Raw genomic sequence first — 57,671 nt, 5'->3', positions numbered from 1 at the left:
TCATCTCCGCCGGCGTGCGGCCGGCGTTGTCGGTCCAGCTGCCCAGCAGGACCAGATCGGCCTCGCCGGCGGCCAGCGGCGGCGCCTGGCGCAGGTTGTCGGCCTCGTGCCAGTGCACCGCATGACCTGCGGCGCGGCAGCGCTCGGCGACCTGCCGGCCGAGTTCGCGGGTGTTGCCGCTCAACGAGGCGACCACCACCAGGATGCTCAGCGCGGCGCTGGGCTCAGAGATCGTCGAAGCCGTTGTCGACGTTGGTCTTCTTGTAGCTTGCATTGCGCATCTCGAAGAAGTCGGTCTTGGTTTCAGTGAAGTTGTCGGCGTAGGCCTTGATCCACGGCATCACGTTGTCGGTGGTGTCGCTGTACAGGCGCTCGATGCCGAGCATGCCGGCCATCTTGTTGGCGCGGTACTTCACGTAGCGCACCATCTCGTCCACGTCGATGCCGTCGATGCCGTCCAGCACCTCCGACGACCACTGCGTCTCCAGCTCGATCGCGTGTTCGAACGATTGGTGCACGTAGGCGGTCAACTCTTTGGTCTGCAACTCCGGGTTCTCGCCGATGATGGCGCGGATCAGCTCGCTGATGAACTTGGTATGCGCCAGTTCGTCGCGGTTGATGAAGCTGATGATCTTGCCGGTGCCGTTCATGCGGTTCTGCCGCACCATGTTGTAGAAGTACGCAAACCCGGAATAGAAGTTGATGCCTTCAAGGATCGAGGACTGGATCAACGACTTGAGCAGGGTCTCGGCGGTCTTCTCGCGCATGAAGTCGTCATACGCGCCCATGATCGGTGCGTTGCGCTTGATGATGGTCGGGTGGGTGCGGGCGATCTCGAAGATGCGGTTCTGGTTCGGCAGGTCGGTGATCGAGGCCAGCACGTAGCTGTAGCTCTCGTTGTGGATCACTTCCTGCTGGCCGATGATCGCCGCGTTGGCATGCGCCGCCGGGTCGGTGATGTACTCGGCCACGTTATAGATGAAGCGCGTCTGCGGTGAATCGAGCGTGGCCAGCAGGCCGATGATCGAGTCGTACGCGTTCCTTTCGCGCGCGTTGAGCTCGCCGTACTGGCGGGCGTCCAGCTTCATGTCGACCTCGTCGGGAATCCAGAAGTTGGTCGACAGCTCCTTGTAGGCCCGATAGAACGACGGGTACGGGATGTCGTTCCAGTTGAGGATGCCACTGGTGCGGCCGTTGATGATGCCGGTGCTGCGGTTGGGATGGCGCGGTTCGAGGATCTTGATGCGGTCGAGGGGGGTTGCCATGGTCGTCTACCTTCGTATTACGTGCATTGCGGATGTAGCGCCGAGCCCATGCTCGGCTGCTCTTCGCGTCTGAGCCGAGCGCGGGCTCGGCTCTACAGGGGGCGCAGCGATCAGCTGGAGCACCATTCGCATTCGCTGATGTCGATGTCGTTGGAGCGCACGTAGTACGTGGTCTTCAGGCCTTCGCGCCAGGCGCTCAGGTGCAGTTCCAGCAGCGTGCTCGCGCGGATGGTGCTGGGCACGTACAGGTTGAAGCTGATCGACTGGTCGACATGGCGCTGGCGGCGGGCGTTCTGGCGCACGCTGGCGAACTGGTCGACCTTGTAGGCACCCTTCTCGTAGTACGGCCAGGTTTCCAGCGACAGGCCCGGCGCTGCCACCGGCCGCCGGAAGTCCTTCTTTTCCTCGTAGTAGAACGCGCTGTAGATCGGGTCGATGGAGGCGGTGGAACCGGCAATCTGCGCGGTGCTCATGTTCGGTGCCACGGCCAGCAGCCAGCCGTTGCGCAGGCCGTGCGTGGCGACCTCGTGGGCCAGGCTGTCCCATGCGGCGCCGCTGTAGTCGCGGTCACGGAAGTAACGCCCGTTGTGCCAGTCACTACCCGCGAACATCGGGTAGCTGCCCTTCTCCTTCGCCAGCTGCGCGCTGGCCTGGATGGTCAGGAAGTTGATGCGTTCGTAGAGACGGTCGGCCAATTCTTCGGCATCCGGTGATTCCCACTGGATCGCTTGCTGCGCCAGCAGGTGGTGCCAACCGAACGTGCCCAGGCCGATGGCGCGGTACTTGCGGTTGGTGATGGTGGCCTGCGGCACCGGCAGCGTGTTGAGGTCGATCACGTTGTCGAGCATGCGCACCTGGATCGGGATCAGGCGCTCCAGCACATCGGTGGCCAGCAGGTCATCCGGCGCGCTGATCGCGCGGCCGAGGTTGATCGAGGACAGGTTGCAGACCACGAAGTCACCGGCGCGGCGTGTGGTGACGATCTGGTCGCCACTGACGATCTCCTGGATCATCCGCGTCGGGCTCATGTTCTGCAGGATCTCGGTGCACAGGTTGCTGGAATAGATCATGCCCGCGTGCTTGTTCGGATTCCTCCGATTGACCTCGTCGCGGTAGAACAGGAACGGATTGCCGGTCTCCAGCTGGCTGAGCATGATCCGCTTGAACAGATCGATGGCCTTCACCGTGCGTCGGCTGATGCGCTCGTCGGCTACCAGTTCGGCATAGCGGTCGCGGAAGCTGCCTGAGCCACGCTTCTCGTCGTAGAAGTCCTGCAGGTACCAGCCCTTGGCCTGCTTCACCTCGTGCGGGTCGAACAGGTACCAGTCGGCGCGGCGTTCGACCGCCTCCATGAACAGGTCGGGCACGCACACCGAGGTGAACACATCGTGCGCGCGCAGGCGCTGGTCGCCGTTGTTCAGGCGCAGGTCCATGAACGCTTCGATGTCGCGGTGCCAGATGTCCAGGTACACCGCCACCGCGCCCTTGCGCTGGCCAAGCTGGTCGACCGACACCGCGGTGTTGTTGAGCTGCTTGATCCACGGCACCACGCCGCCGGAGGAATTGGCCACGCCACGGATAGGTGCGCCGCTGCTGCGCACGTAGCCGAGGTAGGCACCGACGCCACCGCCGTGCTTGGACACGCGGGCGATATCCGTGTTGGAGTCATAGATGCCCTGCAGGCTGTCGTCCACCGTGTCGATGAAGCAGCTGGACAGCTGCCCACCCACCTTGCCGGCATTGGCCAGGGTCGGCGTGGCGACGGTCATGTACAGGTTGGACAGCGCCCAGTACGCCTCGCCGACCAGCTGCATGCGCCGCTCGCGCGGCTTTTCCTCCTGCATCAGGTACAGCGCGATGGTCAGCCAGCGCTCCTGCGGCAGTTCATAAACCTCGCGGCTGCGGTCGCTGGCCAGATAGCGCGTGGCCAGCAGGTACAGGCCGTTGTAGGCGAACAGTCGATCGCGTTCCGGATCGATCATCTCGCCGGCCTGCTGCAATTCTTCCTTCGAGTAGCAGCGCAGGATGTCGTTGCTGTAGATGCCACGGTCAGCCAGGCTCTCCTGCAGGCCCACGTAGGAGCCGTACTTCAGGCCGACATCGTAGAAGCGGTTGCGGCTGGCGCGCTTGTACAGGCGGCGCAGGTAGATGCGCGCGGCGAACTGCTCCCACTCCGGCGCGACCAGGTCCACGCGCGACTCGGCCTCGCGGATCAGCAGATCGACCAGGTCGTCGGCGCTGATGCTGGGCTTGCGCTCGACCATCGCCTGCGCCACGCGGCGGTAGTCGCTCACATCCAGCTGCGGGAACTCGGCATGCACCGCATCGATGCTGCGCTGCAGGCGCTCGGCCTGGAACGGCAGGCGACGGTTGCCGGCCTCCTTGGTGATCCAGGTCGGCACGCGCTCGCCACCGGCGCGCAAGGCGTCGCCAGCGCCGGCCAGATCGGCCACGCGGAAGGTACTGTCGGTCATGTGGTGGAACTCCAGGCTCGCACGCGCGTGGCGGTCGATGCCGTGGCGGCCCTGCACGCGATACCGGCGCACGGGGCGGTCGGGGTGGGATGCCATAGCGCGGGAACACCAGGTCGTCGGCAATTGCCTGCGCCTGCGGCCGGTATCCGGGCCGTGGGGGCGATCTGGGTCCGCGCGATGGCGGCCGCGTCGACACGGCAAGCCTCAGGGGCGGGCCGCGGGACGTTTGCTGCATGTCCGGCGGCGGCGGCTGACCGGGAGTGACGGCCACAACATAGTGGGGATACTCGAAGCCGTCAACACAAGATGCGGTAATCAGCACATGTCGCGACGATCAGTCGCAGGATGCCGTGTTGCACCTGCGGCGCCTTGTCGACAACGCTTGCGTCCCCAGTTCGGTACAACATCCACTTTCCCCGGAACACCGTCCATGCGCGCTGCCCAGTACCCCTCCTTCGGCGACCCGGCCGACGTCCTTGCCATTGCCGATGCGCCGCTGCCCGAGCCCGGCCCCGGCGAGGTGCGCATCCGCACCGCGCTGGCCTCGATCCATAACCACGACCTGCTGACCGTGCGTGGCCTGTACGGCTACAAGCCGACGCTGCCGGCGATCGGAGGCAGTGAAGCACTGGGCGTGGTCGATGCACTCGGCGACGGTGTCGACGGCCTGCAGATCGGCCAGCGGGTCGCCGCCGCCTCGGTGCACGGCACCTGGGCCGAAGCGTTCATTGCGCCGGCACGCATGGTGATCCCGATGTCGGAGGCGATCCCGGACGAGATGGCCGCGCAGTTGATCGCGATGCCGCTGAGCGCGCTGATGCTGCTGGAGTTCCTGCACGTCGAGGCGGGCCAGTGGATCGTGCAGAACACCGCCAACGGTGCGGTGGGCAAGTCACTGGCGATGCTGGCGCGGGCGCGTGGCGTGCACGTGGCCAACCTGGTGCGCAATGCCGATGCGGTCGCACAGTTGCAGGCGCTGGGCATCGATCATGTGTTCGACACGTCGGTGGACGGCTGGAAGGATCGCGTGCGTGAGGCAACCGGCGAAGCACAGGCCGCGGCCGCGGTGGATTCCATCGGCGGCGACGCCAGCGGTGACCTGGTTGACCTGCTCGGCCACCACGGCACCCTGGTGTCGTTCGGTGTGATGAGCGGCGAACCGATGCGCATCCCCGCCGGTGGACTGATCTACAAGGAAGCCACGGTGAAGGGATTCTGGGGCAGCAAGGTCAGCCAGGCGATGGCGGTGGAAGACAAGCGCCGGCTGGTTGGCGAACTGCTGAAGCGTGCGGCGAGCGGCGAACTGACCCTGCCGGTGGAGCAGATCTTCGCACTGGACGACATCGCCCAGGCGGCGAAGGCCGGCGCCGGTTCGGGCCGTAACGGCAAGGTGCTGCTGCGGCCTTGATCGGCTGACATTGCCTTCTGTAGAGCCGAGCCATGCTCGGCTGCTTTCCGGTCAGTGTGTGGAGCGGAGCGTAGGCTCGGCTCTACAGGGGAGTGCGGACCAACGGTCCGCACCCACCGAGTGGGTCTGCTCAAACGGAGGCACCGACTTTCGTTAAGAACCTGTGATGTATAACTGAATGCGCTTTCGTCATTGGAAGGCGCATGTGCCTGCGTGCGGTACTGACGGCTCCTCCCCCGTTCGGCGTTGTCGCTTCCATGTACCGCACCACCCTGAACCTGCTTGCCGGCGCCATTGCGCTGGGCCTCACCGCCGGCGCTGCCGGCGCCGCTGAATCGGCCGATAGCGGCAAGGACAGCACCACCCTCGGCACCGTGCTGGTGACCGGCTCCAACATCAAGCGCAGCGACACTGCCGGGCCGAACCCGGTTCAGATCGTCAGCCGCGAACAGATCGAGCAGACCGGCCGCTCCACGCTCACCGACGTGCTGCGCAACCTGTCGGCCAATGCCGGCAACAGCTTCGACGAGCAGTACACCGGCAGCTTCGCCGCGGGCTCGGCGTCGATCGGCCTGCGCGGCCTGTCGCCGAAGAACACGCTGGTGCTGGTCAATGGCTACCGCGTGTCCAACTTCGGCTTCGCGCTCAACACCCAGGACACCTTCGTCGACCTCAATGCGCTGCCGATCAGCGCGGTGGAACGCATCGAAGTGCTGAAGGATGGTGCTTCGGCGGTGTACGGCTCCGACGCCATCGCCGGCGTCATCAACATCATCCTGCGAAAGAACTTCCAGGGCGTGGAAGTGGGCGGCGGCTTCGGTACCGCCACCCAGGGCGGTCTCGACGAACGCAAGGCCAGCCTGCTGGCCGGCTTCGGTGACCTCGAACAGCAGGGGTGGAACGTGCTGTTCGGGCTGGACCTGCTCAAGCGTGATCGCCTCGACGCCGACCAGCGTGCCTACACCCGCAGCGGCGATTTCCGCGACAAGCCCGGTGGCCGCCTGGCCGGCTGGTCCACTGCCGGTGGCAACTGGCTGTCCAACCCGCGCGCGCCGCAACCGTTCGCCCACTGCCCGGATGGCAGCCAGCTGCGCCCGTACAGCGATTTCGGCAGCACCCTGCCCGGCCAGGCCTGCGCCTTCAACGCGCAGCCGTTCAAGACCCTGCAGCCCGGCGCCGAGCGCCTGCAGGCGTCGTTGAGTGCAACGTACCGCTTCAATGACAATGTCGAGGCGTTCGCCGACGTGCTGTACAGCCACAACAAGGCCGACCAGATCTTCAGCGCGCCGCTGACCGTCGGCCCGGGCCTGCGTGCCTACAACCCGGCCACCGGCACCCTGATCGACGTGCCGGCGGTGCTGCCGGTCGGCCACCCGAACAACCCGGGCAGCACGCCATTGCCGTTCGAGTACACCTTCTTCGACATCGGCCCGCGCCTGAAGGACAACACCCAGGTGTTCTACCGTGCCCTGGCCGGCGTGCGCGGCAGTGGCGAGCGCTGGGACTGGGAAGTGGCGGCGCTCACTTCGCAGAGCGCGCAGCGAGAATACGTCGACAATTTCGTCAACCGCTACGCGTTCGAACAGATCCTGCGCGATGGCAGTTACAACTTCCTCAACCCGTCCGCCACGCCGGGCGCGCTGGATGCACTGCGCCTGCAGACCAAGCGGCCAGGCTGGTACAAGCTGCACTCGTTGAACCTGAAGGCCTCGACCTCGCTGTGGGAGATGCCAGCCGGTACGGTCGGCTTTGCCTGGGGTGCGGAGTTCCGCAAGGAATCACTGGATGCGCGCACCAGCGCGCAGGTGCTGTCGGGCACCGAACTGCGCCCGGCCATCAACGTGGTCAACGGCGAGCGCCAGGTCAGCGCCGCCTATGCGGAACTGAGCGTGCCGCTGCACCGCACGCTGGAGCTGCAGGTGGCCGGTCGTGGCGACCACTATGACGACTTCGGCAAGGCGTTCTCGCCGAAGGTAGCGCTGCGCTGGCAGCCGCTGGACAGCCTGCTGCTGCGTGGTTCGTTCTCGCGTGGCTTCCGTGCACCGTCGCTGCCGGAGATCGCGCCGGGCCAGACCGTCAGCTACGGCTCGGTGATCGATCCGTTGGATCCATTGCAGCCCGGTGGCAGCCGTGGCGTGACCAACATCCGCACCGGCAATCCGGACCTGAAGGCCGAACGCTCGCGCAACTTCAACGTGGGCGCGGTGTGGTCGCCCGATGGCGATACCAGCATCGGTCTGGACTGGTACCGCATCGAGCAGGACAACCTGGTCAAGCCGGACAGCGCGCAGTTCATCGTCGACAACCCGACGCTGTTCCCCGGCCGCGTGCAACGTGATGCACAGGGGCGCATCCAGTTCATCACCAACCAGTATGCCAACCAGGGTGAGCTGACTACCTCGGGCCTGGACCTGGAAGCCAACCGCACCTTCCGCACAGACGGCTGGGGCAACTTCACCGTGGCCGGCAGCTGGACCCATCTGCTCAGCTTCAAGCAGCCGCTGGTGGCCGGTCAGGCACCGTATGAAGGGGCCGGCAACAACCGCCACGGCGCACTGCCGCGCACCCGTGGCACCACGTCGCTGAACTGGGCGGTGGGCGACTGGAGCAGCACGCTGAGCCTGCAGTACGTGAGCGGCTACGACCAGCGCGTGGCCACGGCGACCAGCAACCCCGGCCTGCGTGACCGCATCAAGCCGTATCACCAACTGGACCTGTATGTGGCCTACGAAGGCATTGCCAACACTACGCTGTCGCTGTCGGTGCTGAACCTGACCGACAAGGATCCGCCGTTCGACCCGGCCGGTGGCTCCAATGGTTTCGACATCAGCCAGTACAACCTGCGCGGGCAGTTCGTTTCGCTGGGAGCGCGCTACCGGTTCTGATGCGCCAACGGGGCGGCGGTGATGCGCCGCCCCCTCCCGATAGAGTCGACTGTCAGTCGACTCGCGCGCGAAGCGCGGGCATTTCGATGTCCGCAATCAGGAGCAGTCGACTGACAGTCGAGTCTACCCATCCAGGCATCCCCGCATCACCGGCTCAGGTGCAGGAACTGCAGGTGCCGTTCGTACTGGCTGATGATGTCATTGATGATCTGCTTGCGGCTGTAGCCCACCAGGTCGTAGTCCTGGCTGCCTTCGAACAGATGCACTTCAGCGCGGTAGTAACGCTGGTTGCGCAACTGCTGTGCGGCGAACGACGGGGTCAGGTAGCCGCTCAGGATCACCCTGTACAGGAAGTCCTGCTGCTCGCCGTGATTCACCGTCAGCTCCATGTCGCCGGCCTCGAAGCGCGTGGACACGTCCCAGCCCTGGCCGCGCAGCTGTTCGGCCACCGCCTCCATCGCCGGCTTCACCGTGTCGTCCATGAAGCGGTAGACCTGGTCGCGCACCGGGAAATGCATCGCCTGGCTCAGGCGCTGGCGCCAGCCCTGGTGGTGGCGGTCGTCGCCGATCAGCGGCGATGGCCGGTACTGCAGCGCGCGCTTGCGGTGCGATTCGTCACTGAAGGCGCGGGTCAGGCCCCACATCATCAGCAACAACACCGCCGAGAACGGCAGCGACGCCAGCACCACCGCCGATTTCAGCGCATCGATGCTGCCGGCCAGCAACAGGCCGGCGGTCAGCACCGCGATCACCGTGCCCCAGAACACGCGCAGCCAGCGCGGGCCGTCATCCTCAGGCGCGCCGCCGTGCGAGGACAGCGTGGACAACACCACCGCCCCCGAATCCGCCGACGTCACGAAGAAGATGAAACTGACCAGCACCGTCACCGCAATCACCGTGCGGCTCCAGGGGTAGCCATCGAGCAGTGCATACAGCACCGTCGGTGGATCATCCACTGCCAGCTGTGCCAACTGCTGCTGGCCGTGGTGCAGCACCTGGTCCAGCGCGCTGTTGCCGAAGATCGACAACCAGGCCAGGGTGAAGCCGAGCGGGATCAGCAGCACGCCGAACACGAATTCGCGGATGGTGCGGCCACGCGAGATGCGCGCGATGAACAGGCCAACGAACGGCGCCCAGCCGATCCACCAGGCCCAATAGAACACCGTCCAGCCACCCAGCCATTCCGGTCGGCCACCATAGGCATACACATCGAAACTCTTGCCGACCACGCTGCCCAGATAGTCGCCCAGGTTCTGCATCAGCGTGCTGAGCAGGTACTGAGTGGGGCCGGCGCACAGCATGAACAGCACCAGCGCGATCGCCAGCAGCATGTTGATGTTGGCCATCCAGCGCACACCCTTCTCCACCCCGGACACAGCCACCGCCACCGCCGCGCCCATCATGCTGACCACCAGGATGATCTGCACCAGGTTGGAGTGCGGGATGTTGAACAGGTGCGACAGGCCGGCGTTGAGGTGCAGCACGCCGAAGCCCATGTCGGCACCGATGCCGAACACGGTGGCGACAATGCCCAGCGCGTCCACGGTGTAACCGATCGGCCCGTTGATGCGCTTTCCGATCAGCGGATACAGCGCCGAGCGCAGGGCCAGTGGCAGGTTGTGGCGGTAGGCGAAGTAGGCCATCGCCATCGCCGCCAGCGCGAACACGCCCCAACCATGCAGGCCCCAGTGCAGGAACAGCAGCTGCATGGCCTGGCGCGCACCAGCCTCGCCCGCGGCCGCATCGCCCTGCGGCGGTTGCAGGTAGTGGGTCAGCGGCTCGGAAACGCAGAAGAAGAACAGGGTGATGCTGATGCCGGCGGCGAACAGCATGCCGGCCCAGGAGAGGTAGCTGAACTCCGGCTCGTCATGGTCGGCGCCGAGCTTGATGCCACCGTACTTGGACAGCGCCACCCCCACCACGAACACCAGGTAGAGGGTCATCGCCAGCAGGTAGTACCAGCCGACATTGAGTGCGGCCCAGTCCTGCGCCTTGACCAGAAGGCGCCCCGCACCGAGCGGGAACAGGCTGACGAACAGCGCGAACGCCACGACAACGATCGCCGCGAAGGCGAACACAGGCCGAAGAGTGCGCACCGGGGATTGTTGCGGCTCCAGTACATCCATGGGGCGGCGTTCTCCGGTAGATCAAAGGGTTAGCCGGCCGATTCTGACTGAACCGCAGTGGACAGAGCATGAAGTTGCGGCCCGTGGTCACAGGGCCATCCCGCGATTCCGTGTTATCACGCGCGCGCTGCTGCGTGCCTGCGCCTGCCGGCACCGCGCGGGCCACGTTGATCGCGGCCCGCGCGTTTCCATCCGATCACGACATCACATGCACCGCGCACAGCTTGTTGCCATCCGGGTCGCGCAGGTAGGCCAGGAATAGCTGGCGCCCGGCCATGCTGCGGATGCCAGCGGGGTCTTCGATGGCCGTACCGCCATGGGCCACGCCAGCATCCTGCCAACCGCGCACGGCCTCGGCGCTGTCGAGGGTGAAACCAATCGTGCCGCCGTTGGCATGGCATGCGGGCTGACCGTCGGTCGGTGCGGTGACGATGAACATGCGGCCATCCTTGAAGTACACCAGCCGGCCCTTGTCATCGAAGACGCCCGGACGTGCGCCCAAGGCGCCGAACAGCGCATCGTAGAAACGACGCGCGACGTCCATGTTGTTCGTTCCAACGGTGATGTGGCTGAACATGCGGGCACTCCTTGTGAGAAGAGTGCAGTGTCGGCGAGCGCTGCAGGCATCGCAAATCCTCCGCCCGTGTCCGCTGCCAACTGCCCAGGAATTTGTCGTGCGCCGCCCGATCACCCTATAATGCGAATCATTCTCATTTATGACCGATGCCGATGGCCGTGCCCGCCACCTCCAGCGCCGCGCTGGCGGGGTTCTACCGCGAACACCATGGCTGGCTGCTGGGCTGGCTGCGCCGCCGCATCCATGACGCCGACTCCGCCGCAGACCTGACCCAGGACACCTTCCTGCGCCTGCTCAGCCGTCGCGTCGACCCGACCGGATTGCGCCTGCCGCGCGCCTATCTCAGCACCATCGCGCACGCCCTGCTGGTCAACCACTGGCAGCGCGCGGACCTGGAACGCGCCTATCTGGCCGCACTGGCCGCACAACCGGAGCCGGTGCATCCCTCGGCAGAGGAGCGCACGCAGGCGCTGCAGCTGCTGCATGCCATCGCCGACATGTTGTCCGGCCTGGCCGAGCGGCCACGGCGTGCCTTCCTGCTGGCGCGGCTGTCCGGCCTGGGCTATGCGGAGATCGGCGTGCAGCTCGGCGTGTCCGAACGCATGGTCAAGAAGTACATGGCGCACGCCATGCTGCACTGCCTGCGCCTGTCCGGCGACGCGGCGGCATGAGTGTGGCATTGGCCAGCCCGGCGCTGGAACAGGCAGCCGAATGGTTCGCGCTGCGCCAACAGGGCTGGAGCGACGGCGACCAGCAGCGCTGGCACGCCTGGCTGCAGGCCGATGCTGGTCACGCCGATGCCTGGCGACGGGTCGAGGCGGTCTGGCAATCGTTCGCCCCGCTGTCGGCACCGGCGGCAGCAACGGCGCTCGATGCCGCCGGCCATCGCCGCCGCCGCGCGCTTCGCAGTCTCGGCGGCGCACTCGGCATCGGTGCGGTCTCAATTCTCGGCCTGCACGGGCTGCAGGCGCAGCGCCACCTGCAAACGCAACGCACCGCTGCCGGGCACACCGGTCATTGGACGCTGGCCGATGGCAGCCAGTTGTGGCTCAACGCCAACAGCGAAGTGACCATCGACATCGGCAACGGCCACCGCGCCCTGCATCTGCTGCGCGGCGAGCTGCTGCTGCAGACCGGACATCACCCCGCATTCAACGGGCTGCCCCTGACCGTGCATGTCCCTGGCGCGAGTCTGCAGCCGATCGGCACCCGCTTCGCGGTCGGCCGCGAAGCGCAGGACAGCCGATTGGACGTGTTCGAAGGCGTGGTGCGCTGCCTGCCGATGTTCGGTGCGGCGCTGGATGTGCGCGCGGGAAGTGCGCTGCAGATCGGACCGATGGGGGGACTGACATCGGTGGCTGCCGATCCTCTGCGCGGCAACTGGCAGGACGGACGCCTGCAGGTGCAGGACACGCAACTGATCCGGGTGATCGACGAACTGGCCCGCCACCATGGTGGCTATCTGGGCTGTGATCCGGCGCTGTCCGCATTGAATGTCACTGCGATACTGCCGCGCCTGGACAGCCTGCAGGCCCTGAAACTGCTGGCGCGCGCCCTGCCGATCCGCATCGAGCGACGCTGGCCATGGTGGACCGTTGTGCGTCCACGTTGAAATGGCGGTTCCCTTTCTGCGCGCTCGGCGGGCACTACAAGGGAACCCATTGCGGATGTTGCCGCCCCCTTATGAAGCTTCCCTGCCCCTCCCCTCGCCCGCTGGCCATCGCGCTGTGCCTGGCCCTGACCACGCCGTGCCTGTTGCCGGCCGCCGCCCATGCACAGGATGCTGCCGCTGCCGTTCGCTGGCAGATCCCGGCCGGACCGCTCGACCAGGCCTTGACCACATTCGGCCAGCAGTCTGGCCTGTCCATCGCTGCCGATGCGCGCCTGACCCGCGGCCGCCACAGCGGTGGCGTGCAGGCCTCGCTCAACACCGAAGCCGCACTGGCGCAGCTGCTCGCTGGCACCGGCCTGGCGTTCCAGCGTGATGCCAGCGGCGTGGTGCTGCAGGCCGCCCCCGCCACCGATGCCGGCGTGCGCCAGATCGGCACCCTGCGTGTGGCCGGCCAGGCCAGCGAAGGTGCGTCGCCGTGGGGCCTGGCCGATGCCGATGCCGTTTACCGTGACAGCGGCTCGCGCGTGCATCTGGACCGCCAGCAGCTGGAACGCTTCCGCGGCCAGTCGATCGGCGACGTGTTGGCCGGCGCGGTCGGCGTGCACACCGGAGACGTGCGCAATGGTGGCGCGCTGGACGTCAACATCCGCGGCCTGCAGGGCCAGAACCGGGTGCCGGTGATCATCGATGGTGGCCAACAGGCCATCGACGTGTACCGCGGCTATGCCGGCGTGCAGCAGCGCAGCTACCTCGACCCGGACCTGATCAGTGCGATCAGCATCGAGAAAGGGCCGAGCCTGGCCGCCAATGCGGCCAGCGCGATCGGTGGCGTGGTCTACATGGAAACGCTGAAGGCCGATGACATCCTCGACGACGGCCAGGACTGGGGCCTGCGCGTGCGTGGCGGCGTGGCCGACAACAGCATCGACCGCACCCGCACCTTCAAGCAGATCGCACGTGGCAGCGACAACCGCAACAGCCTGCGCGACCCGCGCGACTGGAACGGCAGCGTGGCCTTCGCCCAGCGCGGCGAAGACTGGCAGCTGGTCGCGGCCTATGCACGGCGCCGTCAGGGCAACTACTTCGCCGGCAGCAACGGCGCGCATCGCTACGACGACCAGCATCTGTCCAGCGGCGGTACCGGCATGTCCAGCCAGGCGGTCTCGGACATGTACCACCCGGGTGATGAGGTGCTCAACACGCACACCGACAACGAATCGGTGCTGCTGAAATTCACCTGGGCACCCAACCCCGACCAGCGCCTGGAGCTGAGCCACCGCTACTTCAATTCCAGCTTCGGCGAAATCATGCCGTCGGCGATCGGCCGCGTGGGCGAGTCCAACCAGTGGGTGACCCACGTGGAAAAGGCCAACACCATGTTCCAGTTCGAGCCCGGCAAGATGCGGGTCAACGCTACCTCGCTGCGCCATCGTTACCGCCCCGAGGCGCACCCGTGGCTGGACCTGAGCAGCACGCTGTGGTTCACCACCGCCACCAGCCGCATGTTCAACAGCAACATCGCCAACACGCCGCTGTTCAAGGACGTGCCCAACGACCAGATGCCCGACACGCTGGGTGAGACCTACGGCCCCGGTCTGCAGTCGGACGTGAAGACCCGGCGCTGGGGCGTGGACAGCAGTAACGCCACGCGTTTCAGCAATGCGCTGGGCGCCTGGACGCTGCGCTATGGCGCGTCCTTGCAGCACGAAGACACCGCACCGAACTCGCCGGTGCTGCCGGTGGACTACAACAACAACCGCTACCTGCGCTCGGGCACGCGCCGCGAGGCCAGCGTGGTGGCATCGTTGCAATGGCAACCGTGGGACTGGCTGTCGCTGACTGCCGGCGGCCGCTTCATCGACTACCGCACCCACGACCGCAACCGCGTGGCCTTCGTCAGTGAATCGCGCGACCTGCGCTACACCTTCGCGCGCCTGAGCAAGGGCGGCCAGCTGCTGCCGGGCTGGTACAAGGAGTGGTACCCGGATGCACAGGGCAACTACACGTATGACTCACTGCGCGCCACACCCTATGGCGACAGCACGCTGGGCCAGGCCTACGACTTCGACGGCTTCATCCGCGACCCGCGTGGTGCCAATGGCTTCCATACCAAGCAGATCCCCACCGCCTGGGGCTACAAGCCGGCGATCCGGCGCTCCGGCCACGGCTTTGCGCCGTATGCCGAGGCGCGCTTCAACCTCGACGCGGACACGTTCTTCTACGTGAAGTATGCGCAGGGCTGGAAGATGCCCAGCCTGTTCGAGTCGACGCTGGGCAACAGCACCTCGGCCCCGGTGGCCGACCTGAAGCCGGAGAAGAACCGTTCCTGGGACATCGGCTTCAGCCTGCTCAAGCAGGACCTGTGGCGTGACGGTGATCGCCTGGCGTTCAAGGTGGCCTGGTTCAAGAACGATATCGACAACGCCATCACCCGTCGCTTCGATTCCAGCAACTGGGCCTTCTACGTCGACAACGTCGACAACTACACGGTGTCCGGTTACGAGCTGCAGTCCGGCTATGACGCCGGCATCGCCTACCTGGACCTGTCGGCCAGCTACTACCAGCGCGCACGCACCTGCGACGCGGCCACCGCCAAGCGCCTGCGCGACGACCCGTATGCAAAGTGGAGCAAGCTGGACACCACGCCGGACTGCGTGGACGGCGGCTTTGGCACCTCGTTCGTCAACGCGCAGAACCCGCCGAAGTACTCGATCCACAGCACGCTGGGCTTCCGCCTGTTCGATCGCCGCCTGGATACCGGCATCCGACGCACCTACAACAGCGGCCCCACCCATGAACTCGACAAGCCCTGGAACACCACCGGCTCGACCGGCCTGCAGAACATCTACCTGCCGACCGCCATCTACGACTTCTATGCACGCTGGCAGTTCACCCCGCGCAGCGAAGTGGAACTGGTGGTCAGCAACCTGCGCAACACCTACTACATGGACACGCTGGCGATGAGCCTGATGCCCGGCCCGGGCCGCACCACGCGGCTGAACTTCACCGCACGCTTCTAACTGCTGCAGAAACATCAGCGCCCCGGAGAGATCCTCCCCGGGGCGCTTGCCTGCGGCGGCTCACGTTCTGGCAGGTGCCAACCCTGGTTGGCTCAGCACCGGTAGGTGCCAACCTCGGTTGGCACGGCGACTGAGCACTGGTAGGTGCCAACCTTGGTTGGCACGGCGACGCGTTACTTCGCAGTACTCAGCAGCAGCACCGCAACAGTGACCAGACCGATGCCGACCCAGCCGATCGGGCGCAGGCGGTTGCCGAACAGCAGGCGGCCGCAGGTGGCGGTACCGATCACGCCGATCGCTCCCCACATTGCATAGGCGGTGGCCAGGTCCATGTAACGCACGGCCTGGCCCAGCAGGGCGAAGGCGATCCAGACCATGACGATCGCTCCAACGCCCCAGCGCCAGCGGCGGAAGCCCTCCGACTTGGCCACCATCATGTTGGCGGCGACGTCGATCAGCGCCGAACAGATCACGAAAAACAGGGCCAGGGTGTTCATCAGTGTGCCTCCCCGAGAGTTACGCAGACGATGCCGACCACCGCCAGCACCAGGCCGGCCAGCTGCTGCAGCGACAGGCTTTCACCGAAGACGGTGAGGCCGACCACGGTCAGCAGGGTCAGGCCCAGGCCTTCCCACACTGCGTAGGCCACGCCGACGGCGATGCGGCGCACCGACTGCGCCAGGAAGAAGTAGGACAGCGCCAGCGCGCCGGCCATGATCAGATAACCGGTCCAGCCGCCATCGCGGGCGGCATGGGCCATGAACGAGGTGCCGACCACTTCGGCGACGATCGCCACGGTCAGGCAGGCCCAGGCGACCAGCGCGCCACGGGCGGGGACAGTACGGGACATGTGAAGCTCCTTGCAGGGCGGGGACCGCACCGCCTTTTCAATAGATCCACGCGATGCGTGGCGGGTCCGGAGCGCCCCGCAGACAGGGGCGATGGCGACCAGTATCATCGCCTTTTACGGTGGTATCAAAATGGATTCCATCGACAGGAGCGATGGATCAATGCCCTACTCCCCTGAATCCCTGCAGGCCTTCGTGGAAGCCGCCGCGCTGGGCTCGTTTTCGGCCGCGGCACGGCGGTTGCGCAAAACGCAGTCGACGGTCAGCACCGCCATTGCCCACCTGGAGGCCGACCTGGGCGTGAGCCTGTTCGATCGCAGTGGGCGCTACCCGCAGCTGACGGAGGCCGGGCGCCAGGTACTTGGGCACGCGCAGGAGATCCTGGCCGCCGATGCGCGCCTGCAACAGTTGAGCGTGCGCCTGGCCGCACCGGTCGAGTCGCGCCTGACCGTGGTGTTTTCCGATGTCTACCAGCTCGATCCCGAGCAGCGGATCCTGCAGCGCTTCGCCGAGGTGTTCCCGGAGATCGAACTGGAATGGCTGGATGCCGAGGGCGAGGACGTACTGGAGCTGGTCGGCAGTGGTCGCGCCGTGCTGGGCCTGCTGCCCAGGCAGGAGCGCTATCCCGATGGGCTGGTCGCCCGACCGCTGGCCCACCACAGCGAACTATCGGTGTACGTGGCTCGCGAACACCCGCTGGCCCGCGCCGGACGTCGCGCCGCCGCACAACTGGCGCGGCATCGGCAGGTGCGGTTGAGTGCGGAAGTCGATCAATCCCGCTTGGTCACCGGCCTGGCCTGGACCGCCACCGACTACCTGATGGTGATGGAGATGGCCGAGGACGGCATCGGCTGGGCCGAACTGCCGCGGGCACTGGTGCAGCGCTATGACCGTGGGCGGCTGGTGGAACTGGTGCTGCCCGGCTGGCCGCGGCGCATCCACAGCGACCTGCTGTGGCGCCGCGACACGCCGCCGGGACCGGCCGCACTGTGGTGGGCCGATGCACTTGGATGAACCGAAAAAGGGGACGGAGGGGATTAAGTCGTTTGTGGCACAAACGACTTAATCCCCTCCGTCCCCTTTTTCATCAACGATGGGCGAGCGCGTAATCCAGCGCCGAGCACACCGCTGCCACCTGTGCATCGTTGCACTGCTGCGGGGTCGCCCGCGGGCTGTCCGGGTAGACCTCGGTGGTGGTGGTGTACTTCGCGCCGGTAATCCCGGCGCACAGGCCCAGCTTCACCAGCGGGTACTCGATAACGCCATGGGCCACCACCGGCGAACCGATGATCTCGCCCTTGTCGTCGGCCGGTGCGATATGGGTGACCTTCTCCACCGCCGCGATCACTGCCTGCTGGAAGGCTGGTTGCGGGTTCTCGCTGTCGTCCACCAAGTAGAAGCCATCGGGAATCAGGCCCGGCTCGAACGGCTTGCCGTCACGCGCAGCCAGCGCCGGGCGGAACTCGCTTTCATCGCTGTCGGTGGTCTCGTGCAGGTCGATGTGCAGCACGAACTGGCCCCTGTACGGCGCGATCAGTTCGATGACGGCGGTCGATTCGCGCGCTGGGCCGTCGGCGCGGAAGTTGCGGTTCGGGTCGATCGCATCGAAGTTCCAGCGGTTGATGCGCTCGAAGCCCCACGGATTCACGCACGGCGTCACCAGCAGGTTGGCCTTGCCGGCATAGTCGGCGGCGTGCTTTTCGAGGAACTCCAGCGCGCCCATCACGCCGCTGGTCTCATAGCCGTGCACGCCACCGGTGACCAGGGCAGCCGGCAGCGCCGGGTTCCAGTCGCGGCTGCGCAGGGCGAACAGGGTGTAGGTCTCGCCCGCGTAGTCGAGCTGGCCGTAGGCCACCTTGTCAAAGCGCGAAGCCAGCGCCGCGATGCGCGGCAGCACCTCTTCGTCATAGCGACGCAGGCGCTGCTGGCGGCCACGCCACGCCTCCCGCTCCGCCGCTCCCCACGGCTGGCCTGGGGTTCCGACGGGGTAGAAAGCAGCTTGGGACATGGCGGATCTCAGCGGGTCAGGAAGCAATCGCCCACTCTACCACCGGGGCATCGGCATGAACCGGAGGCGCATTCCAATAGCGAATGGAATAAGCAATAATTCTCATTTACGACCTTCCGCGACCTGCATCGATGCCCATCCACGCCCTGCAACCGGCCCGCCTGCCGTTGGCTGCCGCCCTCGCCCTGTGCCTGCTCCCGGCCACCCGTGCCTTCGCCCAGGACGGCGCCACCACGCTGGACAGCATCCAGGTGTCCGGCAGCTGGCTGGGCACCGGCCTGCATGACAGCGTCAAGAGCTTCGCCGGCGCGCGCACGGTGGTCGAGCGCCAGCGCATCGAGGCCAGCGGCGCGGCCAGCATCGGCGATGCGATGCGCCGCATCCCCGGCGTGCAGGTCACCGACAACTCCGGCACGGCCGGCAGCTCGGTCTCGCTGAACATCGGCGTGCGCGGCCTGACCGGGCGCTACTCGCCGCGCTCGACCGTACTGCTGGACGGCGTACCGCTGGCGGTGGCGCCGTATGGCCAGCCGCAGCTGTCGTTCGCGCCGACCAGCCTGTCCAACATCGAATCGATCGACGTGGTGCGCGGCGGCGGCGCGGTGCGCTACGGCCCGCAGAACGTGGGCGGCATCATCAACTTCAGCACCCGCGCCATTCCCACCGAGGCAGGCCTGCACGGCGAAGCGGGCGTGCGCTACACCGCCTACGACCATGGCGGCGGTGACAGCACCCAGTACAACGCCTTCCTCGGCGGTACCGGCGACAACGGGCTGGGCGCCGCCCTGCTCTACTCCGGCCAGGATGGCCGCGGCTGGCGACAGGGCAGCGATGACCGTTTCAACGACCTTGCGCTGAAGTTCGCCTACGCCATCGACGAACAGCAGGAGCTGCGCGCCAAACTGTCGTACTACGACGTGCGCTCGCTGACCCCGGGCGGCCTGACCCGCGCGCAGTACGAGGCCGATCCGTTCCAGAACACCCGCCCCACTGATTTCTGGAAGGGCCACCGCACCGGCATCGACCTGGGCTACACCAACACGCTGTCGGCCAACAGCGAGTTCGAGGTGCTGGCCTATTACAACGAAAGCAACCGCGCCAGCTCGCTGATCAACGCCGCCAATACCCAGCTGACCGTGCAGCCGCGCGACTACCGCGTGCTCGGCATCGAGCCGCGCTACACCCAGCGCCTGCACTGGGGCGCCAGCGTGCACGACATCACCGCCGGCTACCGCTTCCTGCGCGAGCGCGGCAACGACCGCAGCTACACCGTCACCCGCCGTACCGGCGCGGCCAGTGCCGCCACCCGCTTCGACAACGCCACCGATGCCCATGCGTTCTACATCGACGACCGCATCGCGATCGGCCAATGGCGGATCACTCCGGGCGTGCGCATGGAGTGGATCGACATGGACCGCCGCCAGACCGGGGGCACGGCGACCTTCAGCAGCCGCAACGACAAGGCCCTGCCCTCGCTCAACGTCGCCTACCTGCTGACGCCGCAGCTGACCGTGTTCGGCAACTACACCACGTCGTTCGGGCCGGTGCAGAACATCCAGCTGAACTCGCAGACCGCCCGCAATCCGCTGAACCCGGAGGTGGCAAAGACCGCCGAACTGGGCGCGCGCTGGCAGGACGGCGCACTGCGCGCGGAAGTGACCGTGTTCAAGATGCGCTTCGACAACCAGATCCTGCAGGTGCCGGGTATCACCCCGCCCACCTTCCAGAACATTGGTGCCACCGACCACAAGGGTGTGGAGAGCGCGCTGGAGTACCGCTTCGCCGAGGACAGCGCACTGGCCGGGCTGGAGCTGTACGCCAACTACACCTGGACCAAGGCGATCCAGCAGTCCGGTGACAACCGCGGCCTGGACGTGCCCTTCTACTCGCGCGACACCGACAGCGTCGGCGCCCGCTACGCCCTGGCCGGCTGGACGTTCAATGTCTCCAGCACCCACCAGAGCGGTCAGTTCTCCGATGCCGCCAACACCTGGGAAGAAACCGCCGATGCGCGCGTGGGCCGTGTGCCGGGCGTGCGCCTATGGAACGCGCAGGTGGCCTGGCAGGTGCCCGGGCTGGGTGACAGCGAGATCGCGCTGGGCGTGAACAACCTGGCCGACAAGCGCTGGTATACCCGCAACGTCGATGGCAACGCCGGCCGCATGGCAGCCGCGCCGCGCACGTTCTACGTGCAGGGCCGCTACCGCTTCTGAAGCGGTAATCGCCCGATGCAGTGACGGTGGCGATCACGGTGGCGGCGTATCATGCCGCCACCATGTCACCGTCTGCTTTGCCATCGCGCCTGCATCTGGCCTTCCAGGGCCTGCGCCTGCGACTGCGCGGCAGCGACCTCTGGTTCATTGCACTTGCGCTGCTGGTCGGCCTGATCGCCGGCTACCTGACCCTGCTGCAGTCCGGCATCGCACGCTGGCTGCAGGGCACCCTGTACGGGCTGGATGAAGGCATGCGCCTGAGCTCCCTGCCCTCGCTGACCTGGACTGCGTTGCTGGTGCTGCCGCTGGGTGGCCTGCTGGTCGGGCTGGTCAGCCTGGCCGCGACCCGGCTCAAGCGCCCCCTGCTTGACGCGGTGGAAGCCAATGCCCTGCATGGCGGCCGTATGTCGATGCGCGACAACCTTATCGTTCTGACACAGACCCTGCTGTCCAATGGTTGCGGCGCCTCGGTCGGGCTGGAGGCTTCCTATACGCAGATGGGCGCCGGCAGCGGTTCGCAGCTGGGCCGGGTGATGCGCCTGCGCCGCAATGACGTGCGCATCCTCGTCGGCGCCGGTGCCGCCGGTGCCATCGCCGCCGCCTTCGGTGCGCCCTTGGCTGGTGCGTTCTATGCCTTCGAAATCGTCATTGGCGCCTACACCCCGGCCGCACTGGCGCCGGTGGCGGTTGCCGCACTGGCCGGCGCGTTCGTGGCCGACCAGGCCGGCATCGAGGCCTACCTGCTGCCTGCCGCCTCGACCATCGACGTGCGTGCAGCGGACTACGCCATCTACGGCCTGCTCGGCTGCTGCTGCGCGATGGTCGGTATTGTCATCATGCGCTTGATCGCGTCCATCGAAGGCACGGTCAAGCGCAGTCCGCTGCCGCTGTGGGGACGGCCGGTGGTGGGCGGCCTGCTGCTGATTCCGCTGGCCCTGGCCAGCCCACAGGTGCTGTCGTCCGGACATGGCGCGCTGCACCTGGACCTGACCACGCATCTGCCGCTTATCTGGATCGGCGGCCTGCTGACCCTGAAGTGCCTGGCCTCGGGCATCTCATTGGGCTTCGGCTTCCGGGGCGGCCTGTTCTTCGCCTCGCTGTTCATGGGCACCCTGGTCGGTGCGTTGTTCGCCGGCCTGCTGGCGATGGCCACCGGCGTGCCGGTGATCGACGCCACCTCGGCCGCGCTGGCCGGCATGGCGGCGCTGGCCGCGGCGGTGGTCGGCGCGCCGATGACCATGGCCATGCTGGTGCTGGAAGGCACCCATGACTTCCTGCTGACCAGCGTGGTGATGAGCGCGGTGCTGGTGTCCAGCACACTGGTACGGCAGTGGTTCGGCTATTCGTTCTCGACCTGGCGCATGCACCTGCGCGGCGAGACCATCAAGAGTGCCCGCGACGTGGGCTGGGTGCAGAACCTCAACGCCGGTCGGCTGATGCGCAAAGGCGTGGCCACCGCCCCGGCCGATCTCGATGCCGCCGCGTTCCGCCAGCGCTTCCCGCTGGGCTCGGGCAGCCGGGTGATCCTGATCGACAGCGAGGGCCATTACGCCGGCATCGTGCAGATTCCGCGTGTCTACGGCGACGGCGTGAAGCCGGAAACCACGATCGGCGAGCTGGCCGAGAACCGGGACGTGTCGCTGTCGCCAGCCGCGGACGTGGTCAGCGTGATGCAGCGCTTCGACCAGACCCAGGCCGACGAACTGGCCGTGGTCGCCGCCGACGGCCAGGTACTGGGCGTGGTTTCCGAAGCTTTCGTACGCAAGCGCTACGCCGAGGAACTGGACAAACGCCAGCGCGAACTGATGGGCGAGCGCGTCGACGACACCGACTGACCCCGAAAAAAGGGGACGGAGGGGATTAAGTCGTTTCTGACACTTTTGAAATTCACGCATGGTGTGGATCTCTTGTCACTTCGACGCGATAGACTCCGGCCATGCGTTTCATTGAAACCTTCCAGGCCGGCCCCTTCGCCGACACCGTAGTCAGCCTGCTGGCCGCCTTCGTGCTGGGCACGCTGATCGGCGCCGAGCGCCAGTACCGGCAACGCACGGCCGGCCTGCGCACCAACGTGCTGGTGGCAGTCGGCGCCGCTGCCTTCGTCGACCTGGGCATGCGCATCGCCGGCAGCGCCGAGGCAGTGCGGGTGATCTCCTACGTGGTCTCCGGGGTCGGCTTCCTCGGCGCCGGCGTGATCATGAAGGAAGGCATGAACGTGCGCGGCCTGAACACCGCCGCCACCCTGTGGTGCTCGGCAGCGGTGGGCAGCTGCACCGGCGCGGACATGCTGGCCGAAGGCGTGCTGCTGACCGTACTGATCATCGCCGGCAATACCCTGCTGCGGCCACTGGTGAATGCAATCAACCGCATCCCGATCAACGAGGCGGCGACCGAAGCCACCTACGAAGTGCGTCTGAGCGTGGATGCCGAAGCGGTCCCGCGGGTGCGCGAGCGGTTGGTCGATGCGCTGGAGGCGGCGCAGTATCCGGTTGGTGATGTGCAGTTGGTCGAGCATGCCGATGCGCCCACCGATGTGATCGCGGTGCTGGTCAGTACCGCCGTGAGTGCCGATGAGCTGGACGTGGTGCTGGCGCGGATGGAGCATGTGCCGGGCGTGCTGCATGCCACCTGGGAAGTCAGTACCCGCGATTGAACGGGCACCAGCAACTCACCTACCCGCCATGCGCTGCTGCGCGCGCAACAATTTCTGGAATGAACCGCACTGCCGCGCATCCTGCGCTTCCGGGCAGGCCGCCGCGCGTTGCAGGTGCCGGCGCACCCGCTGCAGCTGGGTGATCTGCCGCTGCAGCACATCAGCCTGTGCCAGCAGCGCCTTGCGGTCCAGCGAGATGCATCCATGCTGCGGCGGCAGCGATGCCCCGATCTGCTGCAGTGACAGCCCGGCCGCCTGGCCAAGACCGATCAGCGCCAGCCGTTCCAGCACCTGCTCGTCGTACTGCCGGCGCAGGCCGCGACGGCCCAGGGCCTGCAACAAGCCCAATTGTTCGTAGTAACGCAGGGTCGAGGCCGGCACGCCACTGCGCTTGACCACCTCGCCGATATCCAGTTCACGCACGGGCTTGACCTCAAGTGACCTTCAAGCGCCAACCTATGGGCGACTTCCCCGCAAGGCAAGACCATGACCAGCACACCCCCCGTTGATCAGAACACCCTGTGGAACGGCCCTGGCGGCCAGATCTGGGTCGCGCAGCAGGCCATTCTCGACGGCCTGTTCCAGCCCATGGCCGACCTGCTGGTGGCCGAGCTTCCACAGACCGTCACGCAGCTGCTGGATATCGGCTGCGGTACCGGCGCCAGCCTGCTGGCCGCCGCAGCGGCTCGCCCTGCCGCGCACTGCACCGGCCTGGACATCTCCGCGCCGATGCTGGCGATGGCCCATCAGCGTGCCGAGGCGGCAGGACTGGACGCAGACTTCATCGTCGCAGACGCGCAGCAGCATCCGCTTCCCTCCACGCACTTCGACTGGATCCAGTCGCGGCTGGGCGTGATGTTCTTCGAAGATACCGGTGCGGCCTTCGCCAACCTGCACCGCGCCGCGCGGCCCGGTGCCGGCCTGCGCTTCATCGCCTGGCGCAGCGCTGACGAGAATCCATTCATGACCACGGCCGAGCGCGCGATCGGCGATGCGCTGGAGCTTCCGCCGCGTGTACCCGGTGCCCCGGGACAGTTCGCCTTCGCCGATGGCCAACGCGTGCAGCGCCTGTTGCAGGCCGCCGGCTGGAAGGATGTGGAGGTGGTTGCGGTGGACCTTCCGTGTTCGATCGCACGCGATGCGCTGCCGACCTACGTGGGACAGCTGGGCCCACTTGGCTTGGCGCTGCGCAACCTGCCCGAAGAACGGGCCACCTCGCTCCGCAACACGGCGCTGGCGGCATTCAACCCATTCATCGAGGGCGACCGTGTGCGCGTCGATGCCGCCTGCTGGCTGGTGCGCGCCCGCGCCTAGAAAAAAAGGGGACGGAGGGGATTAAGTCGTTTCCGGCACAGCCGGGGCAAGAACGACTTAATCCCCTCCGTCCCCTTTTTCTTCTACAGCGCCTCGCCAGCGTCGGCCAGGCGCGATTCGATCAGCGCATACCACTGCTGCAGCACGTCGATCAGCATGTCCAGCTCGGCATCGGTGCGCTGCGCGCGGCCGCTGCGCAGGCAGGCCTGGGCTTCCTGCAGCTGGGCCAGGAACCCGGCCACGGTATCGGCCTGCAGGATCAGCCCCGGCAGGCGCCGCCCGGGAATGCGTACCACCGCATGATTGCCGAGCTGACCGTACACACTCAGTGTGGTTTCCGTCTTCATGGAAAGAGGCAGGAATTGGGCGTTCATCGCGTGCACCATGGAAAACCTGAGCCGCCGGCAGGCGTGATCAACGGGGGAGACGTAACCACGTCCTGCCGACGGTCAGGGGGGACTCGGGATGCCGGGGCGATGCCCCGGCGCAGGAAACTCAGCGCGGCTGCGCCACCCCGGCGATCTGCACCCGCCGGTTCGGTGCCAGGCAGGCGATCAGCTCGCGACGGTTGCGCTGGTCGCACTGCACGACCGGCTCCGCTGCACCACGCCCTTCTGCACTGATGCTGGCCGCAGGCACCCCGCCCTGCACCAGTGCGCTGCGCACGGCTTCGGCGCGGCGCTGCGACAGTGTCTGGTTGTAGCTGGCACTGCCGATACGGTCGGTATACCCGGTCACCCGGATCGATTGCACCTGCGCGGCCTCGCGTACCTGCGCCAGGATGCCCTGCACCGCCTGCTGGCCTTCAGCGCTGAGTACCGCACTGTCGAAGCCGAACAACGCATCGGCGGACAATCGCAGCGGCTGCTCCGGCAACGGTGCCGGTGCCGGTGGCGCCGGTGGCCGTGGCGGTTCGATCACCGCCGCGCACGATTCCGGCTTCCAGTAGCCCCCCTGGGCGACGCCCTTGCTGTCGAAGCGCACCTGGAACTGACAGGTGAAGTACTCCGCGCCCTGTGCGGTACGGAAGTTGAACAGGTAGTTCCACTCGCGCACGCCCCACATGCCTTCATTGAAATGCGGCGTGCCCAGCAGCGTGTACAGCTGGCGCTTGGTCATGCCCGGCGCGAAGCGGCGCAGGTCGGCGACGTCAGGATAGATGCCTTCCTTCAGCGAAGCCTTGGAGGCCTCCGGGAAGTGCACGGCGGTGGCTTCGGCAGGACCCTCGGCGGCCGGCGCATGGCTGCGGCAGGCGGCCAGCAGTCCCATCCCCAGGACCAGGCCCAGCATGGCGGCCATCTGGCCGCTACGGGCGATGCGATGCTGTTTCATGTCATTCCCCCTATGGACGTTTCCGCGCTGCCGGGCCGCGGTGGCGGCCCGGCGACGGCGATCACCACTGGATACCGGCACCGACGGCCACACCGGCCTCGCCACGGCTGTTGGTCGAACCGCTGAACTTGTAGATCCAGCGGCCACCCTCTGAGACACCGGAGATACCGACCGCCACACCAGACTCGCCGTTGTAGCTGCCGGCGGCGACCGAGGCCATGCTGCGGCCCGCTTCGCTGGGCTGCGGCAGGGCTGCGGTGGCCATCGCCGAAGCGATACCGGCCGAGGCGCGGTTGTCGGTCTTGCGCAGGTCGCGCTCGAAGCCGCCCATGCGCTCGTCGGTGTAGGCCTTGGACCAGTCCAGGGTCTGCGCCATGCCCGACTTCAACTGGTCCACGTTGACTGCGTCGGTACCGGCGGTGCCGGCGGCGACGTTGCGCACCGTGGTCGGACCGCTGCTGGTGCTGCCGAGGGTGACACTGTTGTAGTTGGTGGCACCGTTGGTAGTGGTGTCATAGCGGATCGTACCCTGCTGCGAGGCCTGCAGCTGGCGCACGTTGACCGCGTCGGTGGCCTGCGAGCCGTCGGCCACGTTGACCACCTGGCGTTCGGCACCGGCGGCACCGACCGAGACCGTGTTGGCCCGGTTCGCCACCGAACCCGCACCCAGCGCCACCGAGTTGTCGGCCTGCGCCTGCGAACCATTGCCCAGCGCGGTCGAGTTGGCACCGGCTGCGGTGGAGCCTGCACCACCGGCGGCCGAGTTGGCACCACTGGCGGACGGATCGGCCAGGTTGTTGGTGTTGTTGGCGCGGAAGCTGCCCGCCACGTTGGTGATGTTCTGGATCTTCTGGTCCGTGTAGGACTTGGACTGGTCAATGGCGTAGTTCACGCCGTTCTTGAGCTGGCCGACGTTGGTCGCATCGTGGTCGTCCGAGCCATCGGCAACGTGGGTGATCTTGCGCTCGCTGCCGGTGCTGCCGACCGAGACCTCACCTGCCGAGTTGCTGGCGCCGGTCTGGCCGTAGGCACCGGTGTACCCGCTCTGTGCACCGACGCTGGCCACTGAACCGGCACCCAGCGCCACGCTGTTGCCGGCACTGCTGCTGGCACCGTTGCCGACCGCCACACTGTTGGCACCGGCTGCACTGGCCTGAGGACCCACCGCCACCGCTTCCGCGCCAGCAGCCGTTGCAGCCGCCGCCGTCGAGTTCACCGCCAGGTAGGCACTGCCACCGCCACCGTTGGTGATACGCTGGTTGAGGACCTTCAGCGAGCCGTCCACCGCAGTGAAGGCGGCAGTGACATTGTTGTAGTCGCCGCTGGTGAAGGTGCCGTCGGTGGCGATGCTGGAGATGCTGAACTTCGGCGCGGTCCACACGTTGGTGGTGCCGTTGTAGGTGGTGGTGCCACCGAAGTAGTTGGCGATGGTGCTGTTCGTACTGAACAGCTGGTCGCCGGTGATGGCATCACTGCTGCCAGCCAGGATGCTGCCGGCGGCGACGTTGGTGATCTTCACCGCGCCGGTGCCGGTACCCGTCAGCGTCACGCTGTTGAGCACGTTGCCGCTGCCATCGACGTCGTACTTCACGGCCAGCTTGTCGATCTCGCCGGTCTGGTCAGCGACGTTGGCCAGCGAGTTGCTGACGGCATCGAAAGCGGTACCGACGTCGTTGTAGCTGCCCTTGCTGACGGTGCCGTTGGCGGCAACGTTGTTGATCGAGTAGGTCGGTGCGGTCAGCACGCCACTGGCGTTGACTGCTGCGCCACCGCCGAGATGGGTGGCCACTGCCTGGTTGGCCGCGAACAGCTGGGCACCATTGATGGCCTCGCTGCTGGTGGCACTCACCTGGCCCGGGCCCAGGTTGCGCAGCGTGGTGGCGGTGCCGGTCTGGCCCAGCGTGGCGCTGGCGTAGTTGACGCTGCCATCGCCGTTGAGGTCATAGCGCAGTGCACCCTGTTCCGATGCCTGCAGCTGGCCGACGTTGACCGCATCGGTGGCGGCCGTACCCGCGGCCATGTTGGTGACCTGACGCTCGGCACCGGCGGCACCGATGGACACGCTGTTGGCACGATCGGCCAGGCTGCCGGCACCAACCGCAATGCTGTTGGCAGCGGTGGCACGGGCATTGGTGCCGACTGCAATCGAGTCGGTGCCAGTGGCCAGCGCCTCGGTACCGGTCGAGTTCACCCGCAGGTACTTGGTGCCACCGTTGCGGATGTCGGTGATCTGCGTGTTGAGGTTGACCAGCGAGCCGTCGACCGCGGCGAAGGCATCGGTAGCGTTGTCATACAGGCCCTTGGCGATGGCGCCGCCGGTGGAGATGGTGCTGATCTCGAACAGCGGCGCGGTGAAGGCACCGCTGGCCGGATCAAACGCGGCGCGGCCACCGAAGAAGCTGGCGATGGCGGCGTTGGTACCAGCCAGCTGGCCACCGTTGACCGCCTCCAGGCTGCCTGCGGTGATCGCGCCGCCGGCCAGGTTGCCGATGGTGGTGGTGCCGGTGCCGGCGCCGAGCGTGACGCGACGATAGTTCGGATTACCTGCACCATCCAGGTCGTAGGTCACCGCTGCAGCCGCCACATCGTTGATGAGGCTGATCGCGCCCTTCAGCTGGACCACGTTGACTGCATCCGTATTGGCACTACCGGCAGCAACATTGGTGATCTGGCGCTCGCCACCACCTGCGGTGCCCACCGACACTTCACCGGCGGAGACCTGCGGTGCAGTCAGGCCGTAAGCACTGTAGCTGGCCTGCGCGCCACGCAGTGCGGCCGAGCGGTAGCCCAGTGCGACCGAGTTGGCCTGGTTGGAGGTGGCTTCAGCACCGAGCAGGGTCTGGCCGTTTGCGGTACCGACGGCACTGTCGCCGACGATCACCGAATGGCCCATGCGCGCAGCGTAGTCGGCGGTCGGTACACCGGTCGGGTTGCTCGGGTCGTTGACCCCATCACCCGGGAAGGCGACGTTGGCATCGACCTTCGGCAGTTCGTGCCGTGCATTGGCACCGATCACCACTTCCTTCGAACCGTTGGCGAAGGCGCCGTCCCCCATCAGCACCTGGTAGTCCTGCGCGGCATTGACCGCCCAGCACGAGATGTCTGCAAGGGCGATATCCAGGCACTTGGCGGCCCACGCGGGCGAGTCCTTCGGCAGCAACAGGCCCAGCAGGCCACCCGGATTGCCGTTGTTGATGTTGTAGATGTAGCTGTCGGAGGTGACGCCACCGATCAGGGTCAGGTGCGAGCTGCCACCGGTAGCGGCACCGCCCAGCCCGTTGAGGGTGCTGCCGACTGGCGACAGGTTGACCACCGGCAGGCCCAGCACATTGACCGTCGAGTAGGTCTGCATCACGTTGGCGTTGCTGAGCTTGAGGTTACCGTTGCTCAGGTAGCCGTTGCCACCGAACAGGCTGGTGGTGGTCGGGCCGATCAGCTGCCCGACATTGCCGACCAGGCCGCCAGTGCCGATGATCAACCCTGCATTCGGATCGGCCGGAGCCGGCGCCTTCGGGCTGGTCGGCGGAATCGCCGAGGGCTTGGTCAGGCCGAGGCCGCTCAGTGTGCCACCGACCAGGCCACCCACGGCGCTGCCCAGATTACCAATGGTACCGTTGAGGTTGCCGTTGAGCAGGTTGCCCACGGCGCTGCCGACGCTGCCGAGCGTGTTGCCCAACAGGCCGCCCAGGCCGCCCGTGCTGCCTCCGGTAGCGCCATTGAGTACACCGCCGACGGTGCTGCCCACCGCACCCACTGTATTGTTGAGCGTGCCGCCGACAGCGCTGCCAACCGAACCGACCGTGCCGTCCAATGCACCACCCACGGTGCCGCCAACTGCACCCACCGTGCCGACCGCACCGTTGAGCGCGCCGCCGACTGCACTGCCAACCGAACCGACCGTGCCGTTCAGTGCACCACCCACGGTGCCGCCAACCGCACCCACCGTGCCAACCGCGCCGTTGAGCGCGCCGCCGACTGCGCTGCCGACCGAACCGACCGTGCCGTTGAGCGCACCACCCACGGTGCCGCCAACTGCACCAACGGCGCCATTGAGCGTGCTGCCCACTGCGCCACCTACCGTTCCAACCGTGCCGTGCAAGGCGCCGCCGACCGCACCAACCGTGTTGCCTACGGTGCCATCAAGCACGCCACCCACGGCGCCACCTGCCGCGCCGACAACGCCGCCCACCAGGCCACCGACGCCCAGCGCGCTGTTCTGCGCTGCCGCGGTCGCTTGGCCGGCCAGCTTCAGATTGCGGTCGGCCACGACTTCCTGGCCATCCGGCGCCTGCACGCGCACTTTGCCGGCAACACCGGTATCGAAGGCTGCGGCGATCGCACGATCGTGGGTCTCGCCCGGCAGCTCCTCCTTGGCCGGCAGCGTGACCGCTGCCGTCGCCTTGACCTGTCCCTGACCGTCGATCTGGTGGCCCGCCAGCTTGAGCTGCGAATCCACCTTGCCGTCAACCGACGCCTTGAGGCCGGACAGCGAGCCCGCGGACGCGCCGGCAACATCGGCGGCCGCCTTGGCACCGGTATCGATCGAGGCCACCTGGGTACCGGCCACGCCAACCCTGGCCTTCGCCTGCGCATCCGCAGCCACACCAAGCGGCCCGTGCGCAGAAGGCGCAACGTTGGCCGCCAGCGATGCATCAATCTTCGCCACATTGGACGCTGCATGACCCAGCCCGACATTGGCCCGGACATCGGCCGCCAGCGCCGGAACGGCGACCTGCTTCGGCGCAGTGTTCGCATCGAGCTTCACCTGCACCGTCGCCGGCAGCACGTCGCGCACCACAGGCAGCGAGTTCGTACTCAGTTGCAGGCCGACACGCGCATCAGCGCTGATTGCCGTTGTGCTCTGCGCCTGACGCGAGGCGGCCGCCAATGCCACTTCAGCATCAACCTTGACCGGCATCGGCTGCGCGTACTTGGCTGCGAGCGCCTGCAGGTCACGCAGGGACTGATTGGATTCGGACGCTCCTGCATGCCCGCTGGCCAGCGCACACAGCAGGGCCAGGGCCAAGGCGGTGGGCATCAGCAGGGCACTGCGCGGATCACGGGCAGCGCTGCCGCCGCTGTCGCCGGTGGCCAGTTCCGAGGCCACAACCAGAGCATTGAGCTGGCGATTCCATACACGCCGGTAGATGCGGTTCATGAGCATTTCCCCCGTAGGCGAACAACTTGAATGTCAGTGGACTTGCCGTTAGGCAGGTGACTGACATTTCAGCGTTTGCAACGGCGGCTGCGCACTTCATTCCGGCACGGCAATCGCGCATTCCGGCAAATCCACGGTCGGAATCGGCAGCCCGTTATGCAGAAGCGGCAACCATATCGGCAAGCGGATATGCAATTCCGGCAGAAACGATCGGGAAACCCTTGTAGCGCTTGGGTCAGGCCGGCTGGCCGATCTGCGCGGGCGCGCGCATCAGCGTGTCGCGCGGCAGTTCACCGAAGACCTTGCGGTAGTTATCAGCGAAACGCGACAGGTCCCACAACCCACAGCTGAGGGCAATGGCCTTGACCGAGCGACGGCTGGAATCGGCCATCGACAGGCTCCGGCAGGCTGCGCACAGGCGCAGCATGGACAGGTAACGGTTGGGCGAGGTGCCGAACAGATCCTCGAAGGCGTAGCGCAGCCCACGCTCACTGACGCCAGCCGCATCGCAGATCTCATTCATATAGATATTGCGGCGCAGATTGAGCCGCATGAAATTCTCTGCCCGCTGCGCGATCAGATAATGGGTGCGCCGTGCACGACTGCATCCAGGCCGATCGGCTGCACCGGCACCGAGCAGGGCCTGCACGTGCTCGTGCAGCAGCTTCTCGGTTTCTTCCGGTTGCAGGCTCGCCCCCTGCCCCAGTTGCACGTGCAGTTGCTGGTAATGCTGTGCAAGAGGAGTGGTTTCGCTGGCGAGATTGAACAACGACAACGCCTGGCCTGCCGGCGGCGTACTGCGAAGGCTCAACTCGGTCAGTTTTCGCTGCACCCGCGCAACCGGCACCAGCATCAGCGTCATGTGCGTACCCGGACTCAGCGTGAACTCGCTGATGCCTTCCGGCATCACCGTCAACGCCATGCCGGGGGTAAGCGGTACTCCGTGGCACCAACTCAGCGTTTCATCCGTTGCATGCAGGTAGCCCAGCATCGCCCAGTCCGGCGGCAGCATGAAACGGCCACGACAATGGAATCCACAGCTGATGCTGCAGAACAAAGCCTCTTCATGCACGCGCGAAGCGAAGGCCGCCCGGGGCCCGTTGCCATCGAGCAGAAGCAGTTCGACATCGCACACACGAAGTACGCCGCTCAGCGTCGCCAGGTCGATCGACCGCAGGCCGCTTTCGTCGCTGTCTCCTACCCCACCATCGACCATGACAGTGTCGTCCCCCCGTTTATATCCGTCGTGCGATGCGACCCCCACTGCCTGACAGGGCACGCACCCCTCATGGAATTGCTTCCATCTCCGGGGCGAGCGATGCCGCCAACAACGTGCTCGCCCCATAAAGAAACACGAATACTTGAATGCGAGTATGCCCGATAATTTACGAGGATAAACATCCCTCGCTCCCGGAACAGGATGGATACAGACGTGAACGTAAAGTTGTCGCCCACGGCACGGTTTTCGCATGCGCAGGAATCTGGAATCACATTATCTGCACGTCGATGAATCGTTTTGCCAGGGAACGGATTTTCGTCACAGAAACGGACTGAAGTTTTAAGGCCCAACGACTTTCTGCCGAATTTGCATATAGGTTCCGGTTGCAGCTGGCCGCCATTCAGGCAAAGTCGATAACACGGTGATCCGGCCATCCAGCAATGGCCTCACCCAGGGGGACTGCATGACCATGCACGTATCGCTCGATGTTTCAACCACCGGCCCTTGGCCGCGGGGTCGTCATTGCGCGAACGACGTCCCGCCTGGAAACGATCACCCTGCTTGAGCACAGCGGGTCCATCCCGCCGTGCCTCCTCCGCCAGGATGCGCGGAGGCCCACGGACGATCCCGGCGGAGCCGGGCCACCGCCCAACAGGTGTCCTGTAGCAGACAGGTTGAGGGAGACAAAGGTCATGAACGCATCGATCCGCAAGTTCCTGAAGGAAGAAGACGGCGTAACCGCCCTTGAGTACGGGTTGCTGGCCGCGGTGATTGCCGGCGTCCTGATCGCGCTGGGCAGCACGCAGATCCAGACGTTCTTCAGCACGCTCTTCGAGAATCTCACCAAGCTTGCCAACAAGGCCTCGGGCACCACGCCTGCGTAAGCCGCGTCCCAGGTTGGATCAGGGACAGCAACTGCTGACCGTCCACTGACGGACGATGGAGTGTGTGATGACACTGCTGGGATTGTTGGCCATCGGTGTGTGCCTGCGGATCGCGATCAGCGATCTGTACGCCCGTCGGGTGCCCAATGCCTGGCTGCTGTCTGCATGCGCGATCACCGTTGTCCTGCTCATCGCCGGCCAGTTCAGTGCGCCGCGCCTGCCGTGGATTTCCCACGTTGCCGGCGCGGCGCTCGGCCTGGTCGCATTGCTGCCCTTCTATGCGCTGCGCTGGATGGGCGCCGGCGATGTGAAATTTTTTTCGGCACTGGGATTGATGCTTGGCTGGCAGGCGCTGCTGCCGATCTGGATCGCGGCCAGCATCGCAGCGGGGGTACATGCAGCGGTGGTGCTGGTGTCGCGCCGGCTGGGTCCAGTACTGCCCATTGGCCTGCAGGCCCAGATGATCCGGGCGAGTTCGCAATGGCATTCACACCCGGCGCTGCGCGGGATGCAAAGCGCTCGCCAGGGACGCCAAGGCATTCCCTACGCGGCCTACCTGGCAATGGCAGCCATCGGTTGGATCCTCTTCAGTACGTACGGAGGCCTGACATGAACATCCATCGTCCAAGGCTGCAACGGGGCGTGGTCAGCATTGAATTCGCGCTGATGCTGATGCTGGGCCTGCTGCCACTACTGCTGTTCACTTTCTCCGGCGTGATGATCATGGCGGCCCAGCAGACGCTGGCAACCGCCTCGGCCGAGGGTGCTCGCGCATCGCTGCGCTACGGCACTGCCAATGAACGCCGTACAGCGGCCTGTGTTGCCGCGCGTGGTTCGATGCAGTGGCTGCTGAACTTCTCGGGTCAGCCCGTCGACTGCAGCAATGGGGGAAGCAACGCCGTCACGGTATCCGCGCAGGCGCCCTGTGCCGGCCTCGCCACGGTCCAATGCATCACCGTGACGGTCAGCTACGACTATGCCAGCCACCCCTTCCTGCCCGGCACCGCCACGCTCTACAAGTGGGTGATGAAGGCTCCCATCCGCAGCGTCGCCGTCGCCCAGCTCGACCTCGGCAGCGGCAACTGACGAACACTCAAGGAGACGGTTCCATGCTCAAGTTGACCCGCATCGCCGCCGTCGCCCTGATCGCGCTGGCCGTGCTGCTGGCCGTGGTTGCCTTGATGATCGGACGCAGGTCGGCAGCGCCTGCCTCGGTTGCCCCTGTTGCGCACAGCGAGGCCCAGGCAATCACCGTGGTCGAAGCCGTGGCGCGCCTGCCGGCCGGCGAACCGATCAGCGCCAATGGTGTGCGCCTTGCACAGCGAAGCACGCCGGTTGCCGGTGCCGCCACCAGCATGTCCGCGGTCGTCGGCAAGGTGCCGGTGCAGGATATCGCTGAAGGCACGGCGATCAGTGCCGGCAGTCTCGCACAGGGCTTCTCGCTGCAGCTGCGCGCGGGCGAACGTGCGCTGGCCGTACCGGTCGACGAGCTGGTGGGTGCCGGCAACCGCATCCTGCCGGGTGACTTCGTCGACGTGTTCCTCAACCTTCGCAATGCCCAGCCTAACGTCAACAGCCCAGGCGAAGCCGCGCAGACCCGCCTGCTGCTGTCACGCCTGAGAGTGCTCAGCTATGGCCAGCAGGACATTGCCCCAGCCAGCGATGCTGCGGTAGCCAGCAGTGAGGCCGACACCCGCAACGATCCACGCGCCGCCGACATCACCGGTAGCAGCAACCAGAGCACAGGCAGCGAGGCCACCCAGCCCGCACGCAGCGCGGTACTGGCGGTACCGGTGGCCGATGCCAACCGCCTGCTGCTGGGTGCGCAGCAGGGCAAGCTGTTCCTGGCCCTGCGCAACCCTGCCGATTCCGGCCAGCCCGATCTGGCGCTGTTCCCGCAGGCACGCGGGGTGATCGATCCACTGCGTGGCCTGGATGCAGAACAGCAACTTGCGCTGCAACGGCCAGAAAATCACGCGTTCGCCGGCATCGACGGCGATGCACTGGCCGGTCGCAGCAGCACGCCCGCCCGCAACTACCCGGAAGCGCCCGCCCGCGCACCGGCGACGCGACGCAGCGCGCCACGCGCGCCGGGTATCGAGATCATCCGCGGTGACGGCTCCGCTCCCCGTGGTTCCCTATGACTGCATCGAGCGCATCCATGACCGAACGTCGCCACTGTCCACGTCCGTCCCCCCGCCAGCGCTGGCTGGCCCTGCTGCTGGTGCTGCTGGCACCGGCGACGAGCGTGGCTGCCGACGACCTGGTACTGCAGGCACGTGAGCAGCGCCCCTGGACCCTGCCGGGCGATCTGGAGCGGGTCGCCATTGCCGATCCGGGCGTAGCCGATATCGTGATGCTGCGCGGCCAGCGCCAGGCGCTGCTGGTCGGCAAGGCTCCGGGCACGACCACGTTGCTGCTCTGGCATCGCAAGCAGACCGAGCCACAGCGCCTGCAGGTACGGGTACAGAGTGCGGTACAGGGCGCCGCCGATGCAGGGGCGAACGGGCTGGTGTTCACCCAGCAGGACAACCAGGGCCTGCTGCAGGGGAGCACCGACAGTGTGCTGTCGCACATGCAGGAGCAGAAGCCCGCTGCCATGGCGCTGGGCAAGGACGGCATGCTCGCCGATGCCTCCACCGTCAACAGCGGCGGCGTGGTCCAGGTCGAGGTCAAGGTGGTCGAGTTCAACAAGACCGCGCTGAAGCAGATCGGCATCAGCTTCCAGAACCGGAATGGCAGCTTCGCCTATGGTTTCGCGCGGCCTGGCGGCCAGCTGCCGGGCAATACCGGCATCCTGCCAGGCATGAAGGAGGGCAACTCCGGCAATGAAGCCGAGTCGCCCATCTCGTCTGCGTTCCGCCTGGTGTTCGGCTCGACCAAGGGACTGTGGAACGCCGACGTGGACCTGCTGCAGAGCAACGGCATGGCCCGCGTGCTGGCCGAACCCACCCTGGTTGCGCTGTCCGGTCAGAGCGCCAGCTTCCTGGCCGGTGGCGAGCTGCCCATCCTGGAGCCACAGGGACTTGGCACCACCACCATTACCTACAAACCATTCGGCATCGGCCTGACCGTGACCCCGACGGTGTTGTCGCCCAACCGCATCGCGCTGAAGGTGGCGCCGGAAGCCAGCGATCTGGACTACAGCAATGCCATCGCGCTCAACGGCGTGCAGATTCCCTCGATCACCACCCGCCGCGCCGACACCACGGTCGAACTCGGCGACGGCGAGAGCTTCGTGATCGGCGGCCTGGTCAGCTCGAACGTCGTCTCCAACGTCGGCAAGATCCCCCTGCTGGGCGACCTGCCGATCATCGGCTCATTCTTCCGCAACTTCGACTACAAGCGCCAGGACAAGGAGCTGGTGATCATCGTTACGCCACGGCTGGTGCAGCCGTTGGCACGCAATACCGAGCTGCCGCTGCCTGGCGACCGCGAGGCCAAGCCGAACCTCCCCGAATGGGGCGCGTGGCTGCTTGGCCCGATCAGCCAGGACCCGGTACCCGGTTTCTCGCGCTGACTCCATGATGCCTGCGATACCACGCCCATGCCCTACGCCACCGCTCAGCCGCTGCATCCGCAAGGTCCACCGATGAACCTGGTCCTGTACGGAATGGATCGCGAACTGCTGCCCCGGCTGGCGGCAAAGCTGCCGCCGACCACCACCCTGCACTGGCAGGACAGCAGTGCGCCGACCTCCGCGCAGGACCTGCAACGCGGACCGCAGAGCCTGGTGCTGCTCGATTTCCGCCCAGAGCATGCGGCCGCGTCAAGCGTGCTTGCGCAGCAGCTGCAGCAGACCGAGCCGGATCTGATGCTGGTTGCGGTCGGCGCCACCAGTCCCGGCCAGGTGGAAGGCGTGGTGATGGCCCTGCGCGTGGGACTGCGTGATGTGCTGGACCTGGACAGCGACAATACCGGCATCGAAGCAGCGCTGCGCCGGGCGCTGTCGCCACGGCCAGCCGCCGCCGCACAACATGCGCACAAGGCACGCTTGATCGTACTGCTGGGCGTCCGCGCCGGCGTCGGCACCAGTACCCTGGCCGCACACCTGTCGGTGCTGGCACAACAGACACGCGCACTCGCCCAGGGCGAAGCGCTGCACCAGGACGGCCTGCTGATGGAGCTGGCGCAGCCCTCCGGGGATCTGGCGCTGTACCTCAACCTGGACAGCCGTTTCCACTACGAAGACGCGCTGCGCAATGCCAGCCGCATCGATGCCACCCTCGCCCGCACCGCAATGGCACGCCACGATTCGGGGCTGGTGCTGCTGGACCGCGCCAGCGGCAGCGATGCGGTGCCACCGTCCGATCCCGGCGCATTGCTGCAGCGCCTGCGCGGCGTGTTTGCCAGCGTGCTGTGTGATGCCGGTGGCTGTCCGTTGCGGCAGCTGCCACCGCTGCTGCTGGACCAGGCGGACGAAATCTGGCTGGTCATCGACGCGTCGATCGCCACGCTGGTGTCGCTCGACCAGGCCCTGAAGCATCTGGCCGGTCAACGCGAGCGCGAGAAGCGCCTGCAGCTGGTGATCAACCGCCACGACGACAGCAGCGGCATGAGCCCCGAACAGATCGCGCGCCGCTTCGAAGTACCGCTGCTGGCCACGCTGCCCGAACGTCCGCGTGTGCGCCTCGCTGCCAGCCAGGGCCACCTGCTGTTGCAGGATGCACCGCGCGACCCATACCTGCGTGCCCTCGCCCCGCTCGTCTCGCGCCTGGATCCGGCCGCCTGCCCGGTCCAGGCACAGGGACTGCGGGAAAGACTCTCCCTTGCCCTGGGTGGATCGCAATGGAAGACAAGGTAACCCCGTTCCCGCATGCCGCCACCCGCCCGGTGCTGCCCGACACCGCGCCGGCGCACGTGCCGTTCGCGCAGACCGAGCAGTACCAGAAGGTGCTGTCGGCGGCGCATGAGCACTTGCTCAACAGCATCGAGGACGAGCGCATCGACATCGACTCCTGGGCACCGGACACCATCGCCCGATGGGTGCAGGTGCAGACCGTGGGATTCATCCAGGAATGGCGAATCCCGATCAACGAGGAGGAGATGCAGGTGGTTGCCGAAGGTCTGGTCAAGGAACTGACCGGCTTCGGCCCGCTCGACGACCTGCTGCACGATCCGTCCATCGAAGACATCCTGATCAATGGCTTCAGGGACGTGCATGTCTCGCAGGGCGGCCAGCTCAAGCGCGCAACCCAACGCTTCACCGACGATACCCACCTGCTGCGCATCCTGCGCCGCATCCTGGCCCCGCTCGGGCGTCGCCTGGATGACTCCAATCCGATGGTTGACGCGCGCCTGCCCAACGGCGGCCGCCTCAACGCGATCATCTCGCCGCTGGCGGTGGACGGACCGATGGTGTCCATCCGCAAGTTCCGCAAGGATCCGTTCACGCCTGACGAGCTGCTGGCCAAGGGCACCTTCGACGCACCGATGCAGGCACTGCTGAAGGCGATGGTGCTGGGCCGCTGCAACATCCTGGTCTCCGGTGGCACCAGCTCCGGCAAAACCTCCCTGCTCAATGCACTGGCCAGCTACGTGCCCCCGAATGAGCGCGTGATCACCGTCGAGGACACGGCCGAACTGTCGCTCAACCATCCGCACGTGGTGCGGCTCGAGAGCCGCATCGGCGGTGCCGAAGGCCAGGGTGCGGTCAGCATCCGCGACCTGGTCCGCAACAGCCTGCGCATGCGCCCGGACCGCATCGTGGTCGGCGAGGTACGCGGTGCCGAGGTGCTGGAAATGCTGCAGGCGATGAACACCGGCCATGACGGATCGATGGCCACCATCCATGCCAACTCGCCGCGCGACTGCCTGTACCGCATCGAGATGCTGGCCGGCTTCGCCGGCTTCCAGGGCAGCGAGGACAGCCTGCGCCGGCAGATCGCCAGCGCCATCGATTTCATCGTGCAGATCTCTCGACTGGGCAGCGGCCGTCGTGTACTGGTCTCTATCACCGAGATCACCGGCGTCAGCGACAACCTGATCACCACTCAGGAAATGTTCCGCCACGAGCTGCAGATCGACGGCAATGGCAAAGAGACCGATCGCTGGATCGGGCTGGGCTTCCATCCGCACTCGCACAAACTGGAGCCGTTCCGCCAGCAGCTGCGCGAGTCGCTGTACGGAGACTTCTGAACATGGGCACCGGCCTGCTGCTGGGCGTGTTGAGCATCATCTCGGTGCTGCTGGCGCTGGCGGTCTGGCTGTGGGGTACGGCCAGCAGCCGCGAACAACGTCAGGCATCGCTGCAGCATGCCGAGCAGCAGCTCGCACGTGGAAGTGCAGGCAGTGGCGCACCTGCCGGGCCATCCATCGCCGCTGCCAACGATCCGGCGCGAACGGCCAGCGGTGCACGCCGCGTGCTGCCGCTGGATGGCCTGCTGCAGCGTGCGGGCCTGCAGACCGGCTGGAAGCTTCCGATCATGCTGCTGGTGCCTGGACTGGTGCTTTCGGTCGTAGCGATGCTGCGGCTCGGCACCGCATGGATGTTCCCGCTGACCTTGCTGCTGTACCTGCTGGGCTGCTGGCTGTGGGTGATGCGGCGCACCTCGAAACTGCGCGCCCAGCTGCTGCATATGCTTCCCGACTTCCTGGACAACCTGGTACGGCTGACCGCACTGGGCAACAGCCTGCAGGCGGCGTTCCAGGTCGCGTCGATGCAGACCAGCGCGCCGCTGCGCGGGCTGCTGGATACCACGGTACGCTACGCGCGCAGCGGGATGGACCTGGACAGGGCGCTGGCACTGGCCGCACAGCCCTACCGGATGGACGTACTGAAAGTACTGTCGGTGGTGATCGGCGTCAGCGTGCGCATCGGTGGCCGCTCCGACCAGATCCTGCAGCGCATGGGTGATTTCATGCGCGACCTGGAACAAGCCCAGCAGGAACTGGCCGCGACCACCTCCGAGACCCGCATGTCGGCCTGGGTCCTCGGCTTGCTGCCACCGGCCTGCGCTGTGCTGATGGCGATCGCCAGCCCGGACTTCTTCCAGCCGGTGCTGCATGACCCGCTCGGCCACAAGATCCTGCTGATTGCACTGGGCCTGGAGCTTGTCGGTGGCTTCCTGCTGTATCGCCTGGCCAAGTCGCTATGAACCACCCCCGCCCCTGCGGAGACGACCGATGAGCGCCAGCGCATGGTTCGCCCTCTCCCTGCTGGTGCTGGCCGCCGGTGTCGCCCTGCTCGGTATCGGCGGCTGGGTACGCAGCCATCGTGAGCACCGCACGTCAGCCACATTGAAGACGGCCCTGCAACCGCGGGAGGACGCCCGTGACAGCGAAACAGCGCCGCAGCGCGACTCTCTGGGCTGGCTGGAGCGTTTCGGCCGGGCGCTCAGCGGCGGTCGCCTCGAGGCCGCGTTGCTGACCAATGAAGACCGGCTGCTGCTGGACCTGGCCGGCTGGAACACCCGCCGCGGCACAGCCATCTACCTCGGCCTGCGCCTGCTGCTGGCCGTGCTGGTACTGGCCCTGGTGCTGACATTCAGCAGCGTCACAGGGCTGGCCAGGATCATGGTGATCATCGGCGCGCTGGCTGCCGGCCTGCTGCTGCCCAAGTTCATCCTGTCCGCCTGGGTGAAGCGACGCAGGCGCGCCGTCGAGAACGAATTGCCCCTGCTGATCGATCTGCTGCGCCTGCTGCAGGGCGTGGGCTTCAGCATGGACCAGAGCCTGCAGACGCTGGGCGACAAGCTGCGCGATGCACTGCCGGTCCTCGGTGGCGAACTGCAGGAGGCCAACGTCGCCTACACCCACGGCCGCACCCGCGCGCAGTCGCTGCGGCGCTTGAGCGAAGTCTATGCCTACGATGACCTGACCAGCCTGATGCAGTTGATCCTGCAGGTGCACGCACATGGCGGCGCGGTGCAGGAACCGCTACGGCAGTTCAGCATCCGGCTGCGCGAACAGCGCCGTAACACCCTGAAGGAAAAGGTCGGCAAGCTCTCGGTGAAGATGACCGTGGTGATGATGCTGACCCTGCTGCCAGCGCTGATGCTGGTCCTTGCCGGCCCGGCGCTGGTCGCGCTGGCCACCACCATGTCCAAGATGGGATCGCCCTGATGCCTGCCCTGCGCACCTCCTGCCTGCTGCTTGCCCTCGCCGCCGTCGCCAGCGGCTGCGCATCCACCACGCCGAAGTACCTGCGTGCGCCCAGCCTGGCCGCACCCGAACCGGCACCGCAGGACAGCCGCAATGCCTACCTGGAGCTGATCGCGCGCATGCAGCTGCAGGGTGCCTGGTATGCCTCGCTGGCCCATGTGGATGCCTTCCGCCAACGCTACGGCGATCCACCGGCGCTGCGTCTGCTGCAGGCCGACGCGCTGCGCGAAACCGGGCAGGCCGATGCGGCCATCGCCCTGTACCGTGATCTTTCCAGCGGCCCACAGGCGGCGGCCGCCGCGCACGGCCTGGGCCTGATCGCCGCACGTCGTGATGACGATGCAGGCAGTGAACAGGCACTGGCGCGGGCCACGCAGCTGCAGCCCTTGAATACCGACTATCTGGGCGACCTCGGCTACGCACGCCTGCGTGCCGGACAGTTCGATCAGGCACGTGAGCCGCTGGCCAAGGCCTTGGAGCTGTCCCCGGGCAACGCCAAGGCCACGGCCAACCTCGCCCTGTGGGCCGTGTTGCGCGGCGACACCGCCACCGCCCAGCGCCTGGCGCAGCAGGCCAGCCTCAACGAGGACACCCTGCGCAGCATCCAGCAGCAGGCCGCACAGATCCGCACCCGCCTGCAGCAACGACAGGCATCTGCAGCAGTGGCCGCCCCCGCGCCTGCCCACACCGTCGCTGCTCCCGCGGCCAGCGCTGCACGGCTGGCCGTCGAGCCGCGTCGCGAGACCCGCGACGAGCGCGACCCTCAGCGCCTGCCGCCTTCGATGCTGGAACGCTTCAGCACCTCCGATCACCCGAACGGGAACACACCATGACCGCGACGCCCCTGACCCGAGGCCTGCTGCCTGTGCTGGCCTGCCTGTTGATTGCCGGCGTCGCGCAGGCGCAGCAACAGCCGTTGACCGGGCAGATGCTCGGCGTCAGCGGCCCCGCACCGGCCTCACGACCGTTGCAGTCCGAGCCGCTGCCCACCGTGGATCTGTCCACGCCTGCACCGCCGGCACCCGCCGCGATGCCGGCGGCGATCGCCGCCACTGATGCCACCGCGCCGGTGGTCCGTTCTGTACGCAGCCAGATCGGCGATACCACCCGTGGCCTGTTCCGCCTGCAGGCTTCGGGGCAGCAGGCCGGGCAGCGCCTGCCGATCCTTGGCGACCAGGCCACGTTGAGCTATGCCCGCTACATCAAGAGTTTCGAACACGAGATCCCGGACTTCTTTGAAGCCGATGTCGCCAAGTCCAAGGGAACATCCTCATCCGGACGCTGAGGTAGGCCATGAAACGCCCACGCCAGTTCAGTTTCAGCCGCGCACGCGGCGGCATGTCGGTCACCATGATGCTGGTCATGCTGGCGTTGCTGGCGATGCTGGGTCTGATTGAAATCGGCTATCTGTTCTGGGCCAAGCGCGATGCGCAGAAGGTTGCCGACCTGGCCGCTCTGGCCGGCGCGCAGCGACTGGAGTTGTGCACCTCGGACAACAGCGACAACAGTGCTGCCCGACAGAGCGCACTCACCCAGAACAGGTTTGCGGGGAGCCTGCAGATCCACTGCGGCAACTGGAGCGCCACACGCGCCACCGCGAACCGCTTCGTCACCACCGTCGATGCCGCCAACCCGCGCAATGCAGTACAGGTTGTCGCCGAGCGCAGCGTGCTTCCCTTCTTCGGCCAGAACACCAGCCTGCCGACCGTCAGCGCACAGGCTGTTGCCCGCCGGTCGGAGCCCACGGCAGTGTTCGCGGTGGGCTCGCAGCTGCTGCGCACCAACGGCAACTCGGTGCTGCTGTCGACACTGCGCATGATCGGCCTGGATGTCACCAATGCGACCGTGCTCTCCTATGACGGTCTGGCCCAGGCGAACATCACCCCGTCGGGCCTGCTCAAGGCGCTCAACATCCCGGTCGCCGCCAATCTCAGCGTGGCCGACTTCAACCGCCTGCTGTCGGTCAACAAGATCTCACTGGCACAGCTGGTCGATGCCACCGCCACCGTGGTCGGTCGCGATACCACCGTCGGCGTGCAGCTGCGCGCCCTGTCCGATCTGGTCGCCACCCAGTTGGACATCAACAAGCTCAACATCGTGCTGGGCAGCCAGTCCGGGGGTGGCGGTCTGTTCGCCGAGGTCGTTTCGCCGGATGGCACGGTCGGCAGCGCACTGGAAACCAAGGTCAACGTGCTCAACCTGATCAGCACCGCCATTTCCATCGCCAATGACGGCAATGGCGTTGCGGTGAAGGGGCTGGACCTGCTGGGGATCAACATCCAGGCCGGCGTGGTGGAGCCGCCCTCGATCGCCATCGGTGGCGTCGGCACGCGCGCGTACAACGCCCAGGTGCGCCTGCTGGTGGACGTGGACAGCAATAATCTGTTCGCACTTGGGCCGCTGCTGAATCTGCTCGGCACGCGCCTGCATCTGCCGCTGCATGTCGATGTCGCCAACGCGATGGGTACGCTGACCGGTATCCAGTGCGGCGCCAGTCCACCCAAGGCCACCATCCAGGTCGATTCGTCGGTGCTGCGCGCGTGTGTCGGCAATGTCGACCCGGCGCAACGCTTCTCCAAGAACAATGTCTGCGACGCCACCCTGAAGAACGAGCAGTTGCTGAAACTGCTCGGGCAACCCTTGATCAATGACAAGATCACCCTGCCCGCCCTGACCAGCTCGCAGAACCTGACGCTGGCCGCCGGCGAGACCGCATCGACCCGGATCAACCCGCTGGCAGTAGGCAACGCGGTGTCGGATCTGGTCAATGAACTGCTGCGCGTGCTGTCAGGCATGCTCAGTTCACCCAAGCAGGGCATGAGCGCCAACGACACGGCCAAGGCCCTGGCCGACCGTTATCTACTGGCGGCCTTTCCCAGTGGCGGGCGCTACAACGTCGATCAGGTCATCCCGTTGCTACGTGATGGTGACCCGGCACGGAACCTCGCGCCGCTGGGCAACTGGACGGTGAAGAATGGCGTGCCCAAGCCCTGCCTTCTGGGCCTGACCACCTGTTGGGAGGACGGTTCGGTGTGGACCGGCTACAAGACGACCGTCACCGGACAGGGGCTGGGCTTGCTCGACGGCCTGCTCGGCTCGCTGGTCGGCGGCCTGCTGATCAACCGCTGCGACAGCCTGCTCGGCAACCTGATCGACTACAACGGCTGTGTGCGCAACAACCTGGCGTCGTACATCCAGACCGCACCGGCCGGCTTCCTCGATGGTGCGGGGGGAACGGGCGTCACCAACCCCGGTGGCAGCGCCACCTGCAGTGGCCTCCTCTGTACCCTGTTGAATCCGATCCTCGCTGCGCTGAAGCCCGTCCTCAACAGCGTCGGCACCCTGCTGACCAACCTGCTGGCCAGCGTGCTGGGCCTGGAGCTGGGCCGCACCGACGTCAACGTGCAGTCGATCCAGTGCAGCGCGGCGCAGCTGGTCTACTGACCCGTGACCGGCGCCCTTGGCGGCGCCCGCGCGCATGCTAGACTCCCGGCGGGGAACCACCTTCATCTCAACCCACACTCATCCGTGGATGGTCTAGACATGCGAGAAACTTCAGGGGGCGCGGTCTTCGCCCGGCACGCGCGCGGCGCGGCACTGCTGGCCGTGGCCATGATGCTGGTGGCACCGGCGGCGATGGCTGCCCGTGGCGATCGCGAAGCAGCCGCAGAGCCGGCCGCGCGTACCGCACCGGTGGTGCGCAACACCGTTGATGAGCTCAAGCAGCTGATGGATGCGCGCCAGCTGACCGAGCTGCGCACCACCTACAACGGCAACTACGGCGCCAGCCTGCTGTTCAATGCCAACACCCTGACCTACTACGTCGCCCTGTTCCAGGAGAAGAACTTCTGGCGGGTGATCAAGACCGACGCCGTCGACAACGCCGAGCGTGTCTACCGCACCTTCGCGCAGCAGTCCGAGCAGTTGGCCCAGGTCTACATCGACACCACGCGCCTGGAAGCCGGCAAGCGCTATACCGAGCGCCTGGTGGCCTACAACGAGGAACGCCTGCGCACCCTGCAGCAGGAAATGGAACAGCAGCAGGCACAGTCGGCCCAGGTCAGCGCTGCCCTGCAGCAGGCCCAGCAGCAGGCGGTCAGCCTGAGCAGCGACGTGCAGAGCACCAACAGCCAGCTGGATTCCCTGCAGCGCCGCATCCAGATCCTGCAGGCCGAACAGGGCAACCCGGAGCTGAGCCTGCCCAAGCCGGACAGCGTGCCCTCGCCGGCACCGGCGTCGGCCAGCGACGGTCGCTGAGATCCGGCACCTGGCATCTGCTGACAACGGCGCCCTTGGGCGCCGTTGTCGCTTCTGGCGCTCCTGGATTCAGCGGCACGCGTCGTACACCGCGTCATCCAGCTGCCGCCGCTGTACGAAGTCCAGGCGTTTGGCCCTGGCGAGGACCTTCCCGCGTTGCTGCCGCGCACGCTCACAGGCGGTGGGATCCGTGCTGATGGGTATCAGCGCAGCCCGCGCACGCCCCTGCTGCACCACGCGCGCACGTCTTGGGGTCGGGCTCGCCGCCTTGGCCGCCGTCGCACCTGTTGAGGGCGGTTCCGCCGGCACCTCCCAGCGCCATTCCGCACGCCCCTGGCACGGCGTCTGCTGATAGACCGGATGCGGCCCGTCCACGCATTTGTAGACGTTGGTCTGAGCATGCGCCCCCGTGGCCAGCAGCAGGTACCACAACAAGCGCCAACACGCATTCGACATTACAGGCTCCTCGACAGGGCTGCCGCCATCCTCGATGCCGGAACGGCTTCGTGCCAGAGCGATACGCGTCACATCCAGCGCAATCCAGCACAGCCGTGCAAGTCGTCGGCCTGGCGCTGCGCTGTACTGCCGGAGGCACCGGCATGACTGCCAGCGCCTTCCCTCCCTTCCGCCAAGGAACCTGCAATGAGCAACTTCGTCACCGTCGCCGACGGCGCCCGCATCTTCTACAAGGATTGGGGTACCGGCCAGCCGATCGTGTTCGCCCACGGCTGGCCGCTGTCGTCCGATGCCTGGGACCCGCAGATGCTGTTCATGGGCCAGAACGGCTTCCGCGTGATCGCCCACGACCGTCGCAGCCACGGCCGCTCCAGCCAGACCTGGGATGGCAACAACATGGACACCTACGCCGATGACCTGGCCGCGGTGATCGAGACGCTGGACCTGAAGGACGCGATCCTGGTCGGCCATTCCACCGGCGGCGGCGAAGTGGCTCATTACATCGGCCGCCACGGCAGCAAGCGCGTGGCCAAAGCGGTGCTGGTCGGCGCCGTGCCGCCGCTGATGCTGAAGACCGATGCCAACCCGGCCGGCACCCCGTTGGAGGTCTTCGATGGCATCCGCAAGGGCACCGGTGGCGACCGTTCGCAGTTCTTCAAGGACCTGACCACGCCGTTCTTCGGTGCCAACCGCGACGGCAACACCGTTACCCAGGGCATGCGTGATGCGTTCTGGCTGCAGGGCATGCTCGGTGGCGTCAAGGGTCAGTACGACTGCGTGCACGAGTTCTCGGAAGTGGACTACACCGAGGACCTGAAGAAGATCGACGTTCCGGCTTTGGTCGTGCACGGTGATGACGACCAGATCGTGCCGTTCGATGCCTCGGCCAAGCTGTCTTCGCAGATCATCAAGGACGCCGAGTTGAAGGTGTACCCCGGTGCGCCGCACGGCCTGACCATCACCCACGCCGACCAGTTCAACGCCGACCTGCTGGCGTTCGCACGCAGTTGATGTGCCGCGGGGGCACCGTAATGGTGCCGCCGCTCCTTCGGTCGCAGAAAGGGGACGGAGGGGATTAAGTCGTTTGTGCACAAACGACTTAATCCCCTCCGTCCCCTTTTTTTCAGATATCACTGTGGTGGTGCGGGACCCCGGTCTTCGGCAGCGGGTCATGCCCACCCACGAAGTGGCGTACCACCGGTGCACGCTCACCGCGATGCAGTTCCCGCAGCACTTCCTGGATCGCCTTGTCATCGGCGGTGATGCGCTCGTGCTGGCGCAGGTGCTCCAGCCACGACGGGGTCACGAAATACTCCAGGTGGATGCCGGGGCTGGCCACATCCTCGACCACACCCCAGACCACCGCGCCATCGCGGCGACGGATCGCGCCCAACGCGCGCATCTGCGTCTGGAACGCGGCGCGATCAGCATCATCGATGCGGTACTCGAGGGTGACCAGTACCGGGCCGCGATCGTTCGACACCGGCACCGACAGCTCGGGTGCCGGCCAGTGCCCGGCCGGGCTCAGGTTCAGGTCTTCGGTACCGGCGATGCGCACGCGCCATACCAGCAGCCCGCCGATCACCGCACCTGCGGCAGCCACCAGCAGCGCCAGTTCCGGCGAGGTACGCTGTGCCAGCGCGCCCCAGCTCAGGCCACCGGCCGCCATGCCGGCGGAGAACACCATGATGTACAGCGCCAGCGCACGCGCGCGTACCCAGGCAGGCACTGCTGTCTGCGCCGCAATCTGCAGCGACGACAGCACGGTGATCCAGGCAAAACCGTTGATCAGCATCACCAATGGCAGCACGTACCAGCTGCGGGTCAGTGCCAGCCCGACCAGGCTCAGCGCCAGTGACAGCGTGGCCAGCAGCACCAGCAGGTCGCGATCCAATTGCGCGCGCAGCTTCGGCAGCAGCAAGGCCCCGCCCACTGCACCGATACCGATGCAGCCCAGCAGCATGCCGTACTGCCCCGCCCCGCCGTGCATCTGGCCGCGCACCACCACCGGCAGCAGTGCATTCATCGCCGCAGCAAAGAAGAAGAAGCCCACCGACTTGATCAGCACCGCCTGCAGCCGCCCGGCGCGGCTGGCGTAGCGCAGGCCCGCCTTCAACCCGGCACCGAAGCCTTCCGGCGGCAGACTCGACTGCTTCGGGTCACGCTTCCAACCCCACACCACGAACAACATCGCGGCGAAGGTGATGGCGTTGAAGCCGAACGCCCAGACCGCACCGAGCTGGGCGACGATCACGCCGCCGATGGCCGGGCCGATTGAGCGCGCGATGTTGATGCCGATCGAGTTCAGCGCCACCGCTGAGGCCAGCATCGGCTGCGGCACCAGTTCGGACACGATTGCGGCCTGTGCCGGCATCGCCATCGCCGCACCGCAACCCATGCAGAAGGTCAGCAGCACCAGCAGCTGCGGGGTCAGCAGGTCCATCGCGGTCAGCGTCGCCATCACGGCGGCGACCAGCAGCATCCAGCCCTGGGTCGCCAACAGGTACCTGCGGCGATCGACGATGTCGGCCAGCGTTCCGGCGGCCAGTGCCAGCAGCACGATCGGCACGGTGGTGGCCGACTGCACCAGGGCCACCATCAACGGTGAGCCGGTACGTTCGGCCATCACCCAGGCGGCGGCCACGTCATTGACCCAGGTGCCGATGTTACTGGCCAGGATTGCCAGCCAGATCGAACGGAACATCTGGATCTTCAGCGGGGACCAGGCACCTGCGGCCTGTGCGGGGGGTTGCGACGCGGTTGCGTTCACCATTGCCATGCTCCAACGATCGAGGCGAACAGCGTGTCCTGGCCGCCGGCCTGCTTCAGCGCAGGACCCGCATCGACCCAGGCCAGCTGCAGCTGCCATTGCCAGTGTTCGCTGGCCTGCCAGCGGGTTTCGGATTTGTACTGATTACCAATGCGGCGCGCGCCATCGGCGCTGCCCGGCAACGCCACCAGCGGTGCCGGCGTGGTGTAGACCGCATCGGCACGCCGATGCTTCCAGGCCATCTGTACGCCCAGCTCCGTCGTCACTGCGTCGTGCAGGCGCAGGGTCAGGGTGGGCTGGAGGTCCATCAGGTTGGCCGGGGCCAGCAGGCTGGCCTCGCTGAAGTAGGCCGATTTCGGGAACAGCGCATTGAAGGTTCCCAGGCGGCCATCTCGCGGATTGCCATCGCCACTGGCGATGTCCGCCTTCAGCCCCAACCGCGGTTGCAACGGCAGGTCCGTCCAGCGCCACCCCGTATCGGTGGCCAGCGTCCAGGCGCGGATATCGAGCGTGCCGCTGGCCGTTCGCAGTTCACCGCCCTGCGCCACCAGCTCGCTGTTCCAGTCCAGTGCACCGGCCTGGCCGAACCAGCGCGCGCCCACGGTCTGCCGCCGCTCGATGCCGGAACCTGCCGCGAAGCGTGCGCCTTCGCGGCGGTAGTCCAGCAGATACAGATCCCACTGTCCCACGGCCTGCCCGCGTGCCGTGGTGGCATAGGCACCCCACAGGTGGGCACCGTGTTCCCCTCGATCATCAAAGGCACCCGGCCGGTTCTCCACCGGCCGCAGTGCCATCAGATCGAGCGTGCCGAGGCGGCCCTTCCAGCCCAGGCGCGCACCGTCGAAGGCCAGGCGGATGTTCGGCCCATCGCGCACCGACAACAGCCGCGAGCTTCCGTAGCCGGCTTCCTGCCGACCGAGTTGCAGGTGGAAGCCGCTGCGCTGCCAGCGCCAGTACGCCTGCTGCACATCCAGCGCGCCGCGGTCGGTGCGGCCGGCTCCACCTGCCTTGCCATTCTCGGCATGCACGCCCAGCTGCAGCTTTGCCTGCCAGTTGTCCTCCGCATAGATTGCCGAGGCCAGCGCACGCAGCAGGCCGTAGCCATCTTCACTGCTGCCGATGCCGAACCGGGCCGGATCGTAGTACAGGCCACGCAGGCGCAGCGAGGCGTCCAGTTGCAGCTGGCCGTTGCCAGCATCACTGCAGCGGCCCCCCTCGCAGGCCAGCGCAAGCGAGGGCGCGGCCAGCAGCGCCAGGCTCAGAATGCGAAGCACGAGCATCCCATCGCGCCCCAGAAAGCGGTCAGGTCATCGGTGGGCGCCGCATGCCGTGCGGCATGACCGTGAGCGCCGTGCGTACTGCAGGCCACGCCGTGATGGTGGCGATGGGCGGCGGCCAACCCGGTGGCGGCACCGCCGACGTGGTAACCACCGAACCGGTTGACCGGCGACCAGTCCGGCATCGCCGGCGGCAGCTGCGGCGCGAGCCCGGCGTAGTCGCCGTCGGCGTGCACGATGCGGCCGCCGACGACGGTCAGCAGGCTGGTGATGTCGGCAATCTGCGCGTCAGCCACACGGAAGAAGTCGGCCGAGAGCAGGATGAAGTCGGCCAGCTGGCCGGCCTTCAGCGTGCCCTTCACCGCTTCGTCGCCGGAGAACCAGGCGCTGCCCTGGGTCCACAGGCGCAGCGCCTGCTCGCGTTCGAGCAGGTTCTCATCGCCATACAGGGCAAGCCCGCCCACGGTGCGCCCGGTCACCAGCCAGGACAATGCCACCCAGGGGTTGTAGCTGGCTACGCGGGTGGCGTCGGTACCGGCACCGACCGGCACGCCTTCGGCCAGCATGCGTTTGACCGGCGGCGTATGCCGCGCGGCCTGCACGCCATAGCGCTCGACGAAAGCCTCGCCCTGGTAGGCCATGCGGTGTTGTACGGCGATGCCACCACCCAGCGCGCGGATACGTTCGATGTTGCGCGGGGTGATGGTTTCGGCGTGGTCGATGAACCAGTGCAGGCCATCGAACGGCACCTCGCGGTTGACCTGTTCGTAGACATCGAGGATGCGGGTGATGCTCTCGTCATACGTTGCGTGGATGCGAAACGGCCAGCGCTTCTCCACCAGCAGCTTCACCACGTCATGCAGTTCGGGCTCAAGCTCCGGCGGCAGCTCCGGACGTGGCTCGTTGAACAGTTCGAAATCGGCCGCCGAGAACACCAGCATCTCGCCGGCACCGTTGTGGCGCAGCAGGTCGTCGCCCTGGCGCGGCTGCAGGATCTCGCTCCAGCCACGGAAGTCATCCACCTCCTTGCCCTTGTTCTGGGTGAACAGGTTGTAGGCGATGCGCACTGTCAGCTGGTCATCGCGGTGCAGCTGCTCGATGACCTGGTAGTCCTCGGGGTAGTTCTGGAAGCCGCCGCCAGCGTCGATCACCGAGGTGATGCCGAGCCGGTTCAGTTCGCGCATGAAGTGGCGCGTCGAGTTGGCCTGGTACTCGATCGGCAGGCGTGGGCCCTTGGCCAGCGTGGCATACAGGATCAGCGCATTGGGCTTGGCCAGCAGCAGCCCGGTGGGGTTGCCCAGCGAGTCACGCACGATCTGCCCGCCCGGCGGATCCGGCGTATCCTTGCTGTAGCCGCACGCGCGCAGCGCGGCACGGTTGAGCAGCGCGCGGTCGTACAGGTGCAGCAGGAACACCGGCGTATCCGGCGCGATGTCGTTGAGCTCCTGCAGCGTCGGCAGGCGCTTCTCGTTGAACTGGGCGGCGGTGAAGCCACCGACCACGCGCACCCACTGCGGTGCGGGCGTGCGGTCGACCTGGGCCTTCAGCATGTCCAGGGCGTCACCCAGCGAACGCAGCCCGTCCCATCGCAGCTCCAGGTTGTAGTTCAGGCCACCACGGATCAGGTGGGTATGGCTGTCGTTGAGGCCGGGCAGCAGGCGCCTGCCCTGCGCGTCGATCAGGGTCGCTTCATTGCCCCAGCCGCGCATGATCTCCTCGTCGCTGCCAATGGCAACGATGCGCCCTTCCTGCACAGCCAGCGCCTGCGCATGCGGCTGCTGCGGGTCGAGGGTGGTGATGCGGGCATTGCGGATGACCAGCGTGCTCATGCGACGCTCCTTGGAAGTGGAATCGAGTGCGGCAGCGGCGCGGCCGGCCAGGCCGAGCGCAACAGCGGCACCACTGGCCAGCACCACGTTGCGGCGGCCGTGGTCGAGGGGATCGTGACTCATGCGAAATCTCCCGGAAAGCGTTGGCCGTCCAGCGCCCAGGCACCCGGCCCGGCCAGTGCGAGGGCCAGCAGCACCGTGGTCCACATCAACGGGTACTCGCTGCCGCCGCGCATCCAGAACCAGCCCTTGGGCAGGGCCAACAGGACGGTGAAGCCGATGAAGGCGGCCGCCGCAAGTGCGGCGATACGGGTCTGCCATCCCAGCAGCACGGCCAGCCCGGACAGCACCTGCAGCAAGGCCAGCAACAGCGGCAGCGGTGCTACTTCTGGCAGCCCGAAGGCACGCAGCTCGGTAGCGAAGCCGGACAGCCCAGGTCCACCAAACCAGCCGAACAGCTTGCCCAGCGCGTGCGGCAGCAGGAAGCCTCCTGCCGCCACGCGCAGCATCAGCAGGGCCAGGTCGAGGCCATGGCTGGCCACCATACTCAGTGCCCGCCTTCCTGCGCGCCGAACATGCGCTTGGCGTACTGGATGCCGATGCCGTAGCCGCCGGCGTGGTCGCGGGCAATGCCGGTGGTCAGGTCGTAGGTTTCCCCGCGTGCCCAGTCGCGCTGCAGTTCGAGCAGGTACTGCACGCTGGTCATCGGCACTGCGCCGGCCTGCACCATGCGGGTGATCGCCCGCTCATGCGCTTCTTCGCTGACATCGCCGCAGGCATCGGTGATCACGTAGACCTCGAAACCCTGCGCCAACGCCGACAGCGCCGGCCCGACAATGCAGACGCTGGTCCACAAGCCCGCAACAACCAGGCGGCGCTTGCCGATGCGGTTGATCTCATCGATCACCGGCTGGTCTTCCCAGGTATTCATCGAGGTGCGGTCGAACACCGTCTGGCCCGGGAAGATCTGCGGCAGTTCCGGGAACATCGGACCGGAGAACGACGTTTCGGCGACCGTGGTCAGCACCACCGGCACGTTGAAGCCCTTGGCACCCTTGCTGATCAGCGACACGTTGTTGCGCAGCGCGGAGATGTCGATGGTGTGGGTCGCAAACGCCATCTGCGACTGGAAGTCGATCAGCACCAGGGCGTGGTCGGTCGGCGACAGCAGCGCCGGGGCGGGAGTGGCGGTAGCAAGGCTCATGGGTGGACTCCGTTGGAAACACGATCAAGGGGATGCAACAGGGCGGCATCGCCGGCAACGTATTGGCCGGGGCTGCAGCCGGTCTCCGCGCGGAAGCTGCGGACGAAATGGCTCTGGTCGAAGAAGCCCAGCTGCTGTGCCAGGCGGGACATCGGCAGCTGCGCGTCTGGCAGCAGCTGGCGTGCACGTTCGATGCGCCGCCGGCGCACATAGCGCAACGGGCTGGCACCGGTACCGGTACGGAACAGACGCACCAGATGGAAGCGGCTGACGCAGGCGGCCGCTGCCAGCTCGGTCACCCGCAGCGGCTGCGACAGGTGCTCATCGACATAGCGCAGGGCGCGCTGCAACGCGGCGGCCTGCTGCGGTGCCAGTGATGCGGCGGGCGGATCAGGCGGAAAAATGGTGGCCATGCGGGACGCCGCGAGGGGGTGGCCCATGGTGCGTGGCGCCTGCGCGATGCCCTACCCCCGTCGGTCGAGGCCAGCACCTACCCGAATGGGGGAGGCCGACGGCCGAGCAGGCGGCGCCCAAACAAGCGTGCATCCAGTGAATAGGCGCCAGGGCCCAGCATCAACAGCGCCAACGGCAGCACCACCTGCGGCCACGGCGCCTGCTGCGCGAACATGCCCACGGCCGCCATCAGCGCCGCCAGTGGCGTCAACACGCCCAGCATGAGCATCGGTACTGCCAGCAGGCACATCGCCGACCACCCGCCCGCATGCATGCCAGACGTGTACAGCGCGGTGGCCAGGCATAGCCGCAGCCACAGCAGACCGAGGCCCGGACCGCGATCAGGGAACATCACGAACAGCCGTTGCATGGCGGGGCTCCAGAGGACATGCCGGCGTGATAGCCGACGTCGGCGCACGCCGCCTACCCCGTTCGGGTCACCCTGGGTTGCCCCACACCTGCCAGAATGCGCGCCATGCGTGGCCGCCCCTTCCCGTTCCTGTGTCGCTTGCCGACGCTGCTGACGTGCCTGCTGCTGTTGACCGCCCTGCCCGCCCTTGCCGTGCAGCGCCCGCCGGTGAGCGGCGGACTGCCCGATTACGAGCACACCGCCTGGCGCGTCGGCCAGGGTGCGCCCGGCGACATCTGGGACATTGTCCAGGACCGCGACGGTCTGTTGTGGCTGGCCACGGGCTCGGGCCTGTACCGCTTCGATGGCCGTCGTTTCGAACGGCAGGCGGCGCCCGTCGGCAGCCAGTTCCCGTCCACCAACATGGTCACGCTGGCACCGGGCCGCGATGGTGCTCTGTGGATCGGCTACTTCCAGGCGGGCATCAGCCGGTTCGCACAGGGACAGCTGCACAGCTACGGCCGCGAGCAAGGGGTGCCTGTCGGCGTGGTCCCGCGCTTCAGCCAGGATCGCCTGGGCCAGCTGTGGGCGGCGATCAACGGCGGGCTGCGCCGCTTTGACGGACAGCGCTGGCAGCCACTGCCGGCCAGTGCCGGGCTGCCGGAGCGCCGCGTGCAGTGGGTGCTGCACGACAGCCGGGACACCTTCTGGGTCCTGGCCGACCTCAAGGTCTGGATGCGTGCAGCCGGCCAGACCGCCTTCCAGGACACCGGCATCGCCGTCTCGCAGATGGCGACGCTGGCCGAAAGCCCGCAGGGCGAAGTGTGGCTGGCCGATCGGGTGCGCGGCACCTCGCCGCTGGCCAACGCGCAGGGTCTGTTGGCGGCCAGCGAACGCGAAGCGCGGCGTCTTCCGGAGCTGGTCGCCGCGCGTCTGCAGTTCACTGCCGATGGCGCGCTGTGGGCCACGATGAGCCCGCACGGCGGCGTCGCCCGCATCACCTTCGATGGCACCCGGGCCGTGCGTATGGAGCGCTTCGATTCACCGCATGGCCTGACCGCCACCTCGGCAGTTCCAATCATCGTCGATCGCGAAGGCAATCTCTGGGTTGGCACCAATCTCGGCCTCAACCGCTTCCGCGCACGCAGCGTGCACACCCTGGCGGTGGGCCCGAGCGATCCCTACCGCTCGCTGGTGCGGGCCAGCGATGGCCGCGTATATGGCTATGGCGAAGACCTCAAGCCCTACGATCTGCGGCGCACCCTGCTGGATGGCAGCGCCACGCAGCTGCAGGCCGCCGCGCGCCAGGCACCCACGCCGATCTGGCAGTTCGACTGGGTCAATCTTGCGCGCACAGTAGCCGGCCACACCTCGTTGATCCCGCTGCCGCCGCCGTTCACCGGGCAACCGCTGCATGCGCTGCTGTTCCCCGACGACGAGCAGGCCTGGGTGTGTACGGGTGAGCGTGGCGTCCTGCACTACCTGCATGGGCAGTGGCAGCGCGAGGTTCGCCTGCCCGAGCAGGCCTGCTCATCGCTGGCGCTGGATGCCCATGGCCAGCTGCTGCTTGGCTATGCCGACGGCCGCCTGCGCCGGATGAGTGCGAACCGCATCGAGAGCTTCGATGCCAGCCAGGGCCTGTCGGTGGGGCCGATCACCGCGATGCTGCATCACCAGGACATTCTGCTGGTCGCCGGCGAAGCCGGGCTGGCTGCGCGACTGGGCAATGGACGATTCGTTCCGGTGCGCACCGACATGGCCGGCGTCCTGGAAGGCATCACCGGCATGGTCGCCGATGCCAATGGCCACCTGTGGCTCAACGGCAGCCGTGGCCTGGTGCGGATGGAAAGCGGGCTGCTGCGCCGTGCCCTGCGCACCGGATTGCCGGTCACGCCGCGCCTGTTCGACGCGATCGACGGCATGCCTGGCATTGCCCTGCAGAGTGGACCGATCGCAACCGCGACGCTGGCCGACGACGGCCTGCTTTGGCTGGCCACCAACCAGGGCCTGGCCTGGCTGGACACCACCCATTCGCACGTCAATACGATGGCCCCCAGCGTGCGCATCGGCGAGGTGCTGTATGGCAGCAAGCACGAGCCGCTGCGCGATGGCCTGCGCCTTCCCGCCGGTACCAGCCAACTGCAGATCGACTACGTGGCGTTGTCACTGGCGCGCCCGGAGCGCAACCGCTACCGCTATCGCCTCTCCGGCGTCGACGACGGCTGGCAGGATGCCGGCAGCAGCACCCGCGCGTATTACACCAACCTCGCACCGGGCAATTACCGGTTCGAGGTGGAAGCGGCCAACGAAGACGGCATCTGGAGCACCTCCCCGGCCAGCCGCAGCTTCCGCATCGCGCCCACCTTCATGCAGACCGTGTGGTTCAAGCTGCTGTGCGCCGCCGCGATCCTCGCGCTGCTGATGATGGCGGTGCGCATCCGCAGCGGGCAGCTGGCTGCGCTGTTCCGCGCACGCCTGCAGGAACGCAATGGGGAACGCGAACGCATCGCACGCGACCTGCACGACACTCTGCTGCAGGGCAGCCAGGGCCTGATCCTGCGCCTGCACGCCATCAGTCAGTCACCCCAGACCCCGGCGCCGGTACGCGGCCAGCTGGAGGCGGCGATGCAACTGGCCGAGCGCAACCTTGCCGAGGGCCGCGAGCGGGTCAACGCCCTGCGTGAGGGACCCTTCGCGGGCCGCGACCTCGCTTCGGCACTGGCCGATGTGCACGCCGAGTACGCCGGGCACGGCACCAATCCGCTGCGCCTGACGGTGGAAGGTGCAACGCCACTGCTGCAGGCCGATGCGGCCGAAGAAGTGTTCCTGATAGGGCGTGAGGCGATCCGCAACGCGTTGCGTCATGCCAACGCCAGCGCCATTGAAGTAGAGCTGTCGTATGGCGCGCGGTGCTTCCTGCTGCACGTGCGCGATGATGGCGTCGGCATCGCCAACGAGAATGCCGGGCATGGCCATTGGGGCCTGCAGGGCATGCGTGAGCGCGCGCAGCGCCTCGGTGCGGAACTGCAACTGTGGACCCGCGCCGGGCTGGGAACCGAAGTCGCGCTGGCAGTTCCCACCCGGCGCCTGTATCAACGCCGCCCATCACGTTGGCGCTGGCCCTGGAGTAGAACGAGCCATGACTGAAACCCCTGCCCCGATCGGCGTACTGGTGGTCGACGACCACCCGCTGCTGCGTGACGGCCTGGCTGCCCTGCTGGGCGCCCATTCCGACCTGCGCCTGCTCGGTGAAGCCGCCGATGGCGAGGAAGCCATCGCACGCTACCAGCAGCTGCAGCCGGACGTGGTGCTGATGGACCTGCAGATGCCACGCCTGGACGGTGTGGAAGCCATCGTGCGGATCCGCGCGATGGATCCGCGTGCGCGCATCATCGTGCTGACCACCTACCGCGGTGACGTACGTGCGGTGCGGGCGCTGCAGGCTGGCGCCAGCGCCTACCTGCTGAAGGACATGCTGCGCCACGAGCTGGTCGATACGATCCGCATGGTCGCGGGCGGCCGGCGCGCACCGATTCCGCCGGCGGTGGCGGCCAGCATCGCCGCGCATGTGGTGGAAGACCGGTTGTCGCCGCGCGAGACCGAGGTGCTGCGGCACGTGGCCGGTGGCCTGTCGAACAAGCGCATCGGCGAGCGCATGCAGATTTCCGAGCAGACGGTGAAGGCGCACATGAAGAGCCTGATGGACAAGCTGGGCGTGGGCGATCGCACGCATGCGGTGACCCAGGCGCTGCGGCGCGGGATCATCAGCCTGGACGACAGCGGTCACGATTAGCGGGGCTCGGCAGGGCTTGCAGCCCTGCACCTGCGGTAGTGCCGGCCGCTGGCAGGCAACCTCAAGAGCAACAACAACAGCAACAGCGGGCTTTCCATGGGATGGCGGGGTGGGTCCGGTTGCGGGGGTCGCTGCAAGTACGTCCATGTAAGCTCGGTCGCCGCATCCATGCGGCTCACGCCCC

At 66.9% G+C, this 57,671-nt stretch carries 47 protein-coding genes (1 of these 47 running past the window's edge); 26 read left to right on the top strand and 21 right to left on the bottom strand.

Features of this window, described 5'->3' with window-relative positions:
* From R1H25_RS13345 to R1H25_RS13335, 3 genes are all read right to left on the bottom strand, one after another.
* Positions 1 to 199, bottom strand: partial view of a flavodoxin gene (locus tag R1H25_RS13345; RefSeq protein WP_317223818.1) — the 5' end (the start) only. 269 nt of this gene lie to the left of the window's left edge; the window shows 199 of its 468 coding nt (coding positions 1-199); the start codon lies at positions 197 to 199; its stop codon lies off the left edge, out of view.
* Between the two features lie 25 nt (positions 200 to 224).
* Positions 225 to 1,265 carry a ribonucleotide-diphosphate reductase subunit beta gene (locus tag R1H25_RS13340; RefSeq protein ID WP_317223817.1) on the bottom strand — a complete coding sequence of 347 codons (1,041 nt, stop codon included), beginning with the start codon at positions 1,263 to 1,265 and terminating at the stop codon, positions 225 to 227.
* A gap of 110 nt (positions 1,266 to 1,375) precedes the next feature.
* On the bottom strand, positions 1,376 to 3,739 hold the full coding sequence (locus R1H25_RS13335) for a ribonucleoside-diphosphate reductase subunit alpha (RefSeq protein WP_317223827.1): 2,364 nt from the start codon (positions 3,737 to 3,739) through the stop codon (positions 1,376 to 1,378).
* A 430-nt stretch (positions 3,740 to 4,169) separates the two neighbouring features.
* Here R1H25_RS13335 and R1H25_RS13330 point away from each other — a divergent pair, with 430 nt between their 5' ends.
* Both R1H25_RS13330 and R1H25_RS13325 read left to right on the top strand, forming a co-directional pair.
* On the top strand, positions 4,170 to 5,147 hold the full coding sequence (locus R1H25_RS13330; protein ID WP_317223816.1) for a zinc-binding dehydrogenase: 978 nt from the start codon (positions 4,170 to 4,172) through the stop codon (positions 5,145 to 5,147).
* A gap of 257 nt (positions 5,148 to 5,404) precedes the next feature.
* Complete coding sequence (locus R1H25_RS13325; protein WP_317223815.1) at positions 5,405 to 8,032, top strand: TonB-dependent receptor; 2,628 nt, start codon at positions 5,405 to 5,407, stop codon at positions 8,030 to 8,032.
* A 146-nt stretch (positions 8,033 to 8,178) separates the two neighbouring features.
* Here the strand turns inward: R1H25_RS13325 and betT are convergent, their stop codons facing one another.
* Together betT and R1H25_RS13315 are read right to left on the bottom strand one after the other, a co-directional pair.
* On the bottom strand, positions 8,179 to 10,158 hold the full coding sequence (gene betT / locus R1H25_RS13320; protein WP_099589195.1) for a choline BCCT transporter BetT: 1,980 nt from the start codon (positions 10,156 to 10,158) through the stop codon (positions 8,179 to 8,181).
* 196 nt (positions 10,159 to 10,354) lie between these two features.
* Complete coding sequence (locus tag R1H25_RS13315; RefSeq protein WP_317223814.1) at positions 10,355 to 10,735, bottom strand: VOC family protein; 381 nt, start codon at positions 10,733 to 10,735, stop codon at positions 10,355 to 10,357.
* A 152-nt stretch (positions 10,736 to 10,887) separates the two neighbouring features.
* On the opposite strand from R1H25_RS13315, the gene R1H25_RS13310 reads away from it, so the two are divergent.
* The 3 genes from R1H25_RS13310 to R1H25_RS13300 all read left to right on the top strand — a co-directional run bounded on the left by R1H25_RS13310 (position 10,888) and on the right by R1H25_RS13300 (position 15,367).
* On the top strand, positions 10,888 to 11,406 hold the full coding sequence (locus R1H25_RS13310; protein WP_317223813.1) for a sigma-70 family RNA polymerase sigma factor: 519 nt from the start codon (positions 10,888 to 10,890) through the stop codon (positions 11,404 to 11,406).
* Positions 11,403 to 12,347: a FecR domain-containing protein gene (locus R1H25_RS13305; protein ID WP_317223812.1), complete on the top strand. Its 945-nt coding sequence runs from the start codon at positions 11,403 to 11,405 to the stop codon at positions 12,345 to 12,347. The genes R1H25_RS13310 and R1H25_RS13305 overlap by 4 nt, the downstream gene beginning before the upstream one ends.
* A gap of 71 nt (positions 12,348 to 12,418) precedes the next feature.
* Complete coding sequence (locus R1H25_RS13300) at positions 12,419 to 15,367, top strand: TonB-dependent receptor domain-containing protein (RefSeq protein WP_317223811.1); 2,949 nt, start codon at positions 12,419 to 12,421, stop codon at positions 15,365 to 15,367.
* Between the two features lie 173 nt (positions 15,368 to 15,540).
* Here R1H25_RS13300 and R1H25_RS13295 read toward each other — a convergent pair whose 3' ends face one another.
* Positions 15,541 to 15,864: a multidrug efflux SMR transporter gene (locus tag R1H25_RS13295; protein ID WP_110712584.1), complete on the bottom strand. Its 324-nt coding sequence runs from the start codon at positions 15,862 to 15,864 to the stop codon at positions 15,541 to 15,543.
* Positions 15,864 to 16,217 carry an SMR family transporter gene (locus R1H25_RS13290; RefSeq protein ID WP_010485170.1) on the bottom strand — a complete coding sequence of 118 codons (354 nt, stop codon included), beginning with the start codon at positions 16,215 to 16,217 and terminating at the stop codon, positions 15,864 to 15,866. The genes R1H25_RS13295 and R1H25_RS13290 overlap by 1 nt, the downstream gene beginning before the upstream one ends.
* A gap of 160 nt (positions 16,218 to 16,377) precedes the next feature.
* Here R1H25_RS13290 and R1H25_RS13285 point away from each other — a divergent pair, with 160 nt between their 5' ends.
* Complete coding sequence (locus R1H25_RS13285) at positions 16,378 to 17,229, top strand: LysR family transcriptional regulator (RefSeq protein ID WP_317223810.1); 852 nt, start codon at positions 16,378 to 16,380, stop codon at positions 17,227 to 17,229.
* Between the two features lie 73 nt (positions 17,230 to 17,302).
* On the opposite strand, the gene R1H25_RS13280 is transcribed toward R1H25_RS13285, so the two are convergent.
* Entirely contained in the window at positions 17,303 to 18,223 is a 921-nt protein-coding gene (locus R1H25_RS13280) for a M14 family metallocarboxypeptidase (RefSeq protein ID WP_317223809.1), read from the bottom strand.
* Positions 18,224 to 18,354: 131 nt separating this feature from the next.
* Here R1H25_RS13280 and R1H25_RS13275 point away from each other — a divergent pair, with 131 nt between their 5' ends.
* The 3 genes from R1H25_RS13275 to R1H25_RS13265 all read left to right on the top strand — a co-directional run bounded on the left by R1H25_RS13275 (position 18,355) and on the right by R1H25_RS13265 (position 23,089).
* A complete protein-coding gene (locus tag R1H25_RS13275; RefSeq protein WP_317223808.1) occupies positions 18,355 to 20,436 on the top strand; it encodes a TonB-dependent siderophore receptor in 2,082 nt (693 codons plus the stop codon).
* Positions 20,437 to 20,498: 62 nt separating this feature from the next.
* Positions 20,499 to 22,271: a chloride channel protein gene (locus R1H25_RS13270; protein ID WP_317223807.1), complete on the top strand. Its 1,773-nt coding sequence runs from the start codon at positions 20,499 to 20,501 to the stop codon at positions 22,269 to 22,271.
* Between the two features lie 101 nt (positions 22,272 to 22,372).
* Positions 22,373 to 23,089 carry an MgtC/SapB family protein gene (locus tag R1H25_RS13265; RefSeq protein ID WP_010485159.1) on the top strand — a complete coding sequence of 239 codons (717 nt, stop codon included), beginning with the start codon at positions 22,373 to 22,375 and terminating at the stop codon, positions 23,087 to 23,089.
* Positions 23,090 to 23,104: 15 nt separating this feature from the next.
* On the opposite strand, the gene R1H25_RS13260 is transcribed toward R1H25_RS13265, so the two are convergent.
* A complete protein-coding gene (locus tag R1H25_RS13260) occupies positions 23,105 to 23,512 on the bottom strand; it encodes a MerR family transcriptional regulator (protein ID WP_088480824.1) in 408 nt (135 codons plus the stop codon).
* A 63-nt stretch (positions 23,513 to 23,575) separates the two neighbouring features.
* Between R1H25_RS13260 and R1H25_RS13255 the strand changes: the two genes are divergently transcribed.
* The gene (locus tag R1H25_RS13255; RefSeq protein WP_317223806.1) at positions 23,576 to 24,403 is read left to right on the top strand and encodes a class I SAM-dependent methyltransferase; all 828 of its coding nucleotides are present in this window, start codon (positions 23,576 to 23,578) and stop codon (positions 24,401 to 24,403) included.
* An 83-nt stretch (positions 24,404 to 24,486) separates the two neighbouring features.
* Here the strand turns inward: R1H25_RS13255 and R1H25_RS13250 are convergent, their stop codons facing one another.
* From R1H25_RS13250 to R1H25_RS13235, 4 genes are all read right to left on the bottom strand, one after another.
* Positions 24,487 to 24,777, bottom strand: a complete 291-nt coding sequence (locus tag R1H25_RS13250) for a hypothetical protein (RefSeq protein WP_019659952.1) — start codon at positions 24,775 to 24,777, stop codon at positions 24,487 to 24,489.
* A 121-nt stretch (positions 24,778 to 24,898) separates the two neighbouring features.
* A complete protein-coding gene (locus R1H25_RS13245; RefSeq protein ID WP_317223805.1) occupies positions 24,899 to 25,735 on the bottom strand; it encodes an OmpA family protein in 837 nt (278 codons plus the stop codon).
* 61 nt (positions 25,736 to 25,796) lie between these two features.
* A complete protein-coding gene (locus R1H25_RS13240) occupies positions 25,797 to 30,893 on the bottom strand; it encodes a YadA-like family protein (RefSeq protein ID WP_317223804.1) in 5,097 nt (1,698 codons plus the stop codon).
* Positions 30,894 to 31,128: 235 nt separating this feature from the next.
* Positions 31,129 to 32,109: a helix-turn-helix domain-containing protein gene (locus R1H25_RS13235; protein WP_049448371.1), complete on the bottom strand. Its 981-nt coding sequence runs from the start codon at positions 32,107 to 32,109 to the stop codon at positions 31,129 to 31,131.
* Between the two features lie 695 nt (positions 32,110 to 32,804).
* Between R1H25_RS13235 and R1H25_RS13230 the strand changes: the two genes are divergently transcribed.
* The 13 genes from R1H25_RS13230 to R1H25_RS13170 all read left to right on the top strand — a co-directional run bounded on the left by R1H25_RS13230 (position 32,805) and on the right by R1H25_RS13170 (position 45,356).
* Positions 32,805 to 32,996, top strand: a complete 192-nt coding sequence (locus R1H25_RS13230; RefSeq protein WP_049448369.1) for a Flp family type IVb pilin — start codon at positions 32,805 to 32,807, stop codon at positions 32,994 to 32,996.
* Between the two features lie 67 nt (positions 32,997 to 33,063).
* Positions 33,064 to 33,609 (top strand): prepilin peptidase, encoded by a 546-nt coding sequence (locus R1H25_RS13225; protein ID WP_049448367.1) that lies wholly within the window; start codon positions 33,064 to 33,066, stop codon positions 33,607 to 33,609.
* The gene (locus tag R1H25_RS13220; protein ID WP_099589684.1) at positions 33,606 to 34,082 is read left to right on the top strand and encodes a TadE/TadG family type IV pilus assembly protein; all 477 of its coding nucleotides are present in this window, start codon (positions 33,606 to 33,608) and stop codon (positions 34,080 to 34,082) included. The genes R1H25_RS13225 and R1H25_RS13220 overlap by 4 nt, the downstream gene beginning before the upstream one ends.
* A 23-nt stretch (positions 34,083 to 34,105) precedes the next feature.
* Positions 34,106 to 35,140, top strand: coding sequence for a Flp pilus assembly protein CpaB (cpaB, locus tag R1H25_RS13215; RefSeq protein ID WP_317223803.1), 1,035 nt, complete (start codon positions 34,106 to 34,108; stop codon positions 35,138 to 35,140).
* Positions 35,141 to 35,157: 17 nt separating this feature from the next.
* A complete protein-coding gene (locus R1H25_RS13210; protein ID WP_049448361.1) occupies positions 35,158 to 36,516 on the top strand; it encodes a type II and III secretion system protein family protein in 1,359 nt (452 codons plus the stop codon).
* Positions 36,517 to 36,543: 27 nt separating this feature from the next.
* Entirely contained in the window at positions 36,544 to 37,800 is a 1,257-nt protein-coding gene (locus tag R1H25_RS13205; RefSeq protein WP_057501690.1) for a fimbrial protein, read from the top strand.
* Complete coding sequence (locus R1H25_RS13200; protein WP_049448358.1) at positions 37,785 to 39,134, top strand: CpaF family protein; 1,350 nt, start codon at positions 37,785 to 37,787, stop codon at positions 39,132 to 39,134. Before R1H25_RS13205 ends, R1H25_RS13200 begins: the two co-directional genes overlap by 16 nt.
* A 2-nt stretch (positions 39,135 to 39,136) precedes the next feature.
* Complete coding sequence (locus tag R1H25_RS13195; protein WP_099589687.1) at positions 39,137 to 40,093, top strand: type II secretion system F family protein; 957 nt, start codon at positions 39,137 to 39,139, stop codon at positions 40,091 to 40,093.
* A gap of 28 nt (positions 40,094 to 40,121) precedes the next feature.
* Positions 40,122 to 41,060 carry a type II secretion system F family protein gene (locus tag R1H25_RS13190; RefSeq protein ID WP_049448353.1) on the top strand — a complete coding sequence of 313 codons (939 nt, stop codon included), beginning with the start codon at positions 40,122 to 40,124 and terminating at the stop codon, positions 41,058 to 41,060.
* Complete coding sequence (locus tag R1H25_RS13185) at positions 41,060 to 41,932, top strand: Flp pilus assembly protein TadD (RefSeq protein ID WP_317223802.1); 873 nt, start codon at positions 41,060 to 41,062, stop codon at positions 41,930 to 41,932. Before R1H25_RS13190 ends, R1H25_RS13185 begins: the two co-directional genes overlap by 1 nt.
* Positions 41,929 to 42,384: a DUF3613 domain-containing protein gene (locus R1H25_RS13180; protein WP_317223801.1), complete on the top strand. Its 456-nt coding sequence runs from the start codon at positions 41,929 to 41,931 to the stop codon at positions 42,382 to 42,384. The genes R1H25_RS13185 and R1H25_RS13180 overlap by 4 nt, the downstream gene beginning before the upstream one ends.
* A gap of 8 nt (positions 42,385 to 42,392) precedes the next feature.
* Entirely contained in the window at positions 42,393 to 44,543 is a 2,151-nt protein-coding gene (locus R1H25_RS13175) for a TadG family pilus assembly protein (protein ID WP_317223800.1), read from the top strand.
* A gap of 99 nt (positions 44,544 to 44,642) precedes the next feature.
* On the top strand, positions 44,643 to 45,356 hold the full coding sequence (locus tag R1H25_RS13170; RefSeq protein WP_049448349.1) for a DUF2968 domain-containing protein: 714 nt from the start codon (positions 44,643 to 44,645) through the stop codon (positions 45,354 to 45,356).
* A gap of 69 nt (positions 45,357 to 45,425) precedes the next feature.
* On the opposite strand, the gene R1H25_RS13165 is transcribed toward R1H25_RS13170, so the two are convergent.
* Positions 45,426 to 45,812 (bottom strand): hypothetical protein, encoded by a 387-nt coding sequence (locus R1H25_RS13165; RefSeq protein ID WP_317223826.1) that lies wholly within the window; start codon positions 45,810 to 45,812, stop codon positions 45,426 to 45,428.
* Positions 45,813 to 45,998: 186 nt separating this feature from the next.
* Here R1H25_RS13165 and R1H25_RS13160 point away from each other — a divergent pair, with 186 nt between their 5' ends.
* Positions 45,999 to 46,823 carry an alpha/beta hydrolase gene (locus R1H25_RS13160; RefSeq protein WP_317223799.1) on the top strand — a complete coding sequence of 275 codons (825 nt, stop codon included), beginning with the start codon at positions 45,999 to 46,001 and terminating at the stop codon, positions 46,821 to 46,823.
* 112 nt (positions 46,824 to 46,935) lie between these two features.
* Here R1H25_RS13160 and R1H25_RS13155 read toward each other — a convergent pair whose 3' ends face one another.
* From R1H25_RS13155 to R1H25_RS13125, 7 genes are all read right to left on the bottom strand, one after another.
* On the bottom strand, positions 46,936 to 48,585 hold the full coding sequence (locus R1H25_RS13155; protein ID WP_317223798.1) for an MFS transporter: 1,650 nt from the start codon (positions 48,583 to 48,585) through the stop codon (positions 46,936 to 46,938).
* The gene (locus R1H25_RS13150; RefSeq protein ID WP_317223797.1) at positions 48,579 to 49,862 is read right to left on the bottom strand and encodes an alginate export family protein; all 1,284 of its coding nucleotides are present in this window, start codon (positions 49,860 to 49,862) and stop codon (positions 48,579 to 48,581) included. The genes R1H25_RS13155 and R1H25_RS13150 overlap by 7 nt, the downstream gene beginning before the upstream one ends.
* Positions 49,841 to 51,688, bottom strand: a complete 1,848-nt coding sequence (locus tag R1H25_RS13145; RefSeq protein ID WP_317223825.1) for an amidohydrolase — start codon at positions 51,686 to 51,688, stop codon at positions 49,841 to 49,843. The genes R1H25_RS13150 and R1H25_RS13145 overlap by 22 nt, the downstream gene beginning before the upstream one ends.
* A 119-nt stretch (positions 51,689 to 51,807) precedes the next feature.
* Complete coding sequence (locus R1H25_RS13140; protein WP_317223796.1) at positions 51,808 to 52,233, bottom strand: DoxX family protein; 426 nt, start codon at positions 52,231 to 52,233, stop codon at positions 51,808 to 51,810.
* A 2-nt stretch (positions 52,234 to 52,235) separates the two neighbouring features.
* On the bottom strand, positions 52,236 to 52,892 hold the full coding sequence (locus R1H25_RS13135) for a hydrolase (protein WP_049445867.1): 657 nt from the start codon (positions 52,890 to 52,892) through the stop codon (positions 52,236 to 52,238).
* Positions 52,889 to 53,332 carry a helix-turn-helix transcriptional regulator gene (locus R1H25_RS13130; RefSeq protein WP_053091884.1) on the bottom strand — a complete coding sequence of 148 codons (444 nt, stop codon included), beginning with the start codon at positions 53,330 to 53,332 and terminating at the stop codon, positions 52,889 to 52,891. Before R1H25_RS13130 ends, R1H25_RS13135 begins: the two co-directional genes overlap by 4 nt.
* Positions 53,333 to 53,382: 50 nt before the next feature.
* A complete protein-coding gene (locus R1H25_RS13125) occupies positions 53,383 to 53,715 on the bottom strand; it encodes a hypothetical protein (protein WP_317223795.1) in 333 nt (110 codons plus the stop codon).
* A 96-nt stretch (positions 53,716 to 53,811) separates the two neighbouring features.
* On the opposite strand from R1H25_RS13125, the gene R1H25_RS13120 reads away from it, so the two are divergent.
* On the top strand, positions 53,812 to 56,841 hold the full coding sequence (locus R1H25_RS13120) for a two-component regulator propeller domain-containing protein (protein WP_317223794.1): 3,030 nt from the start codon (positions 53,812 to 53,814) through the stop codon (positions 56,839 to 56,841).
* Positions 56,834 to 57,487 carry a response regulator transcription factor gene (locus tag R1H25_RS13115; RefSeq protein WP_049445872.1) on the top strand — a complete coding sequence of 218 codons (654 nt, stop codon included), beginning with the start codon at positions 56,834 to 56,836 and terminating at the stop codon, positions 57,485 to 57,487. The genes R1H25_RS13120 and R1H25_RS13115 overlap by 8 nt, the downstream gene beginning before the upstream one ends.
* Positions 57,488 to 57,671 lie beyond the last annotated feature (184 nt).

Source organism: Stenotrophomonas veracruzanensis, assembly GCF_032911525.1.
Lineage (GTDB): Bacteria > Pseudomonadota > Gammaproteobacteria > Xanthomonadales > Xanthomonadaceae > Stenotrophomonas > Stenotrophomonas africana.
Note: the sequence above shows the minus strand (reverse complement) of the source record. Positions and strands in the feature narration are given on the sequence as shown.

Coding starts and splice junctions, on each gene's coding strand:
- R1H25_RS13205 (WP_057501690.1), top strand. CDS start 36,544: ATGCCCTACGCCACCGCTCAGCCGCTGCATCCGCAAGGTCCACCGATG.
- R1H25_RS13265 (WP_010485159.1), top strand. CDS start 22,373: ATGCGTTTCATTGAAACCTTCCAGGCCGGCCCCTTCGCCGACACCGTA.
- R1H25_RS13270 (WP_317223807.1), top strand. CDS start 20,499: ATGTCACCGTCTGCTTTGCCATCGCGCCTGCATCTGGCCTTCCAGGGC.
- R1H25_RS13180 (WP_317223801.1), top strand. CDS start 41,929: ATGACCGCGACGCCCCTGACCCGAGGCCTGCTGCCTGTGCTGGCCTGC.
- R1H25_RS13170 (WP_049448349.1), top strand. CDS start 44,643: ATGCGAGAAACTTCAGGGGGCGCGGTCTTCGCCCGGCACGCGCGCGGC.
- R1H25_RS13335 (WP_317223827.1), bottom strand. CDS start 3,739: ATGACCGACAGTACCTTCCGCGTGGCCGATCTGGCCGGCGCTGGCGAC.
- R1H25_RS13300 (WP_317223811.1), top strand. CDS start 12,419: ATGAAGCTTCCCTGCCCCTCCCCTCGCCCGCTGGCCATCGCGCTGTGC.
- R1H25_RS13305 (WP_317223812.1), top strand. CDS start 11,403: ATGAGTGTGGCATTGGCCAGCCCGGCGCTGGAACAGGCAGCCGAATGG.
- R1H25_RS13315 (WP_317223814.1), bottom strand. CDS start 10,735: ATGTTCAGCCACATCACCGTTGGAACGAACAACATGGACGTCGCGCGT.
- betT (WP_099589195.1), bottom strand. CDS start 10,158: ATGGATGTACTGGAGCCGCAACAATCCCCGGTGCGCACTCTTCGGCCT.
- R1H25_RS13195 (WP_099589687.1), top strand. CDS start 39,137: ATGGGCACCGGCCTGCTGCTGGGCGTGTTGAGCATCATCTCGGTGCTG.
- R1H25_RS13210 (WP_049448361.1), top strand. CDS start 35,158: ATGACCGAACGTCGCCACTGTCCACGTCCGTCCCCCCGCCAGCGCTGG.
- R1H25_RS13225 (WP_049448367.1), top strand. CDS start 33,064: ATGACACTGCTGGGATTGTTGGCCATCGGTGTGTGCCTGCGGATCGCG.
- cpaB (WP_317223803.1), top strand. CDS start 34,106: ATGCTCAAGTTGACCCGCATCGCCGCCGTCGCCCTGATCGCGCTGGCC.
- R1H25_RS13135 (WP_049445867.1), bottom strand. CDS start 52,892: ATGAGCCTTGCTACCGCCACTCCCGCCCCGGCGCTGCTGTCGCCGACC.
- R1H25_RS13230 (WP_049448369.1), top strand. CDS start 32,805: ATGAACGCATCGATCCGCAAGTTCCTGAAGGAAGAAGACGGCGTAACC.
- R1H25_RS13175 (WP_317223800.1), top strand. CDS start 42,393: ATGAAACGCCCACGCCAGTTCAGTTTCAGCCGCGCACGCGGCGGCATG.
- R1H25_RS13285 (WP_317223810.1), top strand. CDS start 16,378: ATGCCCTACTCCCCTGAATCCCTGCAGGCCTTCGTGGAAGCCGCCGCG.
- R1H25_RS13255 (WP_317223806.1), top strand. CDS start 23,576: ATGACCAGCACACCCCCCGTTGATCAGAACACCCTGTGGAACGGCCCT.
- R1H25_RS13290 (WP_010485170.1), bottom strand. CDS start 16,217: ATGTCCCGTACTGTCCCCGCCCGTGGCGCGCTGGTCGCCTGGGCCTGC.
- R1H25_RS13145 (WP_317223825.1), bottom strand. CDS start 51,688: ATGAGCACGCTGGTCATCCGCAATGCCCGCATCACCACCCTCGACCCG.
- R1H25_RS13340 (WP_317223817.1), bottom strand. CDS start 1,265: ATGGCAACCCCCCTCGACCGCATCAAGATCCTCGAACCGCGCCATCCC.
- R1H25_RS13220 (WP_099589684.1), top strand. CDS start 33,606: ATGAACATCCATCGTCCAAGGCTGCAACGGGGCGTGGTCAGCATTGAA.
- R1H25_RS13280 (WP_317223809.1), bottom strand. CDS start 18,223: ATGTCCCAAGCTGCTTTCTACCCCGTCGGAACCCCAGGCCAGCCGTGG.
- R1H25_RS13185 (WP_317223802.1), top strand. CDS start 41,060: ATGCCTGCCCTGCGCACCTCCTGCCTGCTGCTTGCCCTCGCCGCCGTC.
- R1H25_RS13240 (WP_317223804.1), bottom strand. CDS start 30,893: ATGAACCGCATCTACCGGCGTGTATGGAATCGCCAGCTCAATGCTCTG.
- R1H25_RS13325 (WP_317223815.1), top strand. CDS start 5,405: ATGTACCGCACCACCCTGAACCTGCTTGCCGGCGCCATTGCGCTGGGC.
- R1H25_RS13160 (WP_317223799.1), top strand. CDS start 45,999: ATGAGCAACTTCGTCACCGTCGCCGACGGCGCCCGCATCTTCTACAAG.
- R1H25_RS13165 (WP_317223826.1), bottom strand. CDS start 45,812: ATGTCGAATGCGTGTTGGCGCTTGTTGTGGTACCTGCTGCTGGCCACG.
- R1H25_RS13200 (WP_049448358.1), top strand. CDS start 37,785: ATGGAAGACAAGGTAACCCCGTTCCCGCATGCCGCCACCCGCCCGGTG.
- R1H25_RS13140 (WP_317223796.1), bottom strand. CDS start 52,233: ATGGTGGCCAGCCATGGCCTCGACCTGGCCCTGCTGATGCTGCGCGTG.
- R1H25_RS13250 (WP_019659952.1), bottom strand. CDS start 24,777: ATGAACGCCCAATTCCTGCCTCTTTCCATGAAGACGGAAACCACACTG.
- R1H25_RS13310 (WP_317223813.1), top strand. CDS start 10,888: ATGGCCGTGCCCGCCACCTCCAGCGCCGCGCTGGCGGGGTTCTACCGC.
- R1H25_RS13275 (WP_317223808.1), top strand. CDS start 18,355: ATGCCCATCCACGCCCTGCAACCGGCCCGCCTGCCGTTGGCTGCCGCC.
- R1H25_RS13155 (WP_317223798.1), bottom strand. CDS start 48,585: ATGGTGAACGCAACCGCGTCGCAACCCCCCGCACAGGCCGCAGGTGCC.
- R1H25_RS13235 (WP_049448371.1), bottom strand. CDS start 32,109: ATGGTCGATGGTGGGGTAGGAGACAGCGACGAAAGCGGCCTGCGGTCG.
- R1H25_RS13245 (WP_317223805.1), bottom strand. CDS start 25,735: ATGAAACAGCATCGCATCGCCCGTAGCGGCCAGATGGCCGCCATGCTG.
- R1H25_RS13190 (WP_049448353.1), top strand. CDS start 40,122: ATGAGCGCCAGCGCATGGTTCGCCCTCTCCCTGCTGGTGCTGGCCGCC.
- R1H25_RS13125 (WP_317223795.1), bottom strand. CDS start 53,715: ATGCAACGGCTGTTCGTGATGTTCCCTGATCGCGGTCCGGGCCTCGGT.
- R1H25_RS13120 (WP_317223794.1), top strand. CDS start 53,812: ATGCGCGCCATGCGTGGCCGCCCCTTCCCGTTCCTGTGTCGCTTGCCG.
- R1H25_RS13330 (WP_317223816.1), top strand. CDS start 4,170: ATGCGCGCTGCCCAGTACCCCTCCTTCGGCGACCCGGCCGACGTCCTT.
- R1H25_RS13130 (WP_053091884.1), bottom strand. CDS start 53,332: ATGGGCCACCCCCTCGCGGCGTCCCGCATGGCCACCATTTTTCCGCCT.
- R1H25_RS13150 (WP_317223797.1), bottom strand. CDS start 49,862: ATGCTCGTGCTTCGCATTCTGAGCCTGGCGCTGCTGGCCGCGCCCTCG.
- R1H25_RS13115 (WP_049445872.1), top strand. CDS start 56,834: ATGACTGAAACCCCTGCCCCGATCGGCGTACTGGTGGTCGACGACCAC.
- R1H25_RS13295 (WP_110712584.1), bottom strand. CDS start 15,864: ATGAACACCCTGGCCCTGTTTTTCGTGATCTGTTCGGCGCTGATCGAC.